Annotated in this window: 67 protein-coding genes (2 of these 67 only partly in view); 14 read left to right on the top strand and 53 right to left on the bottom strand. The window is 45.8% G+C overall.

Translation table 11 applies throughout. From position 1 onward, the window contains the following. The 4 genes from BSQ33_RS10740 to BSQ33_RS10725 form a co-directional block, all read left to right on the top strand. Positions 1 to 375, top strand: partial view of an ABC transporter ATP-binding protein gene (locus BSQ33_RS10740; protein ID WP_021019680.1) — the 3' portion only. The gene continues 336 nt to the left of window position 1, outside the view; 375 of the gene's 711 nt are visible here — the last part of the coding sequence; the start codon falls outside the window, past its left edge; its stop codon occupies positions 373 to 375. 2 nt (positions 376 to 377) lie between these two features. Beyond that, complete coding sequence (locus tag BSQ33_RS10735) at positions 378 to 1,637, top strand: ABC transporter permease (protein ID WP_021019679.1); 1,260 nt, start codon at positions 378 to 380, stop codon at positions 1,635 to 1,637. A gap of 32 nt (positions 1,638 to 1,669) precedes the next feature. After that, positions 1,670 to 2,146, top strand: a complete 477-nt coding sequence (locus BSQ33_RS10730; protein ID WP_051116183.1) for a DUF3299 domain-containing protein — start codon at positions 1,670 to 1,672, stop codon at positions 2,144 to 2,146. A gap of 246 nt (positions 2,147 to 2,392) precedes the next feature. Further along, positions 2,393 to 3,286, top strand: coding sequence for a TIGR03899 family protein (locus BSQ33_RS10725; RefSeq protein WP_021019677.1), 894 nt, complete (start codon positions 2,393 to 2,395; stop codon positions 3,284 to 3,286). Between the two features lie 34 nt (positions 3,287 to 3,320). On the opposite strand, the gene cysC is transcribed toward BSQ33_RS10725, so the two are convergent. The 5 genes from cysC to cobA all read right to left on the bottom strand — a co-directional run bounded on the left by cysC (position 3,321) and on the right by cobA (position 9,099). Then, positions 3,321 to 3,950 carry an adenylyl-sulfate kinase gene (cysC, locus tag BSQ33_RS10720; protein ID WP_088134092.1) on the bottom strand — a complete coding sequence of 210 codons (630 nt, stop codon included), beginning with the start codon at positions 3,948 to 3,950 and terminating at the stop codon, positions 3,321 to 3,323. A 55-nt stretch (positions 3,951 to 4,005) separates the two neighbouring features. After that, entirely contained in the window at positions 4,006 to 5,730 is a 1,725-nt protein-coding gene (locus tag BSQ33_RS10715; RefSeq protein WP_021019675.1) for an SLC13 family permease, read from the bottom strand. Positions 5,731 to 5,773: 43 nt separating this feature from the next. After that, positions 5,774 to 7,201 carry a sulfate adenylyltransferase subunit CysN gene (gene cysN / locus BSQ33_RS10710; protein ID WP_021019674.1) on the bottom strand — a complete coding sequence of 476 codons (1,428 nt, stop codon included), beginning with the start codon at positions 7,199 to 7,201 and terminating at the stop codon, positions 5,774 to 5,776. Between the two features lie 17 nt (positions 7,202 to 7,218). Next, entirely contained in the window at positions 7,219 to 8,127 is a 909-nt protein-coding gene (cysD, locus tag BSQ33_RS10705; RefSeq protein WP_021019673.1) for a sulfate adenylyltransferase subunit CysD, read from the bottom strand. Positions 8,128 to 8,223: 96 nt separating this feature from the next. Further along, complete coding sequence (gene cobA / locus BSQ33_RS10700; RefSeq protein ID WP_088134091.1) at positions 8,224 to 9,099, bottom strand: uroporphyrinogen-III C-methyltransferase; 876 nt, start codon at positions 9,097 to 9,099, stop codon at positions 8,224 to 8,226. Between the two features lie 233 nt (positions 9,100 to 9,332). Here cobA and BSQ33_RS10695 point away from each other — a divergent pair, with 233 nt between their 5' ends. After that, positions 9,333 to 11,303, top strand: coding sequence for a bifunctional 2',3'-cyclic-nucleotide 2'-phosphodiesterase/3'-nucleotidase (locus BSQ33_RS10695; protein WP_088134090.1), 1,971 nt, complete (start codon positions 9,333 to 9,335; stop codon positions 11,301 to 11,303). A 184-nt stretch (positions 11,304 to 11,487) separates the two neighbouring features. Then, positions 11,488 to 11,943, top strand: coding sequence for a GNAT family N-acetyltransferase (locus BSQ33_RS10690; protein WP_088134576.1), 456 nt, complete (start codon positions 11,488 to 11,490; stop codon positions 11,941 to 11,943). A gap of 106 nt (positions 11,944 to 12,049) precedes the next feature. Here BSQ33_RS10690 and BSQ33_RS10685 read toward each other — a convergent pair whose 3' ends face one another. After that, positions 12,050 to 12,667 (bottom strand): LysM-like peptidoglycan-binding domain-containing protein, encoded by a 618-nt coding sequence (locus BSQ33_RS10685; RefSeq protein WP_088134089.1) that lies wholly within the window; start codon positions 12,665 to 12,667, stop codon positions 12,050 to 12,052. A 228-nt stretch (positions 12,668 to 12,895) separates the two neighbouring features. Here BSQ33_RS10685 and BSQ33_RS10680 point away from each other — a divergent pair, with 228 nt between their 5' ends. Both BSQ33_RS10680 and BSQ33_RS10675 read left to right on the top strand, forming a co-directional pair. Next, on the top strand, positions 12,896 to 13,516 hold the full coding sequence (locus tag BSQ33_RS10680; protein ID WP_021019668.1) for an FKBP-type peptidyl-prolyl cis-trans isomerase: 621 nt from the start codon (positions 12,896 to 12,898) through the stop codon (positions 13,514 to 13,516). A 109-nt stretch (positions 13,517 to 13,625) separates the two neighbouring features. After that, entirely contained in the window at positions 13,626 to 14,120 is a 495-nt protein-coding gene (locus BSQ33_RS10675; RefSeq protein ID WP_088134088.1) for a DUF2780 domain-containing protein, read from the top strand. A gap of 117 nt (positions 14,121 to 14,237) precedes the next feature. Here the strand turns inward: BSQ33_RS10675 and rplQ are convergent, their stop codons facing one another. From rplQ to kefG, 37 genes are all read right to left on the bottom strand, one after another. Next, the gene (rplQ, locus tag BSQ33_RS10670; RefSeq protein ID WP_021019666.1) at positions 14,238 to 14,618 is read right to left on the bottom strand and encodes a 50S ribosomal protein L17; all 381 of its coding nucleotides are present in this window, start codon (positions 14,616 to 14,618) and stop codon (positions 14,238 to 14,240) included. 26 nt (positions 14,619 to 14,644) lie between these two features. Continuing rightward, a complete protein-coding gene (locus BSQ33_RS10665; protein ID WP_038179109.1) occupies positions 14,645 to 15,637 on the bottom strand; it encodes a DNA-directed RNA polymerase subunit alpha in 993 nt (330 codons plus the stop codon). A 24-nt stretch (positions 15,638 to 15,661) separates the two neighbouring features. Beyond that, entirely contained in the window at positions 15,662 to 16,282 is a 621-nt protein-coding gene (gene rpsD, locus BSQ33_RS10660; protein WP_021019664.1) for a 30S ribosomal protein S4, read from the bottom strand. Between the two features lie 27 nt (positions 16,283 to 16,309). Beyond that, positions 16,310 to 16,699 carry a 30S ribosomal protein S11 gene (gene rpsK / locus BSQ33_RS10655; protein WP_001118870.1) on the bottom strand — a complete coding sequence of 130 codons (390 nt, stop codon included), beginning with the start codon at positions 16,697 to 16,699 and terminating at the stop codon, positions 16,310 to 16,312. An 18-nt stretch (positions 16,700 to 16,717) separates the two neighbouring features. Then, positions 16,718 to 17,074 (bottom strand): 30S ribosomal protein S13, encoded by a 357-nt coding sequence (gene rpsM, locus BSQ33_RS10650; RefSeq protein ID WP_021019663.1) that lies wholly within the window; start codon positions 17,072 to 17,074, stop codon positions 16,718 to 16,720. A gap of 148 nt (positions 17,075 to 17,222) precedes the next feature. Then, positions 17,223 to 17,336, bottom strand: coding sequence for a 50S ribosomal protein L36 (rpmJ, locus tag BSQ33_RS10645; protein WP_000868186.1), 114 nt, complete (start codon positions 17,334 to 17,336; stop codon positions 17,223 to 17,225). A 27-nt stretch (positions 17,337 to 17,363) separates the two neighbouring features. Then, positions 17,364 to 18,701, bottom strand: coding sequence for a preprotein translocase subunit SecY (secY, locus tag BSQ33_RS10640; RefSeq protein ID WP_021019662.1), 1,338 nt, complete (start codon positions 18,699 to 18,701; stop codon positions 17,364 to 17,366). Between the two features lie 18 nt (positions 18,702 to 18,719). Further along, a complete protein-coding gene (gene rplO, locus BSQ33_RS10635; RefSeq protein WP_088134087.1) occupies positions 18,720 to 19,154 on the bottom strand; it encodes a 50S ribosomal protein L15 in 435 nt (144 codons plus the stop codon). A gap of 5 nt (positions 19,155 to 19,159) precedes the next feature. Next, a complete protein-coding gene (rpmD, locus tag BSQ33_RS10630) occupies positions 19,160 to 19,336 on the bottom strand; it encodes a 50S ribosomal protein L30 (RefSeq protein ID WP_021019660.1) in 177 nt (58 codons plus the stop codon). A 5-nt stretch (positions 19,337 to 19,341) separates the two neighbouring features. After that, positions 19,342 to 19,842: a 30S ribosomal protein S5 gene (rpsE, locus tag BSQ33_RS10625; RefSeq protein ID WP_021019659.1), complete on the bottom strand. Its 501-nt coding sequence runs from the start codon at positions 19,840 to 19,842 to the stop codon at positions 19,342 to 19,344. A 14-nt stretch (positions 19,843 to 19,856) separates the two neighbouring features. Continuing rightward, the gene (rplR, locus tag BSQ33_RS10620; protein ID WP_021019658.1) at positions 19,857 to 20,210 is read right to left on the bottom strand and encodes a 50S ribosomal protein L18; all 354 of its coding nucleotides are present in this window, start codon (positions 20,208 to 20,210) and stop codon (positions 19,857 to 19,859) included. Positions 20,211 to 20,219: 9 nt separating this feature from the next. Further along, entirely contained in the window at positions 20,220 to 20,753 is a 534-nt protein-coding gene (gene rplF / locus BSQ33_RS10615; protein WP_021019657.1) for a 50S ribosomal protein L6, read from the bottom strand. A 15-nt stretch (positions 20,754 to 20,768) separates the two neighbouring features. Then, the gene (rpsH, locus tag BSQ33_RS10610) at positions 20,769 to 21,161 is read right to left on the bottom strand and encodes a 30S ribosomal protein S8 (RefSeq protein ID WP_021019656.1); all 393 of its coding nucleotides are present in this window, start codon (positions 21,159 to 21,161) and stop codon (positions 20,769 to 20,771) included. A 29-nt stretch (positions 21,162 to 21,190) separates the two neighbouring features. Beyond that, entirely contained in the window at positions 21,191 to 21,496 is a 306-nt protein-coding gene (gene rpsN, locus BSQ33_RS10605; RefSeq protein WP_021019655.1) for a 30S ribosomal protein S14, read from the bottom strand. Positions 21,497 to 21,513: 17 nt separating this feature from the next. Next, a complete protein-coding gene (rplE, locus tag BSQ33_RS10600) occupies positions 21,514 to 22,053 on the bottom strand; it encodes a 50S ribosomal protein L5 (protein WP_021019654.1) in 540 nt (179 codons plus the stop codon). A gap of 23 nt (positions 22,054 to 22,076) precedes the next feature. Next, entirely contained in the window at positions 22,077 to 22,394 is a 318-nt protein-coding gene (gene rplX / locus BSQ33_RS10595) for a 50S ribosomal protein L24 (protein WP_021019653.1), read from the bottom strand. A 12-nt stretch (positions 22,395 to 22,406) separates the two neighbouring features. Beyond that, positions 22,407 to 22,778 (bottom strand): 50S ribosomal protein L14, encoded by a 372-nt coding sequence (gene rplN, locus BSQ33_RS10590; protein WP_021019652.1) that lies wholly within the window; start codon positions 22,776 to 22,778, stop codon positions 22,407 to 22,409. 155 nt (positions 22,779 to 22,933) lie between these two features. Further along, positions 22,934 to 23,188 (bottom strand): 30S ribosomal protein S17, encoded by a 255-nt coding sequence (rpsQ, locus tag BSQ33_RS10585; RefSeq protein ID WP_021019651.1) that lies wholly within the window; start codon positions 23,186 to 23,188, stop codon positions 22,934 to 22,936. Beyond that, positions 23,188 to 23,379: a 50S ribosomal protein L29 gene (gene rpmC / locus BSQ33_RS10580; RefSeq protein WP_021019650.1), complete on the bottom strand. Its 192-nt coding sequence runs from the start codon at positions 23,377 to 23,379 to the stop codon at positions 23,188 to 23,190. The genes rpsQ and rpmC overlap by 1 nt, the downstream gene beginning before the upstream one ends. Beyond that, positions 23,379 to 23,789: a 50S ribosomal protein L16 gene (rplP, locus tag BSQ33_RS10575; RefSeq protein WP_021019649.1), complete on the bottom strand. Its 411-nt coding sequence runs from the start codon at positions 23,787 to 23,789 to the stop codon at positions 23,379 to 23,381. Before rplP ends, rpmC begins: the two co-directional genes overlap by 1 nt. 11 nt (positions 23,790 to 23,800) lie before the next feature. Next, positions 23,801 to 24,505, bottom strand: a complete 705-nt coding sequence (rpsC, locus tag BSQ33_RS10570; RefSeq protein WP_021019648.1) for a 30S ribosomal protein S3 — start codon at positions 24,503 to 24,505, stop codon at positions 23,801 to 23,803. 19 nt (positions 24,506 to 24,524) lie between these two features. Then, a complete protein-coding gene (rplV, locus tag BSQ33_RS10565; protein WP_027694083.1) occupies positions 24,525 to 24,857 on the bottom strand; it encodes a 50S ribosomal protein L22 in 333 nt (110 codons plus the stop codon). Between the two features lie 10 nt (positions 24,858 to 24,867). Further along, the gene (rpsS, locus tag BSQ33_RS10560; protein WP_004398469.1) at positions 24,868 to 25,146 is read right to left on the bottom strand and encodes a 30S ribosomal protein S19; all 279 of its coding nucleotides are present in this window, start codon (positions 25,144 to 25,146) and stop codon (positions 24,868 to 24,870) included. 20 nt (positions 25,147 to 25,166) lie between these two features. After that, positions 25,167 to 25,991 carry a 50S ribosomal protein L2 gene (rplB, locus tag BSQ33_RS10555; RefSeq protein ID WP_021019646.1) on the bottom strand — a complete coding sequence of 275 codons (825 nt, stop codon included), beginning with the start codon at positions 25,989 to 25,991 and terminating at the stop codon, positions 25,167 to 25,169. A gap of 16 nt (positions 25,992 to 26,007) precedes the next feature. Next, a complete protein-coding gene (gene rplW / locus BSQ33_RS10550) occupies positions 26,008 to 26,310 on the bottom strand; it encodes a 50S ribosomal protein L23 (protein ID WP_021019645.1) in 303 nt (100 codons plus the stop codon). Next, a complete protein-coding gene (gene rplD, locus BSQ33_RS10545) occupies positions 26,307 to 26,909 on the bottom strand; it encodes a 50S ribosomal protein L4 (protein WP_021019644.1) in 603 nt (200 codons plus the stop codon). Before rplD ends, rplW begins: the two co-directional genes overlap by 4 nt. Positions 26,910 to 26,925: 16 nt before the next feature. Continuing rightward, positions 26,926 to 27,555, bottom strand: coding sequence for a 50S ribosomal protein L3 (gene rplC / locus BSQ33_RS10540; protein WP_021019643.1), 630 nt, complete (start codon positions 27,553 to 27,555; stop codon positions 26,926 to 26,928). A gap of 15 nt (positions 27,556 to 27,570) precedes the next feature. Then, positions 27,571 to 27,882: a 30S ribosomal protein S10 gene (gene rpsJ / locus BSQ33_RS10535; protein ID WP_001181007.1), complete on the bottom strand. Its 312-nt coding sequence runs from the start codon at positions 27,880 to 27,882 to the stop codon at positions 27,571 to 27,573. Positions 27,883 to 28,242: 360 nt separating this feature from the next. Continuing rightward, positions 28,243 to 28,983, bottom strand: a complete 741-nt coding sequence (rlmB, locus tag BSQ33_RS10530; RefSeq protein ID WP_088134086.1) for a 23S rRNA (guanosine(2251)-2'-O)-methyltransferase RlmB — start codon at positions 28,981 to 28,983, stop codon at positions 28,243 to 28,245. A gap of 10 nt (positions 28,984 to 28,993) precedes the next feature. Continuing rightward, positions 28,994 to 31,435, bottom strand: a complete 2,442-nt coding sequence (gene rnr, locus BSQ33_RS10525; protein ID WP_088134085.1) for a ribonuclease R — start codon at positions 31,433 to 31,435, stop codon at positions 28,994 to 28,996. A 196-nt stretch (positions 31,436 to 31,631) separates the two neighbouring features. Further along, positions 31,632 to 32,267 (bottom strand): flagellar protein MotX, encoded by a 636-nt coding sequence (gene motX / locus BSQ33_RS10520; protein ID WP_021019640.1) that lies wholly within the window; start codon positions 32,265 to 32,267, stop codon positions 31,632 to 31,634. Positions 32,268 to 32,466: 199 nt separating this feature from the next. Further along, a complete protein-coding gene (locus tag BSQ33_RS10515; protein WP_021019639.1) occupies positions 32,467 to 33,768 on the bottom strand; it encodes an adenylosuccinate synthase in 1,302 nt (433 codons plus the stop codon). 147 nt (positions 33,769 to 33,915) lie between these two features. Beyond that, positions 33,916 to 34,860, bottom strand: coding sequence for an isoaspartyl peptidase/L-asparaginase family protein (locus BSQ33_RS10510; RefSeq protein ID WP_088134575.1), 945 nt, complete (start codon positions 34,858 to 34,860; stop codon positions 33,916 to 33,918). An 84-nt stretch (positions 34,861 to 34,944) separates the two neighbouring features. Further along, a complete protein-coding gene (slyD, locus tag BSQ33_RS10505) occupies positions 34,945 to 35,481 on the bottom strand; it encodes a peptidylprolyl isomerase (protein ID WP_021019637.1) in 537 nt (178 codons plus the stop codon). A 121-nt stretch (positions 35,482 to 35,602) separates the two neighbouring features. Then, complete coding sequence (locus BSQ33_RS10500; RefSeq protein WP_021019636.1) at positions 35,603 to 35,803, bottom strand: YheV family putative zinc ribbon protein; 201 nt, start codon at positions 35,801 to 35,803, stop codon at positions 35,603 to 35,605. Between the two features lie 3 nt (positions 35,804 to 35,806). Beyond that, complete coding sequence (kefB, locus tag BSQ33_RS10495) at positions 35,807 to 37,612, bottom strand: glutathione-regulated potassium-efflux system protein KefB (protein ID WP_021019635.1); 1,806 nt, start codon at positions 37,610 to 37,612, stop codon at positions 35,807 to 35,809. After that, positions 37,613 to 38,197: a glutathione-regulated potassium-efflux system ancillary protein KefG gene (gene kefG / locus BSQ33_RS10490; protein ID WP_021019634.1), complete on the bottom strand. Its 585-nt coding sequence runs from the start codon at positions 38,195 to 38,197 to the stop codon at positions 37,613 to 37,615. A 275-nt stretch (positions 38,198 to 38,472) separates the two neighbouring features. On the opposite strand from kefG, the gene BSQ33_RS10485 reads away from it, so the two are divergent. From BSQ33_RS10485 to crp, 6 genes are all read left to right on the top strand, one after another. After that, entirely contained in the window at positions 38,473 to 40,395 is a 1,923-nt protein-coding gene (locus tag BSQ33_RS10485) for an ABC transporter ATP-binding protein (RefSeq protein WP_088134084.1), read from the top strand. Then, positions 40,392 to 40,880: a TIGR02444 family protein gene (locus BSQ33_RS10480; protein ID WP_021019632.1), complete on the top strand. Its 489-nt coding sequence runs from the start codon at positions 40,392 to 40,394 to the stop codon at positions 40,878 to 40,880. Before BSQ33_RS10485 ends, BSQ33_RS10480 begins: the two co-directional genes overlap by 4 nt. Before the next feature lie 14 nt (positions 40,881 to 40,894). Then, positions 40,895 to 41,905, top strand: coding sequence for a hydrolase (locus BSQ33_RS10475; RefSeq protein ID WP_420070612.1), 1,011 nt, complete (start codon positions 40,895 to 40,897; stop codon positions 41,903 to 41,905). Positions 41,906 to 42,030: 125 nt separating this feature from the next. Beyond that, complete coding sequence (locus BSQ33_RS10470; protein ID WP_021019630.1) at positions 42,031 to 42,243, top strand: YheU family protein; 213 nt, start codon at positions 42,031 to 42,033, stop codon at positions 42,241 to 42,243. 118 nt (positions 42,244 to 42,361) lie between these two features. Continuing rightward, complete coding sequence (locus BSQ33_RS10465) at positions 42,362 to 43,231, top strand: phosphoribulokinase (RefSeq protein WP_021019629.1); 870 nt, start codon at positions 42,362 to 42,364, stop codon at positions 43,229 to 43,231. A gap of 284 nt (positions 43,232 to 43,515) precedes the next feature. Continuing rightward, a complete protein-coding gene (gene crp / locus BSQ33_RS10460; RefSeq protein ID WP_038179153.1) occupies positions 43,516 to 44,148 on the top strand; it encodes a cAMP-activated global transcriptional regulator CRP in 633 nt (210 codons plus the stop codon). Positions 44,149 to 44,221: 73 nt separating this feature from the next. Here crp and BSQ33_RS10455 read toward each other — a convergent pair whose 3' ends face one another. From BSQ33_RS10455 to BSQ33_RS10405, 10 genes are all read right to left on the bottom strand, one after another. Further along, complete coding sequence (locus BSQ33_RS10455; RefSeq protein WP_021019627.1) at positions 44,222 to 45,016, bottom strand: DUF1338 domain-containing protein; 795 nt, start codon at positions 45,014 to 45,016, stop codon at positions 44,222 to 44,224. Between the two features lie 68 nt (positions 45,017 to 45,084). After that, on the bottom strand, positions 45,085 to 46,107 hold the full coding sequence (astA, locus tag BSQ33_RS10450) for an arginine N-succinyltransferase (RefSeq protein ID WP_021019626.1): 1,023 nt from the start codon (positions 46,105 to 46,107) through the stop codon (positions 45,085 to 45,087). 93 nt (positions 46,108 to 46,200) lie between these two features. Further along, the gene (locus BSQ33_RS10445) at positions 46,201 to 47,412 is read right to left on the bottom strand and encodes an aspartate aminotransferase family protein (protein ID WP_088134083.1); all 1,212 of its coding nucleotides are present in this window, start codon (positions 47,410 to 47,412) and stop codon (positions 46,201 to 46,203) included. A 264-nt stretch (positions 47,413 to 47,676) separates the two neighbouring features. Beyond that, on the bottom strand, positions 47,677 to 48,255 hold the full coding sequence (locus tag BSQ33_RS10440; RefSeq protein WP_021019624.1) for an aminodeoxychorismate/anthranilate synthase component II: 579 nt from the start codon (positions 48,253 to 48,255) through the stop codon (positions 47,677 to 47,679). A 181-nt stretch (positions 48,256 to 48,436) separates the two neighbouring features. Then, positions 48,437 to 51,070: an efflux RND transporter permease subunit gene (locus BSQ33_RS10430; protein ID WP_088134081.1), complete on the bottom strand. Its 2,634-nt coding sequence runs from the start codon at positions 51,068 to 51,070 to the stop codon at positions 48,437 to 48,439. Further along, a complete protein-coding gene (locus BSQ33_RS10425; RefSeq protein ID WP_021019622.1) occupies positions 51,067 to 51,900 on the bottom strand; it encodes an outer membrane lipoprotein-sorting protein in 834 nt (277 codons plus the stop codon). The genes BSQ33_RS10430 and BSQ33_RS10425 overlap by 4 nt, the downstream gene beginning before the upstream one ends. A gap of 9 nt (positions 51,901 to 51,909) precedes the next feature. Continuing rightward, positions 51,910 to 53,118: a hypothetical protein gene (locus BSQ33_RS10420; protein WP_088134080.1), complete on the bottom strand. Its 1,209-nt coding sequence runs from the start codon at positions 53,116 to 53,118 to the stop codon at positions 51,910 to 51,912. Beyond that, positions 53,106 to 53,867, bottom strand: coding sequence for an SDR family NAD(P)-dependent oxidoreductase (locus BSQ33_RS10415; RefSeq protein ID WP_157721383.1), 762 nt, complete (start codon positions 53,865 to 53,867; stop codon positions 53,106 to 53,108). Before BSQ33_RS10415 ends, BSQ33_RS10420 begins: the two co-directional genes overlap by 13 nt. A 25-nt stretch (positions 53,868 to 53,892) precedes the next feature. Then, positions 53,893 to 54,645 (bottom strand): 3-oxoacyl-ACP reductase family protein, encoded by a 753-nt coding sequence (locus tag BSQ33_RS10410; RefSeq protein ID WP_021019619.1) that lies wholly within the window; start codon positions 54,643 to 54,645, stop codon positions 53,893 to 53,895. After that, positions 54,645 to 56,602 carry the 3' portion of an aminotransferase class III-fold pyridoxal phosphate-dependent enzyme gene (locus tag BSQ33_RS10405; protein WP_021019618.1) on the bottom strand. Its footprint extends 901 nt past the window's final position, so 1,958 of the gene's 2,859 nt are visible here — the last part of the coding sequence; its start codon lies beyond the right edge, outside the window; the stop codon is at positions 54,645 to 54,647. The genes BSQ33_RS10410 and BSQ33_RS10405 overlap by 1 nt, the downstream gene beginning before the upstream one ends.

Raw genomic sequence — 56,602 nt, 5'->3', positions numbered from 1 at the left:
GTGGTACTTCCCTGTCACTTTTCAGCACGGCGTCGTGACCAAATTGCCGGTACTTTGCAAGACAAAGCCCATCAATTGCTGACTGGATTAAAAATGCCGGAACATTTACTCAATCAGCCAGTGGTAGAACTCAGTATCGGACAACAACAACGCGTTGCTGCGGCACGGGCGTTGATTGGTTCACCGAAGCTCATCATTGCTGACGAACCGACTTCAGCGCTGGATTACGACAACCGCAGCGCCTTTATTCAACTCCTGCTGGAAGAAGCCGACCAAGTCAATGCAACCTTGGTTTTTGTCAGCCACGATCCAACACTGGAGTCCATGTTTAACCGCAGTATCAGTCTGCCGCAACTGAATCGGGTAGGAAACTAAACATGAAAATCATTATGAATCTGGCGTGGAAGAGCGTCCTCAATCGTAAAACAACGGCACTCTTAACGATTTTAACGGTGGCAATCTCGGTTATTCTGCTCATGGGCGTAGAACGGATCCGAACGCAGGCCAAAAGCAGCTTTGCCAATACGATCTCCGGTACAGATCTGATCGTCGGTGGTCGCTCCGGTCAAGTCAATCTGCTCCTGTATTCCGTCTTTCGAATTGGCAATGCGACGAACAATATTGACTGGAAAAGTTTTCAGGAATTCAGTCATCATCGCGCGGTAAAGTGGGCGATCCCGATTTCATTGGGCGATTCTCATAAAGGCTTTCGGGTCATGGGGACCAATCTGGATTATTTCAAATTCTATCAATACGGACATAAACAGCATCTGACTTTTCAGGCCGGTCAACCATTCCACGGGCTATTCGACACGGTGATTGGTGCCGATGTCGCTAAAAAACTCAACTATCATATCGGCAGTAAAATTATCATTGCTCATGGGATTAGTGATGTCGGATTCAGCCGCCACGATCACCTTCCTTTTACCGTCACGGGTATTCTGGCCCCAACGGGGACACCGGTCGATCGAACGGTTCATGTGTCTCTGGGCGCTATAGAAGCGATTCATGTCGGTTGGGAGTCTGGTGCGCATATTGGCAAAACACCGGATGCAGCCGTGCTGGAAAAACGACATTTTCAACCCACTCAAATTACAGCGATGTATCTGGGTTTAAAATCCCGTATTCAAACATTTGCATTACAACGAGAAATCAATGAATATCGTAAGGAGCCCTTGAGTGCAATTCTTCCGGGGGTCGCATTACAGGAATTATGGGGCATGATGTCGGTAGCAGAGCAAGCGTTAATGGCCGTCTCGATCTTTGTCGTGATTGCCGGCCTGATGGGAATGCTCAGCAGTCTGTTAACCAGCTTGCAAGAAAGGCGACGTGAGATGGCAATTCTCCGGGCCATGGGCGCACAACCCAAGCATGTCTTTGCTTTATTGATCAGTGAAGCGAGTGCATTAACCTTTGCCGGCATTCTTGTTGGCGTGGCGGGTTTATATGGTTTAATGTCGATCATTGCACCATTGATTCATGCACAATACGGCATCATGATAACACTTGACCGTTTGAGCTATCATGAATGGCAATTACTCGGTTACGTACAACTCGCAGGGATTCTGATTGGGGTCGTTCCCGCACTACGAGCCTACAGACAATCACTCAGCGATGGTATGACAATAAGAATATAGGAAATTGAATGAGAAACACTTTTTCATCGGTCATGCTTCTGTGCATGACCTTATGCTCTGTTTCAGCCTGGGGAGCGCAAAAACCGCTGACCCTTGATTGGATGGATCTGATCCCGAAGCAAGAACGTCATCAGTTTGATCAACAAGGAATGCCGACCGTGAATCATAACGGTAACGCTCCGGCCAAGCAGAGTCATATCGGTGCTGTCAGACCAGAACTCGATGGGAAGTATGTCAAAATTCCTGGGTTTGTCATCCCCTTGGAGGGAGACGATCAGACTATCACTGAGTTCTTACTGGTGCCTTATTTCGGAGCATGTATCCATGTGCCACCACCACCACCCAACCAGATTGTCTATGTGAAATTCCCTCAAGGGGCACCCGTTCAGGAGTTGTGGGATGTCATTTATGTCGTGGGCAAACTCAAAGCAGAACCTGTCAGCAGTGACGTTGCTGATGCCGGATATAAAATCGAGGGAAGTCGTATTGAGCCTTACGATGATCAGTAAGGGCGGTTATACGACAAGGAAGCTTGATAGATAGCCGAGTAAAGCAAAGTAAAGAATAAATACTACGGTGATAGACAGAGCCTTTTTCACTAGAATCATCAATGTTCAAAATTATAAGTAGTAACAATTTTAACAAAACATTAGCATTTTGAGTAGCGGAATTTGATCAATTCGGCTAGATGTCTCTCGCATTCCGCGTTAAATTGTTACTATTGCTCTCAATTGTCAGTCGGTATCAAATTATTCATGGAACAACGCACACCCACGGTCATTGAACATCAGGATGATGAGACAACAAAGTCTCATTCGAGAGGACGCTATATTAAAGATAGTGGTCACCGAATCCAAAATATTGCCAAAGATCATGGCCTTGATGCATTGATCAGTGAAGAAAAGACTGACATTTCGCCACTGGACAGAGCCTTAAAGCGGGAACGCAAACGCAAAGAACAGCGGCAAAAAAACCTTGAGAGCATTGTCAGACTTGCCCATAAATCCTGTAAAAACGAAACGGCTGGCGATCCCGATCAAGACTGGCTCTACCGCTTTTTCGATATGGCTCAGGATATCCATAACTCTTCAATGCAGCGACTGTGGGCACAAGTGCTCAAGCGGGAAGTCACCAATCCGGGCGCCACATCCATGAAAGCCTTGCAAGTGTTGAAAGATATGACACCGAAAGAGGCTCAAATCCTCCAAAAATCAGCCGCACTGGCTTGTAGTTTCGGGCAAGATGGCAGTCGGAAACTATTCGTTGGGATACGGGCACACAATGGGATTTTTACCTTTGGCAAGCGTGATACCACGATTACGCTGAGTCTGGGTAGCTTTCAGCTTCCCTACTCAAGTTTGCTGGTGATGATCGAGCTCGGCTTACTGCATGCAACCGAGCTCGCCTCAGGTGAAATCGAGCAAGAATCTGCGCTCCCCTTTCATTATCAAGGCAAGAACCTGTCTCTGCAGGCAATGAGCAAGGGGATACATTTACTCTATTATCGTTTTAGTCCCACCGGTAATGAGTTGTGTAAGCTACTGGGCAATAAACTCAATCAACAATACTATGATCAAATGATTGCGCTGCTAGGGCAAAAATTTATGATCCATACCGATGCTACCGGCAGCATTCACCATACAGTCTGAGCAAACGACCTTAGGGGCTGCCGAGAAAAACCGATTAATGCGATAAAATATCAATAATACCGCGTTGACTCAGTTTTGTCAGACACTGTTCAACCAATGCATCGATACCCATTTCACCGGCAGGTAAATCGATTTCAGGCTGTAACGGCACTTCATATTCAGCATCAATGCCCGTAAAGTTGGTGATCTCACCCGCACGGGCTTTTTTGTACAATCCTTTCGGATCACGCTGCTCACAAACTTCCAGTGTGGTATTGACGAAGACTTCCAGAAACTCCCCTTCCGGCAGTAACTCCCGCACCATCTGCCGTTCAGCGCGATGTGGTGAGATAAATGCAGTAAGCACGATCAGTCCGGCATCGGCCATCAGCTTCGCCAGCTCACCGATCCGACGGATATTTTCCCGACGATCCTGAGCAGAAAAACCGAGATCACGACATAACCCGTGCCGGACATTATCACCATCGAGCAGGTAAGTATGATAACCCAATTGCGCAAGACGATTTTCCAGTGCGCCAGCGACCGTTGATTTGCCAGCGCCTGATAATCCGGTAAACCAAAGCACCGCGGGTTTCTGTTTTTTCAGCGTCGCACGAAATGTTTTATCGATCGGGTGCTGGTGCCAGACGATATGTTCATCTTTTTCATTTGGCGCGATACTCATAACACTCTTCCTTTATACGTAAACTTATCAATACATTGTTTAAAAACAATACGGATTAAAACGGAAAAAATACCGGAATTAAGGTCAGAACGAGCAAAGAGTAAACCAACGATATTGGAATACCGATTCTGACATAATCACTCATTTTGTAGTTACCGATACTATAGACCAGCAGATTGGTCTGATAACCATAGGGAGAAATAAAGCTCGCACTGGCACCAAATAACACCGCCATAATGAATGGCATCGGATCCACCCCGTAGCCGACAGCCAAACTGTATCCCAACGGAAAAGCCAGCGCAGCAGCAGCATTGTTTGTGATGAGCTCCGTCAGAACCAGCGTTATCAGATAGGTGGCAACCAAGCCACCAAACACGCCCCAGCCGTTCATGGTGTGAATAAAAAAATCACCCATGCGTTGCGACAGTCCCGATGAAATCATCAACTGAGCAATCGATAATGCTGAACCGACAATCACAACTATGTCGATAGGGAAACGACGGCGTAATTCACCGATTTGCACGATACCAAAGATAACTAACAGAATCAGATAGATCGCAAGTCCTTTAATAATCGGTAGCCAATGGAGCAATGCCGCACCAATCACCGCCATAAATCCGAGTAATACCAGACTCGATTTATGGCTGTCTAAGCGGGCACTCGAATCCAAATCATTAATGAATAGAAATTCGCGATGCAGCGCCTGACGTTGCGCTTCGAATCCTTTCCCCGGTACAAGTACCAGCGTATCGCCAGCCGTCAACGTGATATTTCCCAGACCACCTTCCAGACGTTCATGTCCCCGACGAATGGCCACGACAACGGCATCAAACCGCTCGCGAAAATGACTGGATTTCAGTGTCTTATGACAAAAACTGGCAGAAGAACTCACCACCACTTCAACAAAATTCTGACCGTTAAGGTGGTGCTGACCAAACAAGGTTAACCCTTTGATTTCCTGAAGTGTCGATACACTCTCGACATCACCACAAAACAGCAGCCGATCCTGTGCCTGTAAGACAAAATCAGGTCCGACAGAAGGGACACTTTCACCATTTCGAATCACCTCAGCTAAGAATAACTTGCGTAACGCCCGCAGGTTATTTTCGGCAATGCTGCGCCCGACTAATGGTGACTTCTCACCAACACTCGCTTCCAGAAAATAAGGTAATTCATCCTGACCCGACTCATCATTATTCGGTAACAAATAACTCAATGGAATCAGAATCAATACGCCGCCGAGAAGCACAGCCAGACCAATCATCGTCGGGGCGAAAAAGTTGAGACTCGGCAACCCTGCATCTTCAACAAAACTATTGATGATCAGATTGGTTGATGTCCCAATCAAAGTCAGCGTTCCGCCAAAAATAGCCGTGTAAGACAGCGGAATTAATAATTTTGATGGTGCATGTTGCTGATTACGTTTAATCGCCCCAATCAGAGATACGACGACGGCGGTATTATTGGTGAAAGAAGAGAGAAAGGCGGTCGATAACCCCAGTTTTGCGATCACAGTGCCGAGCCGCCCTTCAGAGATATTGCTACTGATCCAACTGATGAGTCGTGTCTTTTCCAGTCCGGCAGAAGCCAGAATCAATAAAATCAGCGTCAGTAGGGATGAATTGGTGAAATTTGCAGCTAAGTCATTGATATCAATCAGACCTGCAATAAAAGTGATAAAAGCAGCACCTGCAAAGATCAAACTCGGTTTAACTCGCGTAAGCAGCAAACAGGCAACCACACCGCATAGAATTGCAATTATCACCCCTTGTTCCCACATCTCACATCCCTCAGAAAGGGTGAAAATCACCCTTTCAAGCAGCCTACTTCAGTAATTGACTGATATCTTTCGCACCCCAGTGTGGGAAGTGCTTACGAATCAGTGCATTCAGTTCCAGCTCAAATTCAGAGACATCGCCCTGCGTTTGCGCCACCGTTTGTAGGCTGTCACGAACCAGACCTGCGCCAACAGTTACATTGGTCAGTCGGTCAATAATAATAAAGCCCCCCGTATCAGCACTATCGAGATATTTATCGAGAGCAATCGCCTGATTGAACCGCCATTCACATAAACCAATGCCATTGAGCGGTAGAGATTCGGCCTGATAAGTCGAGAGGTTATTGATATCGTATTGGTGACGGATCGACGTCACCTGACCAATCGTTTTATGACCTGCAATTTTGATGTCGTAATCCCGGCCAGCCTGTAATGGCTGCTCTGTCATCCAAACGACGTCTGCCAATAAATGGTTGGTTGTATCGAGTTGGGCATCCTCAAGGACGATCAAATCGCCACGACTGATATCAATTTCATCATTCAGCGTTAGCGTTACAGCTTGACCGGTATATGCCTGTTCCAAATCGCCATCAAAAGTGACGATACGGGCAACAGTGGAAGATTTACCCGACGGTAATACCTTCACTTTGTCCCCGGGGCGGATAACCCCTGATGCAACGGTACCGGCAAACCCACGAAAATCGAGATTTGGTCGGTTGACATATTGAACAGGGAAACGAAATGCTCCTGTTCCTTTGAGCTGATCGACATCGACAGTTTCTAATAAATCCAGCAAAGAGGGGCCTTGATACCAATGCATGTGCTGACTTTTCTCAACAACATTGTCCCCTTCCAACGCTGAGATCGGAATGATCTGAATGTCCGTGTCTCCCTGTAAATGTCGGGAGAATTCAAGATATTCTTGGCGAATGGCTTCAAAACGCTCCTGAGAATAATCGACCAAATCCATCTTGTTGACCGCCACCACAAAGTGTCTCAAACCCAATAGATTGGAAATGAACGAGTGACGACGGGTCTGATCCAACACGCCTTTCCGTGCATCAATCAGAATAATCGCTAAATCACATGTCGAAGCACCGGTTGCCATATTGCGCGTGTACTGCTCATGTCCCGGTGTATCAGCGATAATGAACTTACGTTTCTGTGTTGAAAAATAGCGATATGCGACATCAATGGTAATCCCTTGTTCGCGTTCAGCCTGCAATCCATCCACCAGCAATGCCAGATCCGGACGCTCACCGGTTGTACCGACGCGCTGACTATCTGAATGAACAGCCGCCAGTTGATCTTCGTAGATCTGCTTGGAATCGTGAAGCAACCGACCGATCAACGTACTCTTACCGTCATCGACAGACCCACATGTCAGAAATCTAAGTAACGATTTGTGTTGGTGTTGATCCAAATAACCTTCAATACCTAACTCAGTTAACTGAGCTTGAACTGCACTATTCATAAAACTTCCCTCGCCCCTTAGAAATAGCCCTGACGTTTTTTCAATTCCATGGATCCGGACTGATCATGGTCGATCGCTCGTCCTTGCCGCTCACTGGACGTTGCCACCAGCATCTCTTCGATGATTTCAGGCAATGTGCTTGCCGTCGATTCAATGGCTCCGGTCAGCGGATAACACCCGAGTGTCCGGAAACGGACTGATTTATTCTCGATCACTTCACCCGGCAAAATCTCCATCCGATCATCGTCAACCATGATTAACATCCCGTCACGTTCAACGACAGGCCGCTTTTCAGCGAAGTAAAGTGGCACAATATCAATGCCTTCCAGATAGATATATTGCCATATGTCCAGTTCAGTCCAGTTTGACAAAGGGAACACCCGAATACTCTCACCTTTGTTAATCTGCCCGTTATAGGTATGCCAGATCTCCGGACGCTGGTTTTTGGGATCCCAGGTATGATTCTTATCCCGGAATGAATAGACTCGCTCTTTGGCACGGGACTTTTCTTCATCCCGACGCGCGCCACCGAATGCAGCATCGAATCCATATTGGTTCAATGCCTGTTTCAGGCCCTGGGTTTTCATAATATCGGTATGTTTGGAACTCCCGTGAACAAACGGGTTGATCCCCATTTCGAGCCCTTCGGGGTTTTTATGGACCAGAAGCTCAAAGCCGTACTTTTGTGCGGTTTTATCGCGGAAATCGATCATTTCACGAAACTTCCAGTTCGTATCGACATGCAGGAGCGGAAACGGAATCTTGCCCGGATAGAAAGCTTTGCGAGCCAGATGTAGCATCACCGATGAATCTTTTCCGATGGAATACATCATCACCGGGTTGCCGAATTCGGCTGCAACTTCACGAATAATGTGAATACTTTCAGCTTCTAGTTGTTTTAAATGAGTTAATCGTTGTTGATCCATCTCTTGCTTCCTTTTGACTCACAAGATGAGTGTGTTATGCAATTCGGTTTCTGAGTGAATAAATCATCCATGACTGAATCTGGATGACTGATTTATTTATGCATACAAAGAACTGGCTGTTGCTTCCTGTGTACTGTTGAACCAATTGAGTTTGTCGGCCAGTGAAACCACTTCACCAATCACAATTAAAGCGGGCGAATCAGCCTGAGCAGCCAACTGTGGCAAATGATTCAATGTGCCTCGAAACAGCTTCTGCGCGGCCTGTGTTCCTCGTTCAATCACGGCAACAGGTGTCTCGCCATCCCGTCCATGCTGAAGTAACTGCTCCCTGATATATCCGGATTTCATCAATCCCATATAGATCACAAGGGTCTGCCGTCCCCGAGCCAGGGTTGACCAATCCATTTCATCTTGCTCTGCACGGACATGGCCGGTAACGAAAATGGCAGACTGCGCATAATCCCGGTGTGTCAGGGGAATTCCGGCATAGGCGGTCGCCCCGGCAGCAGCGGTAATACCGGGAACCACTTGAAAACGAATACTGGCATCGAACAAACGTTCCAGTTCTTCACCGCCTCGTCCAAAAATAAACGGGTCTCCGCCTTTAATTCGTACGACTCGGTGCCCCTGTCTGGCAAAATCGACCAATAGCTGATTGGTCTTCTCCTGCGGCACACTATGATGTCCGGCTCGTTTCCCGACACACACCAGAATCGTACTGTCCGGCACCAGAGACATAATCTCCTCTGAGACCAAATAGTCATATAAAACGACGTCGGCTTGCTGAAGAAAGCTAACTGCTTTGACCGTGAGTAATTCCGGATCTCCCGGGCCAGCACCGACCAATGCGACTTCTCCGGCCTGCAACTGAGATTTCGTGAAGTGGTAGCTGATTTGTTCTGACGCATCGACCTTCACAGACGAACGCACTTGTTTGACGGGTAAACGAGTCACAACCTGATCCTTTGCCATAACACACTCCACCTAAATTGAATATGTGCATTATGGCGACCTCTACATATGACATGAAATTCTAAAATTTCATTTTTTATTCGAAAAGCTGATAAGGAAACATTTTTTTCAACAAAAAAGCCTATTTATACATTGGATGATACGCATCACAGTTTCTAACTTATTGAAATATAGGTTTCATCCATATTTGCTACATTAGCCAGATTATTTATTTGTTATGGATCAGACAGCGTATGAAACAGCCAAAAAAAATTCTCGCACTGTCATTACTTAGCGAATTGCTGATACTCGCTTCATCAGCACTATCGTTCTCAGTCAATGCAGCAACCATCCATCTTCGTGTCATAGAAACAACGGATATCCATGCCAATGTCATGGACTATGACTACTACAAAGACAAATCGTCAGACAAAATTGGCTTACTCCGGGCCGCAAGTCTTGTCAAAAAGGCACGTGAAGAGAATCCGAACTCACTTTTGATTGATAACGGTGATCTGATTCAGGGCAGCCCGATGGGTGACTACATGGCATCTAAAGGGATCAAGGCGGGAGAGGTTCATCCGGTGTATAAAGCGATGAACCTCCTCGGTTACGAGGTTGGCAATATTGGTAACCACGAGTTTAATTACGGACTCGGATACCTTAAAGAAACGCTTAATGATGCTAATTTTCCTTATATCAATGCCAATATATTTGACGCCAAAACGGATCAGCACTATTTCCGTCCTTACCTGATCAAATCATATACATTGACCGATACCGATGGAAAACCTCAGCAGCTAAAGGTTGGCTATATTGGCTTCGCTCCGCCTCAAATTATGGTGTGGGATAAGAAAAATTTAGCGGGCAACGTTTATACCAAAGATATCAAAGCGACGGCGAAAGCCCTGATCCCTCAAATGAAACAGCAAGGTGCTGATATTATTGTTGCCATTCCCCATTCGGGAATTGCCACCACACCTTATCATGTTGGTGCTGAAAACTCGGTTTACTATCTCGCAGAAGTCCCCGGTATTGATGCTATCGCTTTTGGTCACGCACATGCAGTTTTCCCCGGCAAAGACTTTAATGACCTGCCAGATGTGAATAACGAAAAAGGGACAGTTCACGGTGTCGCAGCAGTAATGCCCGGACGCTGGGGCAGCCATGTCGGTATTATTGACCTGACAGTAGAGAGAAAAGATCACCACTGGCAAGTGACTGACAGCCAATCAGAAGCGCGTCCGATTTATGACAATATCGCACATCATGCTTTGGTATCCGCTGACGCTCAGCTTCGTCAAGCCGTTCAATCGGATCATCAGGCAACACGACAGTTCGTCAATCAACCCATCGGCAAAGCCAGTGATAAAATGTATAGTTATCTGGCGCTCGTTCAGGATGATCCGACCATTCAAATTGTCAATCTGGCACAGAAAGCCTACGTTGAAAAAATGATTCAGGGCGATCCAGATTTAGATGGACTGCCAGTGCTGTCTGCTGCTGCACCATTTAAAGCCGGCGGTCGAAAAAATGATCCCTCAAACTATACCGAAGTTGAATCCGGACAACTGACATTCCGCAACGCTGCTGATCTGTACCTTTATCCCAACACATTAGTAGCACTCAAAGTCACCGGACGAGAGCTAAAGGAATGGCTGGAATGCTCGGCTGGTCAGTTCAATCGTATTGATCCGACTCAAACTACACCTCAATATCTCATCAACTGGGATGGGTTCAGAACCTACAACTTTGATGTCATTGATGGGATCGAATATCAAATTGATGTCACGCAGCCAGCCCGATATGACGGTGACTGTCAATTGGTTGCTCCTGATAGCAAACGCATTGTCAATCTGTCTTACCAAGGGAAAGCGATTCCAGATAAGCAAGTATTCCTGATTGCCACCAACAACTATCGCGCCTATAGCAACAAGTTTCCCGGCACTGGGGCTTCACATGTCGCTTTTGACGCACCAGATGAAAACCGGACAATTCTAGCCAATTACATTACTCAGATGAGTAAGCAACATGGTGAAATTCATCCTAAAGCAGATAACAACTGGCGTTTAGCACCGATTCAAGCAACCAAAAACCTTGATATCCGCTTCGAGACGGCTCCGGGAAACAAGGCTTCACAGTTCATTCAGCAATATGGGCGTTACCCGATGAAGCAGCTCATGACAGATGAAACTGGCTTTGCGGTCTATCAGGTTCAGCTATAAAAGTAGACCTGACTGAATCATCGTACAGCCGTAGCAAGAGTGGCGGCTGTGCGATCATGCTTTGGGAGGCAGACAGAGAAACCGTGCTTTTTGACAACGCGTGGAGGAATATTTTTTAATGATAATCACATCATGTTGATGTAGATTGTCGGACATCATGTTCATTCACTTAGTCGGTACTTCGATGATAACTTGGCATCTACTTTCCTTTCCTGAGCTGACGACAACACAGCTATACCAGTTAATCAAATTACGGATTGACGTATTTGTTGTCGAACAAACCTGTCCTTACCCTGAATTAGACGACAAAGATCATATGCCCGGAGTCCATCACCTACTGGGATATCAAGATGAAAAGCTCGTTGCCTGTGCCCGGTTAATGCCAGCCGGTATCAGCTATCCGGGAAGTAGTATTGGTCGAATAGCGACTCACACATGTGTTCGAGGGGAAGGTGTCGGACATCAGCTACTGACTTATGCCATTGAGCAATGTGTTCATCTGTGGCCGGAGACCCCCATCGAAATTGGCGCACAGACGCAATTAGAGACATTTTACCGCCAGTATGGATTTGTTCCGACATCCGAACCTTACCTTGAAGATGGTATTTCACACATCGATATGAAGAGAATAAGTCAATAAGTGCTCGATAAGGAAGCATCGACACGATGATCTCTTTACGGACACCGAACCAGAACAATAGATGAGGGGGAACAGAACCTATCTCACTCCCCTCATGTGACTGACGTTATTTACTCCGGCCAAATCCACCATTGGATAAACGGAAAAACATGATCGATTGATCCTTTTGTTCGACTTGCAGAATATCCAGCTCACCTTTCGTCGTCAGCTTATAACGAATCAATTGCCCCGGCTTGATATTACTGAGAGGCTTATCCCCTCCCTCAACCTGAACAAGTACATTGAGGTCAGCCAATGATAGATCGTTGGAACGGAATACCTTAGAAAGCGTGTCACCATTCTTTACTGTATAGTTAACCCATGTCGTGGTACGAGGTTCTGAAGCCGATTTTACCGCTTTCGGGGATACGACAGGTTCAGTGGGTTCCTTCAGGCTATCGGGATCAAGCGCCAGCGCAACACGCTGCTCGCCAACGGACGGTTCCTCGATGGGCTGTTCAGATGCAACTTGCTTCTCTTTCGGCCAAGGTATCAAAACAAGAAGTATGACGACTGGCACCAAAACCATCAGTAAACGTTGATGCAATTTCGGTAATTCACACCATAGACCACGACACTGTCTGACAATGGACTGAAATGACTGCTGAAAATTCATAGCTGACCATTTGCTCTGAACTACAGCAAGATAGCCACCTTGCACCTTTTTTTCCTGTCGGCGATTCACGAATTCACATCTCCCATACTTATTGCAGCTAGTATAAAAACTCGCGCTTAGTGAGTATAGGGGAATCACAGCTATAACTAAAATGTTGACACAATCTTGAAAAAATTTCACTTAAGTTTGGAGATAGGTCACATCAGGCTATGCAATGAAATATTCTCCCCGTTCTTCATTTCATCATCTATTAATAACTGTTATTCTCTAGCGTTTTAACGCAAAAGAGTGACAGTTATGTCTGACGTACAACTTGAAACAAACGAACAGAAGGCAAGCTACGGTATTGGTTTGCAAATGGGCCAACAGCTTGCTGGTAGCGGTTTAGAAGGACTCAGTGTTGATGCGATCGCCGCTGGTATTGCGACAGCATTAACTGGTGACATGCCAGCAATTGAAATCGACGACATTAATCAGGCATTGCAAGCCGTTCACGCAAAAGCTCAAGAAGTGCGTGAATCAGCTGCGAAAGCCGCTGCTGCTGATGGCGAAGCGTTCCTGAAAGATAACGCACTCCGTCCTGAAGTGACCGTTTTAGAATCAGGCCTTCAGTATGAAGTCGTAACAGAAGGTACAGGTGAAGTCCCAACTTCTGATAAGACTGTTCGTGTTCATTACCATGGTCAACTAACCGATGGCACAGTATTCGATAGCTCTGTAACTCGTGGTCAGCCAGTCGAATTCCCTGTAACGGGTGTGATTAAAGGCTGGGTAGAAGCACTACAAATTATGCCTGTCGGATCAAAGTGGAAACTTTATATTCCTCAAGATCTTGCTTATGGCGAGCGTGGCGCTGGTGCTGCAATTCCACCATACGCAGCGTTGGTCTTTGAAGTCGAGTTACTCGACATTCTGTAAGCGAATCTGCTATCCATAAATTAGCAAAGAATTAACATCAAGCGGTGCTCAGCACCGCTTTTTTTTATTTAAACTTAAACATCAGCTCACAATAATGGGAATACCATTCATGGCAACAGCACGCACTCTGATATGGACGCTGATGTTAAGTACCACACTGACATCCCCAAGCTACGCTTTTTTCAAACTCGGTAATGATACGGAAGGTCTAAGCAGCACTATCGGCAAAACGCTGGGACTCACAGGAAACAGTTCCACACTAATTTCACAGGTCGCAGAGCAGCTTCCTGTCTCCGGTCAGCAAGCAACCGGTGGGATTGGTGCATTATTGTCGTTAGCTCAGAATCGATTATCCGAACAGAATAATACCGAACTGAATCAACTTATTCCCGGAATGGAAAATCTATCAAGTCTCAATCAGACTGGGATAAAGAATGGATTATCAAATATAAATGATATGAATGCGGTCATCGGCACGTTCAAACAGCTGGGATTAAGTCCGGATATGGTGTCAAAATTCATCCCTCTCATTTTAAAATATCTCAATACTCGGGGCGCCAGTGAAGGATTAATGAGCTCGCTCACTCAGTTATGGCAACATTAATTCAGGGGAATATACATAATCAGGGAAAGAATCACCACTGTCTAAACTGTCTAAGCAGTAATTAAGTGGTAATAAAAAAGCCGAGCATACGCTCGGCTTTTCTAAATGACGAACTGATTACTCAGCAGCTTCAGCAGCTTCTGGGCGATCAACCAGCTCAATGTATGCCATTGGAGCTTTGTCACCTGCACGGAAACCACACTTTAGAATACGAGTGTAGCCACCTTGACGAGCAGCGAAACGTGGACCTAGTTCGTTAAATAATTTTGCAACGACTTCGTTATCACGAGTACGAGCAAATGCTAGACGACGATTAGCAACACTGTCAGTCTTAGCTAGTGTAATCAAAGGCTCAACTACGCGACGTAGCTCTTTAGCTTTTGGCAAAGTAGTCTTGATAACTTCATGACGTACCAAAGAGCTAGCCATGTTGCTAAACATCGCTTTGCGATGACTGCTGTTGCGGTTGAGTTGACGACCACTCTTACGATGGCGCATGACCAAATCCTTCTAACTTGTATCGATTAATCTTCAGCGATAGATGCTGGCGGCCAGTTTTCTAGGCGCATACCCAGAGAAAGACCACGTGATGCAAGCACGTCTTTAATCTCTGTTAAAGATTTCTTACCGAGGTTAGGTGTTTTAAGTAATTCTACCTCAGTACGCTGTACTAGATCACCGATGTAGTGAATCGCTTCTGCTTTCAAACAGTTAGCAGAGCGAACTGTTAGTTCAAGATCGTCTACAGGACGCAATAGGATCGGATCGAATTCAGGCTTCTCTTCTTTCTCCTCAGGAACTCGTACATCACGTAGATCTACGAATGCATCCAACTGTTCAGCAAGAATTGTTGCTGCACGACGGATAGCTTCCTCAGGTTCAATTGTGCCATTTGTTTCCATATCGATGACAAGCTTGTCTAAATCAGTACGCTGTTCTACACGTGCTGCTTCTACAGTATAGGCGATTTTATCCACCGGGCTGTAAGTAGCATCAACAAGTAGGCGACCAATCGGACGATCATCTTCATCTGTATGGATACGAGCAGAAGCCGGAACATAACCACGACCACGTTGAACCTTGATGCGCATTGCGACCTCAGCATTGTCATCGTTAAGATGACAAATAACGTGCTCAGGGTTTACGATCTCAACATCACCATCATGAGTGATGTCACCTGCAACAACAGGGCCCGAGCCTGATTTGTTTAGTGTAATGAACACTTCATCTTTGCCTTCGGCAACGCGAACAGCTAAACCCTTCAGGTTCAGAAGGATTTCTAGGATATCCTCTTGAACACCTTCTTTGGTGCTGTACTCGTGTAGTACGCCTTCAATTTCAACTTCAGTCACGGCACAACCTGGCATAGACGAAAGAAGAATTCGGCGAAGTGCATTACCCAGAGTATGGCCGAAACCACGCTCTAACGGCTCAAGAGTTACTTTTGCGTGTGTCGTGCTGATTTGTTCGATATCAACAAGACGTGGCTTAAGAAATTCTGTTACAGAACCCTGCATTGTGTCCTCTCTTTAATTTAAACCTTACTTAGAGTAAAGCTCGACGATCAATTGTTCGTTGATGTCAGCTGATAGATCTGAACGTTCTGGCAAACGCTTGAACGTACCTTCCATTTTGCTGCCATCCACTTCAATCCAAGTTGGTTTTTCGCGTTGTTCTGCAACTTCTAGAGCTGCCGTGATACGAGATTGCTTTTTCGCTTTCTCACGCACTGCAACAACGTCGTTTGCCGTAACATTGAAAGAAGGAATGTTTACTACTTTACCGTTCACTAGAATAGCTTTGTGGCTAACTAGCTGACGTGCTTCTGAGCGAGTTGCGCCGAAGCCCATACGGTAAACAACATTATCCAAACGACCTTCAAGAAGCTGAAGTAGGTTTTCACCGGTGTTGCCTTTTAAACGGGCTGCTTCTTTATAGTAGTTACGGAACTGTTTTTCAAGAACGCCGTACATACGACGGACTTTTTGCTTCTCACGAAGCTGAACGCCATAATCAGATAGACGACCGCGACGAGCGCCGTGTACACCTGGTGCGTTATCTATTTTACACTTGGTATCTATCGCACGAATGCCTGACTTAAGGAATAAGTCGGTACCTTCGCGGCGGCTAAGCTTCAGCTTAGGACCCAAATATCTTGCCATGATCTTTCTCCAATCTTCCTCGAAACGTTAAACGCGACGTTTCTTAGGTGGACGACAACCGTTATGAGGGATTGGTGTCGCATCAACAATGTTTGTGATACGGAAACCAGCAGCGTTCAGTGCGCGAACAGTAGATTCACGACCTGGACCTGGACCCTTCACCATAACTTCCAGATTCTTAAGGCCATATTCTTTAGCCATTTCAGCACAACGTTCAGCAGCAACCTGTGCAGCGAACGGAGTAGACTTACGAGAACCACGGAAACCAGAACCGCCAGCAGTTGCCCAAGCTAGAGCATTACCTTGACGATCAGTAATGGTTACGATTGTGTTGTTAAAAGATGCATGGATATGCGCCACGCCATCTGCGACTTGCTTGCGTACGCGCTTACGTGCGCGAGTTGGTTGTTTAGCCATTGTACTCTACCTTCCCGATTATTTCTTGATCGGCTTACGCGGACCCTTACGGGTGCGAGCGTTGGTTTTAGTACGCTGTCCACGTAGAGGTAGACTGCGACGATGACGAAGACCACGATAACAACCAAGATCCATAAGACGCTTGATGTTCATTGATACTTCACGACGTAGATCACCTTCTACAGTGTACTTAGCTACACCATCACGCAGTTGATCGATCTGCTCTTCAGTTAGTTCACTGATCTTAACACTTTCAGCAATGCTCAGTTCAGCCAAGATAGCTTGTGAACGAGTCTTACCGATGCCATAGATTGCAGTTAGTGCAATTACAGCATGTTTATGATCAGGAATGTTAATGCCTGCTATACGGGCCACTATTCACTCCTAGTACTTTCATCAAAGAATTATCCGCAACAAAGCCCGTAGAGGATACGTTGCGGGATACTACTTCTTTTGCACGCAAAAGGTAGGCCGAGGAATATACTCGACCGACCTTGTTTTTTCAAGTAAAAAATTCTGCTAATTAGCCTTGGCGTTGCTTATGCTTTGGCTCACTGCAAATCACGCGAACGACACCGTTACGCTTGATAACTTTACAGTTACGGCAGATTTTTTTAACGGAAGCACGAACTTTCATTGCTAAACTCCGTGAGAGAAATCTGAATTAACGGCCATAGCCTTTCAGATTTGCTTTTTTCAACACAGAATCATATTGACTTGACATCATATGAGTCTGTACCTGTGCCATAAAGTCCATAATAACCACAACTACAATCAGTAGTGAGGTGCCGCCAAAATAGAAACGTACATTCCAAGCGACCATCATGAACTGAGGGATCAGACAGATAAAGGTAATGTATAACGCACCAGCTAAGGTTAGACGCGTCATTACTTTATCAATATATCTGGCAGTCTGCTCACCTGGGCGGATACCGGGTACGAACGCACCAGACTTCTTCAAATTATCGGCTGTTTCACGTGGGTTAAATACCAACGCAGTATAAAAGAAACAGAAAAAGATAATTGCAACTGCATAAAGTATTACATACAACGGTTGACCAGGGCTCAGTGCTAAAGACACTTTTGTCAGCCAGCTAAATGCTGAGCCTTCACCACCACTATTACCAAACCATTGTGCCAATGTTCCTGGGAACAAAATAATACTTGATGCAAAGATTGCTGGAATTACCCCTGCCATATTAATTTTCAATGGCAAATGAGTACTCTGTGCTGCGAAGACTTTGCGACCTTGTTGGCGTTTTGCGTAGTTAACAACGATACGACGCTGACCACGCTCCATAAAGACAACAAAATAAATCACAGCAAAAGAGATTACCGCAATCAGCAGGAGAAGAAGCACATGCAATTCACCTTGACGCGCTTGCTCAATCGTTTGTCCGATTGCCTTTGGCAGACCAGCAACAATACCTGCAAATATCAGTAATGAAATACCATTACCAATACCCCGCTCAGTAATCTGTTCACCTAACCACATTAAGAACATGGTACCGGTTACTAGACTCACTGTTGCGATGAACGTAAACATGGTTTGATCGATAACGACCAGATTAGAGACCATGTTTGGTAGTCCTGTCGCAATCCCAAGAGCTTGGAATGTTGCAAGTACAAGCGTGCCGTAACGCGTATATTGGCTAATCTTACGACGCCCTGCTTCACCCTCTTTCTTGAGTTCAGCTAACGCGGGATGAACTACAGTTAGCAGCTGGACAACAATCGATGCCGAAATATACGGCATGATTCCCAGCGCTAATATAGATGCACGCGAAAGAGCACCACCGGAGAACATGTTAAACATTTCTACGATGGTCCCTTTTTGCTGTTCGAACAAATCGGCTAGTACAGCTGCGTCAATACCAGGAATCGGCACAAAAGAGCCAGCTCGGAATACGAGAAGCGCACCTAATACGAATAACAAGCGCGACTTCAATTCACTTAAGCCGCTCTGAGCACTACGAAAATCTTGTCCTGGTTTCTTAGCCATCTGTACCTCGTTTCGAGATTATTCCTCGATTTTTCCGCCTGCAGCTTCGATTGCAGCTTTAGCGCCTTTAGTTACGCGTAAACCCTTTACTGTAACAGCTTTGTTGATCTCACCAGAAAGAACGATTTTTACATTCTCAATGTTTTTAGTCACAACATTTGCTGCTTTCAGGCTATCCAGGTCAACAACTTCGCTTGTTACTTTCGCTAATTCACTTAGACGAACCTCAGCAGACACTAAACTCTTACGAGAAGTGAAGCCGAATTTTGGCAAGCGTTGTTTCAAAGGCATTTGACCACCTTCAAAACCTGCACGAACTTTACCGCCAGAGCGTGATTTTTGACCTTTGTGGCCACGACCACCTGTTTTACCCAGGCCAGAACCGATACCACGACCTAAACGCTTCTTAGAAGGCTTAGAACCCGCAGCCGGAGATAGAGTATTCAAACGCATTCTGATTACTCCTCAACTTTAACCATGTATTGAACTTTATTGATCATACCACGTACACATGGTGTATCTTCAAGTTCAACAGTGTGGTTGATACGACGAAGGCCTAGACCACGCAAAGTAGCTTTATGCTTTGGCAGGCGACCAATTGAGCTTTTAGTTTGAGTTACTTTAATAGTTGCCATGGTGCTTACTCCGAAATTGATTCAACAGTTAGACCACGTTTAGCTGCAACCATTTCTGGTGACTTCATACTACCCAAAGCATCAATCGTTGCACGAACGATGTTGATTGGGTTTGTAGATCCATACGCTTTTGACAAAACGTTATGTACACCTGCAACTTCAAGTACAGCACGCATCGCACCACCGGCGATAACACCCGTACCTTCAGCAGCTTGCTGCATATAAACTTTAGAGCCCGAGTGGCGACCTTTTACCGGGTGGAAAAGTGTGCCTTCGTTCAGCGCGATTGTAATCATGTTACGACGCGCCTTTTCCATTGCTTTTTGAATCGCAGCAGGTACTTCACGAGCTTTGCCGTAACCGAAACCTACACGACCATTGCCATCACCAACAACTGTTAGTGCTGTAAAGCTCATGATTCGACCACCTTTAACCGTTTTAGAAACACGGTTAACAGCGATTAATTTTTCTTGCAAATCACTCGCTTGTTGTAATTCTTTAGCCATCTTCCAACCCTACCTTAGAATTTCAGACCAGCTTCGCGAGCAGATTCTGCTAGCGCCGCTACTCGACCGTGGTATTGGAAACCGGAACGATCAAAAGCAACTTCTGACACGCCTTTTTCCAGAGCGCGTTCAGCAATAGCTTTACCTACCGCTTGTGCTGCTTCGATGTTTCCAGTGAATTTCAATTGCTCACGGATCGCTTTTTCTACAGTAGAAGCTGCAGCGATAACCTCAGAGCCATTAGATGCGATAACCTGCGCGTACACGTGACGAGGAGTACGGTGTACAACTAGGCGAGTGGCACCCAGTTCTGCAATCTTACGACGTGCACGAGTGGCACGACGGATGCGAGATGCTTTCTTATCCATAGTGTTACCTTACTTCTTCTTAGCTTCTTTAGTACGCACATTTTCATCTGCGTAACGAACACCTTTACCTTTATAAGGTTCAGGCTCACGGTAAGCACGAATATCAGCCGCAACTTGACCCACAAGTTGTTTATCACAACCGGTGATAGTAATTTCAGTTTGGCTTGGACATTCTGCTTTAATTCCTGTTGGCAATTCATGTTCAACAGGGTGAGAGAAGCCCAGTGTCAGCGCTACAGCATTGCCTTTCATTGAGGCACGATAACCAACACCTTTTAGTACAAGCTTCTTCGTAAAGCCTTCCGTCACACCGACAACCATGTTGTTCACTAGTGCACGAGCAGTACCTGCCTGTGCCCAAGCATTCGCAACACCTTCACGAGGTCCGAAAGTTAGGTTACTTTCTTCTTGAGCAATCACAACTGCGTTATTCAGTACGCGAGTTAGTTCACCCTTTGCACCTTTCACAGTGATCTCTTGGCCGTTTAATTTCACCTCTACGCCAGCTGGAATAGCGACAGGTGCTTTAGCAACACGAGACATATCCTACTCCTATAATTAAGCTACGTAGCAAATGATTTCACCACCAAGACCTGCTTTACGGGCAGCACGGTCTGACATCAGACCCTTGGAAGTGGATACAACAGCAACACCCAAACCGCCCATCACAGATGGCAGCTCGTCTTTTCTTTTATAGACGCGCAGGCCAGGACGTGAAACACGTTTGATTTGCTCGATAACTGGTTTCGCTTGAAAATATTTCAGCGTAACTTCCAGTTCAGGTTTTACATCGCCTTCAACAGCGAAATCTTCGATATAACCTTCAGCTTTTAGAAGTGCAGCAATTGCAACTTTCAGCTTTGAAGAAGGCATTTTTACAGCAACTTTGTTTGCTGCCTGACCGTTACGAATACGGGTCAGCATATCCGAAATCGGATCTTGCATGCTCATAAACTTTACTCCAAATGATTAAGTGGCAATTACCAGCTAGCCTTACGAAGTCCAGGAATCTCGCCTTTCATGCAAGCTTCACGAACTTTAATACGGCTTAAACCGAACTTACGTAGGTAACCATGTGGACGACCAGTTTGGTTACAACGGTTACGCTGACGTGATGCACTTGAATCACGAGGAAGTGTTTGAAGTTTCAGAACAGCATCCCAACGTTCTTCTTCAGATACGTTTACGTCGCTGATAGTAGCTTTTAACGCAGCACGCTTTTCAGCATACTGAGAGACAAGCTTTGCACGTTTTACTTCACGTGCTTTCATTGATTGTTTAGCCATAACAGTAACCCTTCACCTTACTTGCGGAATGGGAAGTTAAAGGCAGCCAGCAGAGCACGGCCTTCCTCATCAGTGGACGCACTAGTCGTGATTGTTACATCAAGACCACGTACACGGTCGACTTTATCGTAGTCGATTTCCGGGAAGATGATTTGCTCGCGAACGCCCATGCTGTAGTTACCGCGACCATCAAAAGATTTCGCGCTAACACCACGGAAGTCACGTACACGTGGTAGAGCGATAGAAATCAAACGCTCCAAAAAATCCCACATACGTTCGCCACGCAAGGTTACTTTACAACCAATTGGGTAGCCTTCACGGATTTTGAAACCTGCAACAGATTTACGAGCTTTTGTGACAAGAGGCTTTTGACCAGAAATGGCCGCCATGTCAGCTGCTGCATTCTCAAGCAGTTTCTTATCGTTGATAGCTTCACCAACGCCCATGTTTAGGGTGATTTTATCAATCCTAGGGACTTGCATGACGCTTGTGTAACCGAACTGTTTGGTCAGTTCAGCGACTACAGACGACTTGTAGTAATCATGCAGTTTCGCCATAGTAGAACTCCAAATTACGTCTATTAGTTAGAAATGGTTTCACCGTTAGATTTGAAGAAACGGACTTTTTTGCCGTCTTCAAAACGGAAACCGACACGGTCCGCTTTACCAGTAGCTGCATTGAAGATTGCAACGTTAGAAGCATCGAGTGCTGCTTCTTGTTCAACGATTCCACCTTGAACACCCATAGCCGGTACAGGCTTTTGATGTTTTTTCACAAGGTTGATGCCTTCAACAATAACTTTACCAGTTCCAAGAACCTTAGTTACTTTACCTTTCTTGCCTTTGTCTTTACCGGCAAGAACAACGATTTCGTCATTACGACGGATTTTAGCTGCCATCTCTGCGCTCCCTTACAATACTTCTGGAGCCAGTGAAACAATCTTCATAAACTTCGCATTACGAAGCTCACGAGTCACTGGACCAAAGATACGTGTACCGACTGGTTGCTCAGTATTGTTATTCAACAATACACAAGCGTTACGGTCGAAGCGAATGACAGAACCGTCTGGACGACGTACGCCTTTACGGGTGCGAACTACCACCGCCTTCAGGACATCACCCTTTTTAACTTTACCGCGAGGAATTGCTTCTTTCACGGTAACTTTGATGATGTCGCCGATATGTGCGTAACGACGGTGAGAGCCACCCAGAACCTTAATACACATTACGCTGCGAGCGCCTGAGTTATCAGCTGCGTCCAGCATACTTTGCATTTGGATCATGTTAGTGCTCCGCTAAATATTAAAACTAGACCCTCTCGGGTCGGGCTGCCTTTAAAAAGGGAGGCGAATTGTAACACCCTTTTCTCAGATTGGGTAGTCAAAAAACAAACGGCTCCAAAAATAATTGGAGCCGTTTCTTGATTGAAAAATAAAAGTTAAACTTTTGCTTTTTCTACCACTTTCACCAAAGTCCAAGACTTAGTCTTAGACAATGGACGACACTCACGAATTTCAACGGTATCGCCTTGGCCACACTCGTTGTTTTCATCATGTGCGTGAATTTTAGTCGTGCGTTTAACGAACTTACCGTAAATTGGATGTTTTACGAAACGTTCGATAACAACAACGATAGACTTATCCATCTTGTCACTAACAACACGACCGAGTTGAGTACGAATTTTGTCGCTCATTATGCGCCTGCCTTCTCAGTCAAAACAGTTTTCACACGTGCGATATCACGGCGTACAGCTTTCAGAGTATGAGTCTGCTGTAGTTGACCAGTCGCAGCTTGCATACGCAAGTTGAACTGTTCACGTAGCAAATTCAATAGCTCTGCATTCAGCTCTTCAGCGCTCTTTTCGCGTAGATCTTGTGCTTTCATCACATCACCTGCTTAGTTACGAAAGTAGTCTTGAACGGAAGTTTTGCAGCTGCAAGCGCAAAAGCTTCACGTGCCAATTCTTCAGGTACACCGTCCATTTCGTACATAACCTTACCAGGTTGGATTTGGGCTACCCAGTACTCAACGTTACCTTTACCCTTACCTTGACGAACTTCAAGTGGTTTTTCTGTGATAGGCTTATCTGGGAATACACGAATCCAGATTTTACCTTGACGCTTAACGTGACGTGTCATCGCACGACGAGCCGCTTCGATCTGACGAGCAGTCAAACGACCACGGCCGACAGCTTTCAAACCAAATGTACCGAAAGAAACATCAGTACCTTTAGCTAGACCACGGTTGCGACCAGTATGAACCTTACGGAACTTTGTACGTTTAGGTTGTAGCATCTGTCGACTCCTTACTTACGGCCTTTACGCTGTTTCTTAGGCTTATCACCTTTAGGCTCAGCGGTATTTGCATTTGCAGCTGGCATCCCACCCAGGATTTCTCCTTTGAAGATCCATACTTTAACGCCAATCACACCATACTGAGTGTGAGCCGAAGAAGTTGCGTACTCAATGTCTGCACGAAGAGTGTGTAGAGGTACACGACCTTCACGATACCACTCAGAACGTGCGATTTCAGCGCCGCCTAAACGACCACTTACTTCTACTTTGATACCCTTAGCACCTAGACGCATTGCGTTTTGTACTGCACGCTTCATCGCGCGACGGAACATAACACGACGTTCTAGCTGAGACGCGATGCTATCAGCCACTAATTGGCCATCTAGCTCAGGCTTACGTACTTCAGCGATATTGATTTGCGCTGGTACACCTGCAATTTTCGCTACCGCAGCACGAAGTTTTTCGACGTCTTCACCTTTCTTACCGATAACGACACCTGGACGAGCCGTGTGGATAGTCACACGGATACTTTTCGCAGGACGCTCGATAACAATGCGTGATAGAGACGCTTTTGACAATTCCTTAGTGAGGAATTGACGTACCTTGAAGTCGCCGTCTAGGTTGTCAGCGAACTCTTTGGTGTTAGCAAACCATGTAGCATTCCAAGGCTTCACGATGCCTAGACGAATACCATTTGGATGTACTTTCTGACCCATTGCTTACTCTCCTAGTCTCTTAGCGATCTGCGACAACCACAGTAATGTGGCTTGAACGCTTCAAGATACGGTCCGCACGGCCTTTGGCACGAGGCATAATACGCTTCATGACAGGGCCCTCATCTACGAAGATTTTTGCGACGTTTAGATCGTCAATATCTGCACCTTCGTTATGCTCCGCGTTTGCGATAGCTGACTCAAGAACTTTCTTAACTAAGTCAGCAGCTTTTTTGTTGCTGAAAGTCAGAATTTCCAGAGCCTGATCGACAGACTTACCACGGATCAAATCTGCAACTAAGCGAGCTTTCTGTGGAGAAATACGAGCAAAGTTATGTTTAGCAACAGCTTCCATCATCTACTCCTTACTTCTTCTTCGCTTTCTTATCTGCAGCATGACCGCGATAAGTACGTGTTGGTGCAAATTCACCCAGTTTGTGACCGATCATTTCATCAGTTACGAAAACAGGGACGTGCTGACGACCATTATGGACAGCGATGGTCAAACCAATCATTGATGGAATGATCATTGAACGACGGGACCAAGTCTTAATAGGCTTTTTGTCTCCGCTTTCCACCGCTTTCTCTACCTTCTTCAGCAAGTGTAGGTCAATAAATGGACCTTTCTTGAGAGAACGTGGCATGGCTTATCCTCTTAAATAGATTACTTATTACGACGACGTACAATGTACTTGTCGGTGCGTTTGTTTTTACGGGTTTTGAAGCCCTTAGTAGGCATACCCCAAGGAGATACAGGGTGACGACCACCAGATGTGCGACCTTCACCACCACCGTGTGGGTGATCAACCGGGTTCATCACAACACCACGAACAGTAGGACGAACACCACGCCAGCGTGTTGCACCTGCTTTACCAAGTTCACGAAGCATGTGCTCAGAGTTACCAACTTCACCAATCGTTGCACGACCTTCAGAAGGAACTCGGCGCATTTCACCAGAACGCAGACGAATTGTTGCGTATGCACCGTCACGAGCGACGATTTGAGCATAAGCACCAGCAGAACGTGCAAGTTGTGCACCTTTTCCTGGTTTCAATTCAACACAGTGAACTGTTGAACCTACTGGGATATTGCGCATCGGCAGAGTGTTACCTGCTTTAATTGGCGCATCTACACCAGACTGGATTACATCACCAGCTTGCAGACCTTTTGGTGCGATGATGTAACGACGTTCACCATCTGCATAAAGAACCAAAGCGATGTTTGCACTACGGTTTGGATCATATTCCAGACGCTCAACTTTTGCCGGAATGCCATCTTTAGTACGTTTAAAATCAATCAAACGATAGTGTTGCTTATGACCACCACCGATATGACGTACTGTGATACGACCGTTGTTGTTACGACCACCGTTTTTAGAGTTTTTCTCTAAAAGTGGCGCATAAGGTTTACCTTTATGCAGGTCTTTGTTCACAACTTTAACGACGTGACGGCGACCAGCCGAAGTCGGCTTACATTTAACAATAGCCATTTTTCAACTACTCCTGTTATTCCGCGCCGCCAACGAAGTCAAGATCCTGACCTTCTTTCAAAGTTACATACGCTTTTTTCACGTCGCTACGACGGCCTTGGCGCATACCTTGACGCTTAGTCTTACCCTTAGTAATTAGGGTATTTACAGATTCAACTTCAACTTCAAATAGCTTTTCTACGGCTGCTTTAATCTCTTTTTTCGTTGCATCTTTCGCTACTTTGAAAACAACAGTGTTTGCTTTCTCGGCAACCATTGTTGCTTTTTCAGAGATGTGCGGAGCACGCAGAACTTTTAGTAGACGCTCTTCGCTAATCATGCCAGCATCTCCTCAACTTGCTTAACTGCAGAAGCAGTCATAAGAACCTTGTCAAACGCGATCAAGCTAACAGGATCAATTCCCGCTGCGTCACGTACGTCAACTTTATAAAGGTTACGAGCAGCTAAGAACAGATTCTCGTCTACTTCACCAGTAACGATAAGTACATCGTTAAGCTCAAGTTCTTTAAGCTTAGCTACCAGATCTTTAGTTTTTGGAGCTTCAACTGAGAAATCATCAACAACGATCAGACGCTCTTGACGAACCAGCTCAGAAAGAATGCTCTTCATAGCGCCACGGTACATTTTTTTGTTTACTTTTTGGCTGTGATCTTGTGGTTTCGCAGCAAAAGTAACACCACCTGTACGCCAGATTGGGCTACGGATTGTACCAGCACGAGCACGGCCAGTACCTTTTTGACGCCATGGTTTAGCGCCGCCGCCAGAAACTTCTGAACGTGTTTTTTGAGCACGAGTACCTTGACGAGCACCTGCTGCATAAGCAACAACTACCTGATGTACAAGAGCTTCGTTGAACTCACGTCCGAAAGTAGTTTCGGAAACAGTTAGTGCGTCAGCACCTTTAACCATCAATTCCATTACTTACTCCTAGACGTTATGCTTTAACAGCTGGTTTAACGATCACGTCACCACCGATAGCACCAGGGACTGCACCTTTAATCAGAAGCAGGTTGCGCTCAGCGTCGACACGTACGATCTCTAGGTTTTGAGTCGTTACACGCTCAGCACCCATGTGACCTGCCATTTTCTTGCCCTTGAATACACGACCTGGAGTCTGACATTGACCGATAGAACCAGGAGCACGATGCGACAATGAGTTACCGTGAGTCATATCTTGAGTGCGGAAATTCCAGCGCTTCACAGCACCTTGGAAACCTTTACCCTTAGATGTACCAGTAACGTCTACTTTTTTTACTTCATTGAAAAGTTCAACAGTCAATTCTGAACCGACTGAAAACTCTTCTCCGTTTTCTAAACGGAATTCCCAAAGACCGCGGCCAGCGTCAACACCCGCTTTCGCGAAGTGACCAGCTTCTGGCTTAGATACACGGTTGGCTTTTTTCGCACCAGAAGTTACTTGGATTGCAGTGTAACCGTCACTATCAAGTGTTTTAACTTGAGCAACACGGTTCGCTTCAACCTCAACAACTGTAACTGGGATGGAAACGCCTTCTTCGGTAAACACGCGGGTCATACCCACTTTACGTCCGACTAGACCAATCATTCTTCTAATCTCCCCTTAACCTAGGCTGATTTGTACATCAACGCCAGCAGCTAGATCGAGACGCATCAGAGCGTCAACAGTTTTGTCTGTTGGCTCAACGATGTCGATTAGACGTTTGTGAGTACGGATTTCGTACTGGTCACGAGCATCTTTGTTGACGTGTGGAGAGATAAGAACAGTGAAACGCTCTTTACGAGTAGGCAGTGGAATAGGACCACGAACCTGTGCGCCGGTACGCTTTGCTGTTTCAACGATTTCCGCAGTAGAAGCGTCGATTAATTTGTAATCGAAAGCTTTTAGGCGGATTCGGATACGTTGGTTCTGCATGAGACAGAGCTCCAAATTCAAAAAATTACACAAACAATATCGCCACTCATGCCCACTTATTGTGAGAGAATGTCGATTGATTCATGTGAAACCGTAGCTCCCTAATTGGGAACATTGTCAGCTAATTTAGATCAACTTTATTAAGCTAATTTATATTAACTGCGAACATAAGCTAAGTATACATTACCTGATAAATCTAAAAGATGTATCAGCTCCTTGCTGCTCATTGGTTCACAACTGGCTTAACCAGTGGCGGGTATTATACAGATAGAATGGTTACATGCAAGGTTCGCTGGAAAAATAATCAAATAAAATCGGGCTCTGTTATCTCTGCAGAGCCCGATGGTCATCCGAAGAAGCTTAGCGTGATAAACGCTGTCTCACTGCTTCAAAAAGACAAATGCCCGTTGCGACTGATACGTTTAAACTAGAAACGCTTCCCGACATCGGAATTTTAACCAATGCATCACAGGTTTCTCTGGTCAGGCGGCGCATCCCATCGCCTTCCGCACCCATAACAATGGCTAACGAACCTGTCAGTTTAGACTGGAAAATATCTTGCGTGGCTTCTCCAGCAGTCCCAACAAACCAGACCCCTTGTTCCTGTAAGGCCTTCATTGTTCTGGCTAGATTCGTCACCCGGACTAAAGGGACACTTTCAGCGGCACCACAGGCGACTTTACTCACGGTCGCATTCAGTGGTGCAGATTTATCTTTGGGAACAATCACGGCTGTAACACCGGCAGCATCTGCGTTTCTAAGACACGCCCCAAGATTATGCGGATCAGTGACACCATCCAGAACAAGTAATAGCGGATGTTCAACTGCGGTTAAAAGTGCATCCAGATCATGTTCATTCAAGGTTTTGGCGGGTTTCACTCTTGCCATCATCCCTTGGTGACTTGCACCTTGGGATTTTTTATCTAGCGCTTGTCGGCTCATCTGTTGGATTGAAATACCGAGCCTTTGCAACTCATTCAACACAGGAAGCAAACGACGGTCTTGCCGATCTTTCAAGACAAAGACTTCGATCAATCGATCCGGGGTTTTCTCCAACACAGCACTCACCGCATGAATGCCATATATAAATTCATTACTCATTTGTTACCTATCATTTGTCAGTCTTGGCTGATTTTGATTTACGAAGACGTGATTTTTTCTTACGAACTTTCTCAGCCTTGCTTTTCTTTTTGACCGTTTTATTCCGATGATTCTCATCATTAGGATTTTTCACCGGTTCAATATTCGGTATCGCTTTTCCTCGACGTCGAGGCGATCCTTTTTTCCCTTGTTTAGCTTCCGCTTCACGCTTCTTCGCTGTTTTTCCTTCACCGCGTAGCTTACGGCTTGTCTCGACTAATTCAAAGTCAATATGGCGTTCATCTAGGTTCACAGCCTGCACTTTAACTTTGACAGCATCGCCTAAACGGTAAATCAGTCCGAAACTTTCACCAATCAGACGTTGACCAATCGGGTCATACTGGTAGTAATCATTTGCTAAGCTGGAAATATGCACCAACCCATCAATATGTAACTCAGTCAAACGCACAAAAAATCCAAAACCAGTAACATTCGCAATCACGCCATCCAACACCTCACCGACATGATCTTGCATATATTCACATTTCAGCCAGTCGGAGACTTCTCGTGTAGCATCATCTGCGCGACGTTCTGTCATTGAACATTGTTCACCGTAATAATTCATATCATCGAATGAATAGTGATAGCCACCAGTCGGCGTCCAACGATCTTGATTTGTGCCTTGCTGTTTTGCAATCAAGTATTTGATCGCCCGATGTAACAGCAAATCCGGGTAACGCCGAATCGGGGAAGTAAAGTGTGCATATCGCTTTAAAGCCAGCCCGAAGTGGCCACAGTTATCAGGGTTATATACCGCTTGCTTCATCGAACGAAGTAACATGGTTTGGATCAGCTCATGATCGGGACGATTCGCGACTTGTTTCATTAGCATGGCATAATCTGTCGGAGTCGGTTCTAACCCACCGGTCAAATTCAGTCCCAATTCTCCGAGAAAATCTCGGAATCCCATCAAACGCTCTTCTCCCGGTGTTTCATGAATTCGGAATAAAGCGGGCTCTTTCATTTTTTCCACGAAAGAAGCTGATGCAATATTCGCTAGAATCATACACTCTTCGATGATCTTATGAGCGTCATTCCGGACTAACGGCTCAATCCGATCAATTTTCCGCTCAGCATTAAAGATAAACTTCGTTTCTACCGTTTCAAATTCGATTGCACCCCGGCTCTCTCTTTCACTTTTCAGAACCTGATACATTTTGTGTAACTCTTCCAGATGGGGGACTAACGGCTCATAACGCTCCCGAAGCTCGTCGTCATCCGCTAAAATCGCGGCAACTTTGTTATAGGTCAGTCGCGCATGCGAATTCATCACCGCTTCATAATGTTTATAGCTTGAAAGTCTCCCAGTTGCAGATATGGTCATCTCACAGACCATACATAGTCGATCAACCTGTGGATTCAGAGAACAGAGGCCATTTGACAAAACCTCCGGTAACATCGGTACAACCTGAGACGGGAAGTAGACAGAATTACCACGGTTGATTGCTTCTTTATCAAGCGCAGAATCGGTTCTGACATAGTAACTCACATCGGCAATCGCAACCCAGAGACGCCAACCACCACCCTTCTTCGCCTCACAATAGACAGCATCATCAAAATCTCGAGCATCTTCACCATCAATCGTAACCAGTGGCAGCGTTCTCAAATCAACCCGACCCTGTTTCGCTTCTTCTGGAACGTGTTCACTAAACTGCTTCACTTGTTGTTCGACCGCTTCCGGCCACTCATGAGGAATCTGGTGAGTTCGAATCGCGATCTGAGTTTCCATTCCGGGTGCCATACTTTCACCAAGGACATCACTCACTTTACCCATCATCCCACGAGAGCGACTACCTCGATCGGTAATCTCGATAACAACAACATTGCCCATTCGGGCCCCGGCGCGCGCTTCATCGGGAATCAAAATATCATGACTGATCCGAGAGTCATCAGGTACAACGTAAGAATACCCATGTTCAAAGAAGAACCGCCCCACAATCTGGCCGTTTCTTTCTTCTAATATCCTGACCAGCCGCCCTTCTTTCCGACCTCTTTTATCCGTGCCATTCGGTTGAATCAGCACATAATCCCCATGAATCAGCGTTCTCATCTGATGATGGGGCAGTAGGATATCCTCATCTCTCCCTCGGATTCCCTCCGGTCTGACCCAACCGTACCCATCTTTATGACCGATGACATACCCTTTAATCATTTCCAGTTTTTCCGGCAATGCATAGCACTGACGACGCGTGAAGACCAGTTGCCCATCTCTTTCCATAGCTCTCAGACGTCGTCTTAACCCTTCGTATTGTTCTTCTCCTGAAAGTTGTAACACTTCGAACAGGTCATTGCGATTCATCGGAACATTCGCCTGAGCCAGAAATTCCAAAATAAACTCGCGGCTGGGAATCGGGTTGTCATAATTATTTGCTTCACGATCTGCAAACGGATCGTTTTGAGTAGTGTCAGACATAAGTCGTCCTAAGGAAGAAGGTAATCTCTTAAAATACTGCCTGAATCAACCATTTTTAAATGACGATCCAGAAAGCATGAATAGTACTTATTGAAGATATATTAGCGGGAAGTTGTGATTTCTTCAAAAATCAGGTGGTTAAACTAAGGAAGTTTTCAGTAAATTGTAACAGAAATGAACACATCAATATATAGTGCTACCAAAGCGTCTCTCTCATTTTCGCCCGAGCAATAATATTCTCTGGCATACGCTGTTCAAGTCCCTGACGCAACATCGCAATACGTTTGTGCATCCGCGTATCGGCTGTAACAGAATGATATAACCATCGATAAGCGTCTTCATAATCAAGTGGACTACCGTAATCCCGCAGTAATAATTCAGCCAATTTCACACGGGCTTTTATATTCCCCATTGCGGAGGCTTCTCTCAGGTACACAATGGCGCGCTCACGATCTTGTTGAACAAGCACGCCTTCAGCGTAATAGCGACCGAGTTGTTCAAGTGCTGTCGGCAATCCCTGACTGGCAGCTGCTTCCATATAATATAGACCCAGTTCAGCGTCCTGATCGACACACACGCCCCATGCCAACATATCGCCATACAAGAACTCATACGATGGCAAATTAATCCGCGTAGCCCGGGCAACGATATCTTCAACCAACTGACACTTATCAGCCTTCACTCGCTCCAGATGCTTATTCTGTTCGATCAGTTGAATTAACTCAGCTTCGGAATAGATTTGGACTGGCGGCCCGACATCAGCGACAGTGGCATTAACTGAAACGCTCAACATCATCATTAACAACGAAGCTGCTACGCTTAGTAGCCTCATATACATACTCTTTTTTGAACGATCGCTTAACAATATCACCCACTTTGACTCGGGCTTAAATACCGTATCGGCAGACGAACAAATGACTTTAGGAGAAAGTTACTGTTGATTTTTTGCACAACACAACTGTACATAACAATCCCTAAAAAAGCAAAAAGCCGGTCGTTAAAGACCGGCTCTGATAATGAAGTCGTATTCGTTACGCAACACTGAACGGATGAACTTTGATAATCGTTTCATTCCGGTCCGGGCCAGTTGAAATAATATCGACAGGTACACCGGTTAATTCTTCGATGCGTTGAACATAGTTCAATGCGGCCTGAGGCAAATCTTCAAGCTTTTTAACACCAAACGTACTCTCAGACCAACCTGGCATTGTTTCATAAATCGGGGTTACATGATCGTAAGCATCAGCAGCCATTGGAGAAACTTCAGCGGTAGAACCGTCTTTCATTTGGTAACCGGTACAGATTTTGATTTCTTTCAAACCATCTAAGACATCAAGCTTCGTCATACAGAAACCAGTAATCGAGTTGATTTGAATCGCACGGCGCATCGCAACGGCATCAAACCAGCCACAACGGCGCTTACGTCCGGTTGTTGCTCCAAATTCCTGCCCTTTAGTTCCCAGATAATCACCCGTTTCGTCATTCAACTCAGTCGGGAAAGGACCGGCACCAACGCGAGTACAATACGCTTTGGCAATACCAAGAATATACCCAAGATGACGAGGACCGAAGCCAGAACCGGCAGCAACACCGCCTGCAGTCGTATTAGATGAGGTCACATACGGATAAGTCCCGTGATCAATATCCAACAGTGTTCCCTGAGCGCCTTCGAACATAATTTTGTCACCGCGCTTACGAGCCGTATCCAGTTCATCAGTCACATCAATAACCATTGAGGTGAGCAAATCTGCATAACCCATGGCCTGTTCTAGAACTTCATCGTAACTCACAGGTTCAGCTTTATAGAAGTTGACCAGTTGGAAGTTATGATACGCCATGACTTCCTGTAGTTTGGCTGCAAAAGTGGTGCGATCAAACAAGTCTCCGACACGTAAACCACGGCGCGCAACTTTATCTTCATAAGCTGGACCGATACCACGTCCGGTTGTGCCGATAGCTTTTGTACCACGAGCTGATTCGCGAGCCTGATCCAGTGCAATATGGTAAGGCAAAATGAGCGGACAAGCTTCAGAAATAGAAAGACGTTGGCGAACAGGAATGCCTCGAGCTTCAAGCGCTTCCATTTCTTTTAAAAGTGCATCCGGAGAAAGTACAACGCCATTTCCGATAATGCATTTTACGTGTTCGCGGAGAATACCGGATGGAATCAAGTGAAGAACGGTTTTCTCACCATCAATGACCAGAGTATGACCTGCATTATGACCGCCCTGATAACGGACAACATACTTTGCATCTTCAGTAAGCAGATCAACAATTTTCCCTTTACCTTCATCACCCCATTGGGTGCCTAGTACGACAACGTTATTTCCCATCTTTCCAAATCTGATTGCTGGTTAAAAATGGATTCTACCACCGAATGTTGGATGATGCAGTCATTTTTTAAGCATAAAAAATTCATAAAAAAACACTTTTTGTTCGATTTTAGAATCAAAAAGAAATCGTTTGCGTAAAATGCGGATTTACACATCATCCGCGTAGATTTTTACCTGTTTTCTGCCATGAATATCGATACAACTCCGATACATTCCCTCGCAATTCATACCGAAATGAATCTCACCGAATTGGTCAATGGCAATGACGCCACCCTCTCCGCCTAATGTTTTGAGATCTCCTTGGATAACTGCAGTACAAGCAGTATGTATATCTTCCTGTAAGTAACGCATTCGCGCTGCAATATCACTGGCAACACAACAGCGAATAAAGACTTCCCCCATGCCTGTCGCAGAGATGGCGACATTATGGTTTTCTGCATAAGTGCCGGCACCGATAATCGGAGAATCTCCGACGCGTCCATACCGTTTATTGGTGATGCCACCGGTACTGGTTGCAGCTGCGAGGTTGCCATTCTGATCCAGTGCAACGGCACCAACGGTACCGAATTTATGATCATCAGGATAACGGGACTCAGACAGCGCAACACGCCCTTCGGCTTTCAGGGCTAACAGCTGTTCGTAACGTCTGTCGGTAAAAAAATAATCCTGTTCGGTATAGTCATAGCCAAGCTGTGCCGCGAACTCTTCCGCCCCTTCTCCCATTAACATCACATGCTCACTCTGCTGCATCACATCTCTGGCAAGTATTACTGGATTTTTGATATGACGAACCCCGGCAACAGCGCCTGCTTGTCGACCTTTACCACACATTACTGCCGCATCCATTTCGACCATCTCTTTTGTCGTCAGAACAGAGCCTTTGCCGGCATTAAAGTGAGGAGAGTCTTCCAGAATTTTGACCGCACAGACCGCGGCATCGACAGCACTTGCTCCCGCAGCCAATAACTGATGTCCCTGAGAAACGGCTTGATCTAACGCCTGTTCTACCGCTTGCTGCATTTCTTCTGTCATTTGAGAACGTAAAATCGTGCCGGCACCACCATGGATTGCAATTGCAAAAGGTTTCTTCATATATATCCCCGTCAGACCATAAAAAAACACCTGCACAAAACGGCAGGTGTTTCCGGTTAGATTCAGTGAAACGAATCAGAACAATTAATGGCAGCCACAACCGCCATTTCCGTCACAGCCACCTTCTTCGCCGTGATCGTGTCCACAACTACCGCCGCCTTGATGGATATGCCCATGAGCAATTTCTTCATCTGTTGCAGCACGAACAGAGACAACCTCAACATCAAAGGTCAGTGTTTGGCCAGCCAACATGTGGTTACCATCAACGACAACTTCATCGCCATCAACTTCTGTAATTTCAACGGGGATCTGACCTTGATCCGTCTCTGCCAGAAAACGCATGCCCGCTTCAAGTTGATCGACACCATGAAAAACATCGGCCGGAACACGCTGAACCAAGTCATCATTGTATTCACCGTATGCGTCTGCAGGTGCAACTGTCGCAGTAAATTTATCGCCAGCAACTTTACCTTCAAGTTCACGCTCTAAGCCAACGATCAAGTTGTGATGACCATGTAGGTAATCAAGCGGGGCATCAGCGGTTGACTGATCAGCGACAACTCCGTCTTCCAATTTGAGTTGGTACGCTAAACTCACCACAACATTCTTTTCAATTTTCATAAACGCTCCAAGGCATCGAGTGTATTTTGTCACCTATTGTGACCGTATTGCATCTGTCCAAGTGATTCGAAATCCTTGGAGAACTGGGCGATATTATGAAGAAGTCTCTCCTAAACCTCAATTAGTCCGGTTTAAAAATACCAATCATCGCTTCTTCTGCATGTGTACTTTGCTCAACAGAGCGAGGGGTCCTCTGTTCGGTATAATCACATTCCACACATTCGACATGCTCAACATGATTATCCTCCCACCAGCGAAGTGAATCGGCAGTGTGACACTGCGGGCAACTGGCTCCGGCAATAAAACGTTTCTTTACTCGCACAAATTAATCCTGATCTCTTTCCCAAAAATCTCGAGCTTGATGATCTTTTTCCATCTCGCGTCCAAATATTTCTTCCAACTCTAGCCGAATTTCCTTGGCACGCAACGAAAGTTGCTTGCCTTCATTATGCATAGGAAGTAACTCTTCCAGCATCGCATTATCTAAACGACAAAAATGTGATTCCGCCCGCTTTGCCTGATAGGGATGCATCCCCAATTCAATCAGTGTTTGCCTTCCCAGATCCAATGCTCCCAAGAATGTTTCTCGCGAGAAATGCGGTACGCCATGATTCAGCAATTGATAGGCTTCAACCCGGCTGCGTGCCCGCGCTAAAATTTTCAATTGCGGGAAGTGATGCTGACACAATTCAACAATCGCCATCACCTCATCCGGATCATCGGTGCATACGACCATCGCTTCAGCATCCTCAGCGCCCGCAGAACGGAGTAACTCCAGGTTGGTCGCATCACCATAAAATACCTGATAGCCATACTTGCGTAGTAGTTTGATCTGACTCGCATCACTTTCAAGAATAGTCACTTTGATTTTATTGGCAAACATCAAACGACCAACAACTTGGCCGAACCGACCAAACCCGGCAATAATCACTCTCGGGTCATTATTTTCGACATCAACCGCTAAATCATCGACTGAGTTGAACTCTCGGGCAAACCAACGTTTCTGAATACTAAGTAATAAGGGAGTGGTAACCATCGATAAACTGACCACCACCAGCAAAAATGATGTCTGCTCAGCGTGTAGTAAACCTTCAGACTGTGCAGCGGTAAAGATGACAAAAGCAAACTCGCCCCCCTGACTCAGAATCGCAGCCATACGACTCCGTGCTTTGGCACGGGTTCCGAACAACCGAGCCAGTAAATAGAGCAGGCCAGCTTTCACCGCCACCAGTACAGTCACCGCAGCAAGAATTTGTAATGGATTGTGGATCAACAGTCCTAAATCAACAGCCATGCCGATGGCAATAAAAAAGAGCCCAAGCAGTAACCCTTTAAACGGCTCAATAGACACTTCCAACTCATGGCGAAACTCACTTTCTGCCAAGAGCACTCCAGCGAGAAAAGTCCCCAACGCCATGGACAGTCCTAAAAATTGCATCAGTAGTGCAATACTAATGACCAACAATAATGCCGCAACAGTGAACAACTCCCGGACACCACTCATCACAATGTAGCGAAATAACGGACTTAAAAGATAATGACCGCCCACCAGCAAGCCGACAATGCCACATAGCATCCAGAGCGCATCAATCCACTCTCCTGCTGAATTCCCGGCCAGTACAGGTAACAACGCCAGCATGGGGATGACCGCAATATCCTGAAATAACAACACCGCAAAGCCGGATTGACCCGTTTCGCTGCGCTCCAACTCCTGCTCTTCAATGACTCGCAAAGCAATGGCTGTAGAAGAAAGCGCTAATCCCATCCCCATCACCAAACTAACTTGCCAACTGCCGACAAAAAAATGAATCAGACTGGCTAACACGGTACTGGTCACGACAACCTGAGCACCACCAAGCCCCAGAATCGGTGATTTCATTTGCCACAGCTTGCGCGGATTCAACTCAAGCCCAATCACAAACAGCAATAAAACCACACCGAATTCTGCAAAATGCAAAATCGCGTCAACATCACTGATTAATCCTAATCCCCAAGGACCTATCGCCACACCAGCCAATAAATAGCCCAACACCGACCCAAGCCCAGCTCGCTGGGCTACCGGCACAGCAATAGCAGCAGCGGTCAGAAACACGGCACCACTTTGTAAAAAATCGTTCGTCAATGCTGCCATTTATTGCTCCTCTGAATGATGAGTGTCCATTATCTCAGGAGCACTCAGCCACCGGCGGTAAGATTCGGCATGTTGGTATCTTTCAGTTTCAGTGACATTACGCGACCAGTATAAAATCAATGGCTCACACCATGCCATACGACAAAGCGAGGCAACCAACTCGAACGGTTGTAAAATCTCGTCCAGTGGATATTTGTTATACCCTTTATTCCCAAAGGCCGTCTTCTTGCCTCCGGTGGTAATCACACTACGCCAGATTTTACCGGCCAGCGCACATTGAGAGCCAAAAGCAAAATCTTTACATAACACCCTATCCAACCACTCTTTCAATAATGCAGGGCAAGAGTACATATAAAGCGGATGTTGAAAAACAATCACATCATGCGCCATCAACAAATTCTGTTCTGCATCGACATCAATAAAAAAATCTGGATAGGTCGCATAAAGATCATGAATTGTGACATTTTCAAGGGGCTTGATCGCTTCAATCAAGACCTGATTAACGATTGAGCTCTGAGGCTCTGGATGAGCAAAGATCACTAACACCTTGGGGCATTCAGTGGTACACGAAACCGTATCAGTCATGACTAACTTCACTCCTCTGTCTATTTTACTGAATCATAACGTATTGTAATCTGTCCGTACCAATCTTCCCTACGATTTCTATGATAATAATGGTCACATCCGAAGGGACCCCTCAAATCATAGACACCCCCAGGTTTTGACTCACACAAACATAAAGAAGGAAAATCAAGAAAGATCCACCGGTAGATCCAATCGTCACACTCCGCTAATCATCGACATTTGTCATCAATCCACCTACTATTTCGGGCAGTTTGTTTTCAACCAGATACATTTTTATGATTACCTTCTCTGATATTCAGTTATTGCGTGGCGGAAAACCGCTTTTAGAACAAACCTCAGCGACAATCCATCCGGGCGATAAAGTGGGTCTGGTCGGTAAAAACGGCTGTGGTAAGTCAACATTATTTGCATTACTTAAAGATGAACTCAGTATTGATGCGGGTTCATTCAACATGCCGGCTCAGTGGGAATTAGCTTGGGTCGCACAAGAAACACCAGCACTCGAACGTAGCGCAATAGAATATGTGATCGATGGTGATCGGGAATACCGCCAGTTGGAAAAACAGTTGCAACAGGCAGAACAACGTGAAGAAGGCACTCGGGTCGCAGAACTGCACGGTCATATAGAAACGATCGGGGGTTACAGCATTCGGGCCCGGGCATCCGAATTACTGGATGGGCTTGGATTCAGTCAAGAACAAATGCAATGGCATTTGACGCAATTTTCCGGTGGCTGGCGGATGCGTCTGAACCTCGCTCAGGCATTGTTATGTCGCTCAGATCTACTGTTACTCGATGAACCAACCAACCACTTGGATCTCGATGCTGTTATGTGGCTGGAACGTTGGCTCCAGAGTTATCCGGGAACACTAATCTTAATTTCACATGACCGGGATTTTCTTGACCCGATTGTCGGCCGGATTATTCATATCGAAAATCAGCAACTCCACGAGTACACCGGTAACTATTCGTCATTCGAAAATCAGAGAGCCGAAAAACTGGTTCTTCAACAAGCGATGTATCAGAAACAGCAGAAGCAGATTTCTCATATGCAAAGCTACATCGACCGTTTTCGTTACAAAGCATCCAAAGCTCGTCAGGCACAGAGTCGGATTAAAGCACTGGAACGAATGGAAAAAGTGCTGCCTGCGCAATTGGATAATCCTTTTAGTTTTGAATTCAGAGAACCGACGGCTCTGCCGAACCCGATTCTGATGATGGATGAAGTTGCTGCCGGATATGATCACGTCACAATCCTCAACCAGATCAAATTGAATCTGGTGCCCGGCAGTCGAATCGGTTTGCTTGGCCGTAATGGGGCGGGGAAATCAACACTGATCAAATTACTCTCTGGAGATTTACAGCCGCAGAGTGGCGACCTAACCTATTCTCAAGGGGTTAAAATCGGTTATTTTGCCCAGCATCAACTGGAAACCCTTCATCCAGAAGAAACCCCTTTACAACATTTAATGCAAATCGCACCGAATCATACCGAACAGCAATTAAGAGACTATCTCGGCAGCTTCGGCTTTCAAGGCGATAAAGCCCTCGAAAAAGTCGCGCCCTTCTCCGGCGGCGAAAAAGCGAGACTCGTATTGGCGTTAATCGTCTGGCAGAAACCCAATCTTCTGTTACTGGACGAACCGACCAACCACCTTGACCTTGACATGCGTCAGGCACTGACACTCGCATTGCAAACTTATGAAGGAGCAATGGTCATCGTCAGCCATGATCGCTATCTGCTTCGGGCAACCACAGATGATTTTTATCTGGTGCATGATGCCAAAGTCGCCGCATTCGATGGTGATCTCAACGATTACTACCGTTGGCTTACCGATCAGCAAAAACAAGAAAAACAGGATAAAAAAGAGCAAACGCCAACCAAAGACAGCCCGTTCAGTGCCGCAGCGAAAAAAGAGCAAAAGCGTAAAGAAGCAGAACTACGTCAGCAAACTGCACCAATTCGCAAGAAATTGACACAATTAGAACAGCAAATCGATAAATTACAGATCACGCTCAGCGATGCAGAGCAGCAATTAGGCGATTCGTCTCTGTATGACGCGCAGAATAAAGCTAAACTTACTCAGGTACTCGCACTTCAGGCTCAAAGCAAATCTGACCTTGAGGAGGTTGAGTCTCAATGGATGGAACACCAAGAGCGCCTAGAACAGATGGAACAGGAGTTCAACACTTTATGATTCAGACACCGACGTCCCTGACACTGGAACGACTTTGGCAATTTAGTTTGCAATATTACAGTGTCCGGGAAGTCAAAGAAGCCTGTCTCAGCCTACAAAACAACTACCACGGTAACGTCAATTTACTCTTACTTCTGAAATGGCTCGATGAACAGCAACTCAGTATCGAACAACAAGACTGGCACTGCGTACTGACCAGCATTAGCTCAACCGAATCACTGCTGAACAGCTATCGGGAACTGCGGAGAAAGCTCAAAGTTCATCTACCGGATACGCTCTATCGCGAGTCACTGCAATTTGAGCTGCAATTGGAAAAACAACAACAGTCCGATCTGGTGGACTGTATTAATCAGCTCCAATTACAGCCCGGAGACTCACAATTCATGACGCAACGTTATTGCAAAGAACTGGCAGCCGACCATCTGGCGCAGATCTTTGCAAAACCCGCATCATTTTCATCGACACATACCAAACACAAAAAATAAAGGACGTTATCGCGGTGAGTACTACGATACAAAACGTGAACCCTAAATCACTGACATTCAACCCGGCGTCAGGTGGCGCAGCTCCACACATTCAGACGGTGCTCCCCAGATGGGTGCGACGAGCCCCTTTATTTTCACCACACTGGGAAACGCTGACGACACCGGATGATGATATTCTGAGTCTGGCTTGGAGTGAAGATCCGAAGCAGCCCAGCGCCCGAACAAAACCGCTGTTTATTTTATTTCATGGTCTGGAAGGTAGTTTTCACAGCCCTTATGCCAATGGCCTGATGCATGCTTTCGCGCAACAAGGCTGGTTGTCTGTCATCATGCACTTTCGCGGATGCAACGGACAACCGAATCGACGTCCCCGCGCTTACCATTCCGGAGAAACCAGCGATCCACGCTATTTTCTGACGCAGCTCCATCACCGTTTCCCGTCAAATTACAAGATGGTGACCGGTGTATCGCTCGGGGGGAATATGCTGGCGAATTATCTGGCAGAGTTTGCCGGACAACCACTTGTTGATAGTGCAACCATTATCTCTGCCCCCTTTGATTTGCAAGACAGCTCAAGCCGTATCAATCAAGGGGCCTCACGCATCTATCAGGCTTATCTCCTCCACTCACTCAAGCAGAATGCTTGTCGTAAATTGGGCACCCTACGACAAGCGATTCCTATCACCCAACCTTTGATTCGAAAGCTGAAAACATTACAAGAATTCGATGATTTGATTACGGCACCATTACACGGATTTGATGATGCACAGGACTACTACCAACGCTGTTCGGCAATCTCGAAACTGGGGCAAATCCGTCTGCCAACGTTAATTCTTCACGCACAAGATGATCCGTTTATGACTGATGCCGTGATACCAACCCAGCCACTCCCTGAAACGATCAATTATCAACTGCTGAAACATGGCGGACATGTGGGCTTTTTGAGCGGGACGCTTCTCAAACCCCGCTTCTGGTTGGAAGACATGCTGCCTCTCTATTATCGTGAGCAACCACGGGTATCGTGAACAGGCACGAACGTGAATATCATCACTTACACGAAAAATCACGATTATTGCGAAACATCACACGAAATCCGTTAATATACCCCCTATACAGAAATCCCCGAGTGATAGTATAGAGAGTCATCATCATGATTATTCCTTGGCAAACGCTCGAACCGGATACACTCGATAACCTGATCCAAGAGTTTATCCTCCGAGAAGGGACCGACTACGGTGAGCACGAAATCTCTCTTGAAGAGAAAGTCGCCCAGGTCAAACAACAGATTCAATCCGGAGAAGCGGTCATCGTCTATTCCGAGCTTCACGAATCCGTGGATATTCAACAAAACAGATATCGTTAATTCATGAATTGTCCGATGACAGCATCAATTTCCATGATATAGTGGAATCGATTTCTCGTTTTTTTTGTGAAATCTGTTGATTGAATGCACGACAAGGAATGATAAGACAAGGTATGTCATGTCAGCAAAACATCCGATTATTGCCGTAACCGGCTCTTCAGGCGCCGGAACAACAACGACTTCAGAAGCTTTTCGCAAAATGTTTAACATGATGCGAATCAAGCCTGCCTGGGTTGAAGGTGACAGTTTTCACCGTTTCACCAGACCGGAAATGGACGTCGAAATCCGTAAGGCCAGAGAACAAGGTCGCCATATCAGTTATTTCGGTCCTCAGGCGAATGATTTCCCTGCTTTGGAAGAGTTTTTTCGGGAATATGGCCGCACCGGAACAGGGAAAATTCGCCGCTATCTGCATACATTTGATGAAGCGGTTCCCTATAATCAGATGCCCGGAACCTTCACGCCATGGCAGGATCTCCCCAATGATACCAATGTGCTCTTTTATGAAGGGCTCCATGGCGGCGTGGTTGATGGCCAGACCAACGTCTCCCAACATGTCGATTTCCTCATTGGCATGGTACCGATCGTCAATCTGGAGTGGATCCAGAAATATGTCCGGGACACCCGGGACAGAGGTCATTCCAGAGAAGCAGTGATGGATTCTATCGTCCGCTCAATGGATGATTACTTAAATTATATTACGCCTCAGTTTTCCCGGACGCATATTAACTTTCAGCGAGTTCCGACAGTGGATACATCGAACCCACTGAGTGCAAAAGGAATTCCGAGTCTGGATGAGAGCTTTGTGGTCATCCGCTTGCTTGGCATCAAAAAAGTCGATTTCCCTTACCTATTGGCAATGATTGATGGTTCATTTATGTCATGTCATAACACGATTGTTGTCCCCGGAGGGAAAATGAGTTTTGCCATGGAATTGATAGTCCGTCCGATTCTCCAGCAATTGATTGAAACAGGAAAAATTGGCTAATCACGATTCAATGGTACGAATCGGGTTCTTTTAGTTTCCATACCGTGACCATGCGCACGTTTTTGCGTACCAAATCACGGTCATGACACGATTAAAGTCAAGAAATTGTGTAAGAAAAAGGATACTATTTGATACCGAAACAGAAGACAACTTGCAGGCTTTCTCAAGTGCTTTTATGCTAAGTGTTTAGTTCAGAGACATGTTCAGTTTAAACATGTTCAGTTCAAAAGCTTCGCGAAAACATGGAAAGCAGCAAGCATACCCTGCAGAGGAAGAGAGATATTATGGTTCTAGGTAAACCTCAAACCGATCCAACATTAGAGTGGTTTCTTTCACATTGTCACATACATAAATACCCTTCAAAGAGTACGCTGATTCATGCAGGCGAAAAAGCGGAAACGCTTTATTACATCGTGAAGGGATCTGTTGCAGTTCTGATCAAGGATGAAGAAGGAAAAGAGATGATCCTTTCCTATCTCAATCAGGGTGACTTCATCGGTGAACTTGGTTTATTCGAAGAAGGTCAAGAGCGGACAGCTTGGGTCAGAGCGAAATCTCCCTGCGAAGTTGCAGAAATTTCCTTCAAAAAATTCCGTCAGTTAATTCAGGTTAACCCAGACATTTTAATGCGTCTGGCAGGACAGATGGCAAGCCGCCTTCAAGTCACCAGCCAAAAAGTCGGTGATCTGGCTTTTCTGGATGTGACTGGTCGGATTGCCCAGACACTGTTAAATCTGGCAAAACAACCCGATGCAATGACGCATCCAGACGGAATGCAAATCAAGATTACTCGTCAGGAGATCGGTCAGATTGTCGGCTGTTCTCGTGAAACCGTTGGCCGTATTTTGAAGATGCTTGAAGAGCAAAACCTGATTTCAGCCCACGGAAAAACAATCGTTGTTTACGGTACAAGATAATTTTTTCAGCTTGAACCAACAAAAGAGCCATCCTCGCGATGGCTCTTTTATTTACGACGATTGAAAGAATACATCACTGGTTATTGGTACTTTCAAAAATTTTGTCCGCAGAGGCTTCAACAAATCCGGGATACAAGATGCCATTTGCCATCGGGTAACGTTTGGCAAATTCGTAAAAGCCACCGGGAACCAACAACGCCGCCTCATCAAATTCAACCGCCACTCGATCAGCCATCGTCGATGACTGTTCCAGAAATAACGCTGGAGAGCCTTTTACTTCGCCCCCTGATGAATTGATTGCAAAATCATGCTGGTGCAGATAAGTATTCACGTCCGCAACCTGACTAAAACGAGCCAGCTGATTCACGCTCACGGTAAAATGGTTCGCACCGTAACCATGTGCAGCAACCCAAGCGGCATACTCACTTTCTTCAGCCAATAGATAATACTGCTCGAGTGACACTGGCCATAAACGTCCACCATAAAGGAAGTCAGCATCAGCAACCATTTCGGGCCGGACATGAGAGACCAAACTTCTCACGATCTTTTGCAAAGATTCAGAACAGCGTTCCACTTCCAGCTCACTGATGAACACTTTGGGTAACTTGGGATTCGGATGCTCAAAGTGCTGTGCGGCTAACATTTTTCCTTCAAACTGATAATGCCCTTTCGAGACATATCCCAGTCGAACCCATGGTTCCGCCATCACATCAAGGTTCACTTGCGGTAAATTAAATGTCCGCAACGCAATATGATCATTGCTTAACGGCTCATCTTCTTGAAGTAATTCATGAATCCGCTGCGCTGATGGACAAAGTCTGGTTGTATAATCTTGCCATAATGCGGCAAACAATGAGTCCAGCGTCATAGCGCCTCCTTCTTTATCAATTATCTTGGGCTACCATCGCGTTCCTGCCTTCAGATTCAGGGGAGGGATTAACGAATCATCAGAAAACGAACCCGATCACCAGACTGAATCAACAAAGCCTGAGCAACTTCAGGCGTGATAATCACAGTCTCAGATTCCGGGTGGAAGTCGACCTCAGCAACCGTCGCCCGGAAAAATTCAAATGAAGTATTACTGAGTATGACTTTCTGCCGACTCTGATGCTGGGCGACTTTGACCGTCGCAGACACCGAATGCCGGACCGATTCAATATGGCGTAAGTCACATTCAACGGTTGGGCCCGCATCAAAAATATCGACATAATTACGGCAGGAGAACCCCTCTTCTTCCAATAATTTCAAAGCCGGCTTCGTCTTATCATGCACCTTCCCGATTACGGCTTGGGCTTCAGGACTAAGCAGATTGATATAGATCGGTAATTTTGGCATCAGTTCAGCAATAAATCCTTTATGCCCCGACCCCGTCAAATAATCTGCCAGAGAAAAATCAATGGAGAAGAAATGTTCCTGCAACCATTGCCAGAACGGAGAGTTTCCCTGTTCATCAGAGACGCCTCTCATTTCAGCAATAATTGTTTGAGCAAAACGTTCCCGGTGTTCCGCCAGCATCAGGAAGCGGCATTTTGACATCAACCGTCCGTTGAGTCCGGTACGATATTCGGGTAAAAGGAACAGCGTGCACAACTCGGAGCTCCCGGTATAGTTATTGCCAAGCGTCAGTAATTTCACGATTTTGTTGACGCCTAAACGGCGGGAGGAATGAAGAATAGTACTAATATGATAAGAGTAGGACGGCGTATCCCAGCCGACGTAGGCTTCGATTGCAGTTGTACCGGCAATCCGGCCACTTTCGCTATCCACCCCGACCATCAAGTAACTTTCATCTGTCGGAGACTGAACATCCGTTTTTGCAAAACTCGCTTCTGAATGTTCAATGCGGTGAGATAACAGCGCCTCATTGACAGGTAGTGATGTAAAACCATAACCAGATTCTATCGCACAATGATAGAGCGCATTATAGTCAGTCATTGTTATGGGACGAACCACAAGCATGGATGTCTCTCCCTGAAAACCTGAGTTCGAAATGAAACCAGTCTGACTATAAGCATAGCTCAGGATCGTTGCGAACCTGAGCTAAAATTTAAACTAAGTTAATGATGCAATGGCTTTTTCCAGACGTAACAAGCCTTCTTGAATATCGTCATCCTCAATCACCAGTGACGGTGTGAAGCGAACCACATTTGGCCCGGCAACTAAAACGAGCACACCTTCTTTACCGGCAGCCTGTAGTATGTCACGCGCCCGGCCATGCCAATCTTCCGTCAACACCGCCCCGAGCAATAAACCTTTGCCACGGATCTCACTGAATATCGGATACTTGGCATTAATTCGCTCTAGCCCGTCACGGAACAGCGCTTCTTTCTCTTTGACGCCATCCAGCACCTGAGGTTGAGATGTTATATTCACGACAGCTTCTGCCACTGCACAGGCAAGTGGATTACCACCATACGTTGATCCATGCACACCGACCTTAAAGTGAGATGCAATCGCTGTTGTCGTTAACATCGCACCAATCGGGAATCCGCCGCCCAATGATTTCGCTGTACTGAGGATATCCGGTATCACGTCGGTTCCCTGATACGCATAGAAGTCACCAGTCCGGCCATTACCGGTCTGAACTTCATCAAAAATCAATAAGGCATTATGTTCGTCACACAGCGCTCTGACAGCCTGAATAAATTCTGTTGTCGGAGTAATAATCCCACCTTCGCCCTGTAACGGCTCCATCATCACAGCGCACGTCCGATCTGAAATTTGAGCCTTGAACGCCGCCAGATCATTATAAGGTAAGTGAACGACATCCGAAGGTTTCGGACCAAAGCCATCAGAATAAGTCGATTGCCCCCCAACAGTCACCGTAAAAAATGTCCGGCCATGAAATCCCTGTTTAAAAGCAATAATTTCCGATTTTTCCGGTCCATAATTATCTGCCGCCCAACGGCGAGCCAATTTTAGTGCCGCTTCATTCGCTTCAGCCCCTGAATTGGCAAAGAATACTTTCTCAGCGAAACTCAGTTCTGTCAGTTTTCTGGCCAAACGCAATGCCGGCTCATTGGTCATCACATTGCTCAAATGCCAAAGCTTCTGAGCTTGGTCAGTCAATGCATCAACCATCGCAGGGTGGCAATGACCTAAACAACTGACCGCAATCCCCCCGGCAAAATCGACATATTCTTTTTCTGCTTGATCCCACAACCGAGATCCTTTTCCCCTCACCGGAATCACTTCCATCGGGCTGTAGCAAGGCACCATGACCTCATCAAATTGCGCCCGATCGACATTATTTTGTGTAGCCATTCACACTCCCTCTTCGCTCGTGAGCTTACAACCGACCCATCCCAATATTCACCAGTATAGATGATCTGTTCATACTGACTGTATTGGCGTGGTTGAAGATACGATACATTCAATGTCAGTAGACAATATCATTACAAATAGACAATATCATTCACATAGAGACTTGTCAGATGATTCTGTCACAACTCATTCTACATGTATAAATATGCAATAAAAATGATTTTTTATTTAATTGTTGTTGTCACGATGGCACGCCATACAGACTTAACGACGTAAAAAATTCGCCAGCAACGCATGACCTTGTTCGGTTTTGATCGATTCCGGATGAAACTGAACGGCATCAATGGGGAGGGTTCGGTGTTGATATCCCATGATCTCCTCAACATCACCCTCGACGGTTTCAGTCCAAGCGGTGATTTCAAAACAATCCGGTAAGCTCTGTTGCTCAACAACTAAAGAGTGATAGCGAGTCACCGTCAATGGATGATTTAAACCATGAAAGAGTCCCTGACCACGATGACATATCGGTGAGACTTTCCCATGCATAACTTGCTTGGCACGGACAACCTTAGCGCCAAAAGCCTGTGCAATCGCCTGATGGCCGAGACAAACGCCAAGTAAAGGAAGCTGACCCGCGAAATGTTTGACGACATCAAGCGAGATCCCCGCTTCATTCGGAGTACATGGCCCCGGAGAAATCACGAGATGGGAAGGGCTGAGAGACGTAATGCCGGCAATATCAATCTGGTCATTACGGACCACGTTGACTTCTACCCCCAGTTCACAGAAATACTGATACAGGTTGTAAGTAAACGAATCATAATTATCAATAATGAGTAACATGAAGATCCTACGCCACACGACTGCCGAAATCAGGTCGCTATTGTGCAGGATAGAAGCAAGAAATCAAGAATCGTCAGATAATAAAAAAGAAGTAACCGAACCTCGGCTACTTCTCTTCAATACTGGTATGACACTGATTTTACTAGGGGCTGTTGACGTTAATTGTTCAGCTCAAACCGAATCAGTTCACTGACAAAGCTTCTTTTTCATTCACTTTTTCCCGCTGCATGCCTGAAAAGAACCAAGGGGCGAATAGCGTGACAACAAACAACGTCATAATGCCGCTAATCAACAGGGATAAACCAACTAATGTACCGAGATCCACTAAAGGCTTATATTGAGAGAATAACAGTGCGACAAACCCTATACTGAAAACCAAAACATTCGCAATAATCGCTCGTCCAGAAACACTCACCGCATTTAACAGCGCTTCATCAATCGTTCCCCCCTGCTTGAGCTCTAATTGAATTCGCAAGATATAGTGCACGGAGTAATCGACGATCCCTAACACCAAAAATGAGATAATCGCAGTCCCGATATTCAGCTCAATGTCCAAGATTGTCATGAGCGAGAAATAACACATGACAGTCGTCACTAAGGGCAACGTGCCGGCAATTCCCAATTTAAGCGAACGCATCCACAAACTCATGACAGCCAAGACAATGAACAATGCGATTACAGCGCTTTGAGTTTGGCTCATCACCAAAGCATCAAGCACTGCGGTCCAAATCACGGGAGAGCCAGCCAGTTTCACTTGATAGCCTTGTGGGGTGTTTTCTGCTAACCACGGCCGTAGTTTGCCCAAAAATGCTTGATAGTCACTCGCAACTGTCGTCCCTAATGTATACAACAATACGGTTTTAGAGAAATCTTCGTTATACACATTTGTCGTATCCGTTCCGCCACTATTTTCGTACATCAGAATCGACTGACGGACAATGTCACGCCCAGAGATCTCAACGTCATATTTTTCTCCGGTATCCGGATCAATTTCAACAAACCGCTCAACATCCTCAGGAAGACGATTATATGACGGTTCAAAATCATTCAAGGTGTAGTTAATACGACGAACATAGCGCGCAGCCGAATAGCTATATGTGGCATACTCTTGTTGATGGATAAACGTTTCCAGTTGATCTATAAAACGAAGCATTTTTAAACTGAGTGCACCATTTGCGCTACCGGAATCAACCTGAACCCATCCCGGACTTGTGCCTGCGATATGATCATTGATGAAAGTATCTGCAATGCGAAACACACTATCTTTTGCAAAATAGCCACTTCCCATGTCATCAATTTTCACCTGCGTGGCGAGAAATGATGCACCACCAAGTAGCAGAATGAAAATCCCCGTAAAAATGCCGCGATTGTGAATCACGGGTTGCAATGCAGCAATCAAGATACGGCTAATCAAATATTTTCTCGCAACGGCCCTTTCTTCACTTTCCTCCACCTCGGTGTGCTCAGTGACCCCCTTTGATTTTCCAGGGAACAGCGCCAGACAAGCAGGGATTAACAATAAAGAAATGATCAGTGCAACAAACATCCCAAAAGAAATGAAAATACCAAAATTGCGTAAACTCTCGATACTTGTTGATGTGGAAAGAGTGAACGTAAAACAGGTCGTCACAGTCGTGAGAACAACCGGAGAGATCATCAACAACGTGGCCTTTCTGAGTGCAGGAAGGCGACTTTTCTGAATTTTCTTCTGATGATAATACTCTGCCATCATATGGATGGCGTCTGACGAGCAAATGGTAATCAAAAATACAGGCAATACAGCAGTAATAATATCCAATGGTGCCTGGATAATCGCCATCATCCCCAAAGTCCAAATCGTACACATCACGACATTGAGTAGAGGGAGAACGACGCCTAACACTGAACGGAAAAAGACAGCAAGAATGACCGCAATCAGCAATAAGACCAAAGGAAGTAATGTTCCGAAATCATGATCGATAACTTGTTTTTGAGCCGCAAAAAATACCGGGACCCCACCGACATAAACCTCATCCTTAAATTCTGGATGACTTGCCCGGTAATCCGCAACCATCTGCTTAAATTGTTCGTAAGCTCTGACCTGTCCATAAGCGTCATCAGAATGCAGACTAAGCTCAACCGTAATCATCGCGACATGACCCGACGGATCAACGGTCCCCTTTTCCATCAATTCATTATCGAGGACAGCACCTTTAATGACTTCTGGGTCTTGGCCATAATTATTGATGGTTTTACGCGCAATAATTGTCCCGTCATCATCAATGAATACATTTTCCGTCGCAGCCAAACCCGCCATTTCCCGTATCGGCTCTACTCGCTCAGCAAAGACCGAAATATAACGGCGGTCTTCATCACGGATTCCCCATTCAGCACTCTGCTCATACAGGTCACGGGCAAGATAGCCATCACTTTGTGTCAGGCCATCAGCCAAAATTTGATCAATGACCTGTCCAAGTTGAGGCTGATCCGTGTAACGATCCCGAATCGCAATCAAGCGTTGTTCGTCGGTCTCATCAACAAATGTCATCACACGTGACTGCTTCGTCAGTTCAAAAATCGCATCAAGACTGGCTTGATTAAAAATCGTATCTGGATTGTAGAGAACAATTAAAACTGAATCATAAGTGCCGGTGAACTCCTCCCTGATTTCATAAATAGCATGTCGAGCTGGATGGCTCTCCGGTAAAAAATAAGGATTGTTGTCTTCACTCAAATTTCCCAAAGCCATCAAAAAATAGCCGGTAATTAAAACGAGCAAAACCAAAATAGATTTCGGATAACGAAAAACAAAATTGAGATAACGCTCAGCCATCATTTATTCTCCTGCGCTGTCGAAAAGCTAACGGAGTCGGGCAAATCACTCATCTTATAGCCCCGCTTTAACTTACCTTTTCGGAATAGTTTGTCATCCAGTCCGACATTGTATTGGGTCTGCTTGTAGATAAGTTCACTACTTTTTCCTTCGACAAGGTTATCCATCACTGAATGCATAATGGTCCATATGTTTTGAATCTGTTCCACCGACTCGGTATGTTGTCGTTTAAATAAAATCCCTTTGGCATTGTAATAATCTTGGCGCAATACGATCTCTCTCTCCTTGTCGATCCAAACAATCACACGGTGATATCCAGATTTATTGATGACATCCTGAGAGACGGGAATCCGTTCAATGACGACAGCGGGCCGTTCGCCAACTTTCTCCTCTCTTAAGATCTTCGAGTTGAAGTCAGACACCCGTAACTTATCCAAATCAAAATATTCAAATTCGCTGCCCATAAAGGCGCCGCGCTTATCCTGAGACGAGATACGGCGAACCTTACGGAACGCAGGTAAAAACATCCACTGTTCGTCCTCCTCTCCTTTGGCTTCCTGATAGGTTTTAATCAGAAAACTCACATCTCGGACATCCACCGGCGCTTGTACAGCTAAGACCATCACCTCGTCCGTATCAATGTCCTTCTGTAACATCAACATCTGACGCTTATTGACCATACGGCCTTCCGTTTTATTCACCAGCGTCAATTGAGAGACATAGTCATGGCCATCATTTCGATCTCTGACCTTGGTTAAAATCGTATTCACATTCTCGCTGGCAACAGATAAGCCTGCGTAAAGTAAAGCTGCAATTATTAAATAGTGTTTCATAACAGACCCTTAGAGATAATATGTCAAAGCCAACCAAACTCTGTCCTGCTCACGGAAGTGACCGAGCAGGTTATTTTGGTTGCCACTCAGACTATCCAAATTGAGGTTGAACTTAGTTTTTGCGTTGTATTTGTATGTCAACTTGAGCTGATCCAAACGACCGCCGCCGGAAACATCCATATAGGTTATTGCCAGACGAGAACTGAGACGTCCCGAGAGATATTCACGTTCAAGTGAGAACGTAATCGTCGGATCGGTATGCGTGACCGTTAGTGTTTGCTGCCAGTCATCATATCGCCTGTCGGTATACTGAAACGTTGCTGTCCAGTCCCGATAGCGATAGTCCAACCCAAGCAACCCTTGATATTTATTCACTGCCACCAAGTTTGCTGACGAATCCATCACCTTCAAATCATCTTCATACAGCCATTCAGTACGAATAACCCAGTTATCAATTGCCTTACTGGTACTGAGCCCGAACATCTTGAATCGATTGAGTGGCTTTTGGATATTTCCGGCACTGTCAGGGATACTGAAAAGATCATCTTCATACCCATAAAAGCTATACAAGCTGACATCGGTTTCCATCCAATAGGTATTGAACCGGATTCCGAATTCGAGATGACCGGCTTTCCGTTCATCTAATCCAGAAAATGCCGTATCACCAAATTCTGCACCAGCCGGTGCATAGCGATTAGACTGATACTGAAAAACGGTCAGGAAGCTGAGATTCGATTCATCACCGATATATTGTTCGACTTTCAGCATTGGCAAGGCGACTCGGTACTCATCCACATCAAACAAGACGAAGTCTCGCAGGTCGAGCGGATTGACGACGTCAACAACGCGCAAATCATCCGCTTCCCCCCACACCACTTTTTGATAGCCTAGCGTCCAATAGGCATCGAAGAGTTCAAAGGAAAAGTAGGCATCATCAACCTTCCAATAATCTTCAAGGTCATCTTCTGCCTGAGTGCTGTAGTTATTCTGACTGTCGTAAACAAAGTCATGGCTGAACTCGGTATCCAGTTTAAACTCGACTTGTTCAAACTCATTCTCATACTTCAATCCGGCAAATAACTGCTGAACCGTAAAAGGATCATCCCCCCCACTCAAATGGTAACCAACCCGGGCACCCACCCGAGGTTCAATGTAAGCCTTGGCAGATGCAACTGACATAAAGCACATTGCCAGCGCGCCAATGATCAGACGCCGCATCCATCACCTCCATCAACAATGAGTGACTGTGCGGTAATCATCTTGGCTTGTGGTGATGCCAAAAAAATAATGCTATCGGCAATATCTTCTGCACTCACCAAAGCTCGAAGCGGAATCCGCTTTTTGATTTGACGCAGCATCTGATTCATCGATGTCCCGGTCATATCCCCTTGTTTTTGCAGTTCTCGACGCAGCATTGGCGTATCAACCCAACTCGGGAGAACCGCATTGACACGAATCCCCTGTCTGGCCCAGTCCAACGCAAGCCCTTTCACTAAGCCCATGAGTCCGTGCTTCGAACTACAATAGGCGGTATTTCTCAGTTTGCCGACTTTCGCCAATATCGAGGCAATCACCACCACACTGCTACCCTGTCCCAATTTATTCTCAAGCAAGGACAGGAGATAACGGGTTGCATTGAGGTTGATATTCATCACCTTATCCCAAACCTGATGATCCGCCAGTGCGTTCTCATCAGAGACACCGTGACTAATCACCACTGTATCCAACTGCTCAATGTCGTTTAAATAAGGCCCGAGTAACTGCTCATAAACATCCATATCTTTCAGGTCGAGCACAACCGGAATAATATTGACTGAACCGGCCATCTCTGACACAAGCGACGCCAATCCGCTCTCGTCTCTATCCAACGCTAAAATATGCGTGACACCATGTGAGACTAATTTCCTCACTGTTGCCGAACCGATACCATTCGCGGCACCGGTCACTAATGCTGTTTTACACACCATAATCACCTCAAAACGACTCACCACTTCAAAGCAGCATCATGCCGCCATTGACTGAAAGTATTTCTCCTGTGAGGAAATCATTTTCAGGGTCTGCAAGATAAAGCACGGCTTTGCTGATATCTTCTGGATTACCCAGACGCTTCGCGAGTAACTTCTTACGAATCAAATCACCACTGTCAGCCAAGAGTTCACCGACCATTTCCGTTTGAATCACACCAGGTGCAATACAATTGACCCGAATATTTTTCCGAGCGACTTCAACCGCTAAAGCGCGGGTAAACGACTCAACACCGCCCTTCGTTGCAGCGTAATTACTCTGGCCTTTATTCGGTTTCGTAGCAGAAATGGAAGAGATATTGATGATGCAACCATGTCGCTGTGTCATCATCATTTTCACGGCTTCACGGCTACACATCATCGTGCCAATCAAATTCGTCCGAATCACCGCCCACAGGTCATCATCACTCATAGTTGCGAGTAACCCATCGCGAGTTATCCCGGCATTATTGACCAACACATCCAAGTGTCCGAATCGGTAGTTAATCTGGTTAAACATGGATTCGATATCTTGGTATTCCGCGACATCAGCCTGAATAGGAAGTGCATTCACACCATATTGAGAAATGTCTGATGCCAATTGATTGGCAAGGTTTTCGTCACGACGATAACAAAAAGCAACATCATATCCTTTTGCTGCAAGACTGAGAGCGACGCCCCGTCCGATACCGCGAGTTGCACCTGTGACCAATGCTGTCCGATTACTTGTTTGCTTCGTCATCACATCGACTCCAATGATTTGATTCCAGCGAGACCAAATCCATGTTTTTTTGCCATATCGAGGATTCGTGTCACTTGAGATTTACTCAAGTCGCCATAAGAGTAGTGTCCGTATTCTCCTTCTAAACCAAGCGTGAGCGACTCTGCCATACATGCGTAAACTTCCCCGGCATTGAGATATGCTCTTGCTCTGGCATCAAGGCTGGCACCGCCGGGCGTGCTGACGACACCACCACGGATACATACGATATCGGGGCGGGTATCAAGCGCTTCCTGACTGATGTTATGTGGAACCGAGACATCACAGACGATGGCATTTGATCGAATCAATTCAACATCTAAAAATGAAGACGATGCATTGGTTGCACAGACCACTAAATCACACTGGTGAATCAGTTCAATATCGTCACTCAGTACAATCGGCGCGGGGATGGATTGATCTTGCATCAACTCGAAAATCTGCTGACCAATGGCTTCATCAGGGATAAGCTCTGGCTGATTGAGCCACGCTTGCAACTGGGGGTGTTCACTCATTCGCATTCCCAGACGAGAGTCTCGCTTCCCTGCAAGGACTTCTGACCAGATCGTTTCATAAATACTGTAGGCAGCCTTCAGCAAGCGTTTTTGTGACCCATGACGTCCACTGCCGATAAGAATCAGCTGTTCACTAAAATCTGCTGCTATCGCGGCATAAACAGTACCAATATTCCCCGCAGCGCCAATAACAGCCGTCTTATGAATCGCTAACTGTTTTTCCTCGACCGTCTGCAATACCATCTCAATCGCCATGCCAACTGTCAGCGAATTACCGGTCGTCAATCCAATCCCAGGGACTTTGACCGACTTGCAGTTATTTGTCGCAACAGATGTAAACATACCAAGCCCTGCGACTTTACAACCATCATCCCGGGCGGCTTCCACCCGTTCACGAATCGCTTCACGGATTTTTTCCAGCTCATTGTTTTGCATCATCTGTTCGATTTCTGCTGATGTGACCGCTAACGGATAAAGAATAAAGTCACCCGTGACACCGGTTGCCGATGTCACTCGCATCGGTGGAAATGGCGCAGCACGCCAGTCAAAACCCAACCGTTTGAGTAAGTAATCACTCTCTTCTGGTGGCACACCTTCCATCGAAGGGTCAACCTGCCACATCCAATCAGATGAGATCAGGTGATTGACAAAAGCCACTTTCACATCCGCTTCGGCTTCAGGTTGAGGCGGTAACTCAGGGAAATGAGACCGAAAGTCTTTCAGTGACTGACGTACATTTCGTGTAGCCACAGGTTGCGATAAATGCTTCAGAAAATAGTAAGCATCCTGATACTGAATAACCCGACAGACATCGTCAAAAGCCGCAATTAAACGCTCAATGTCATGAGCAGTCAGACACAAATTCGGTTCTAAACGGACAACATTTGGCGCACTCGATGATGGTGCGACTCGAATATGGTGTTGATTCAACAAGAATCCGGTCACGACATATCCCAAAGACTCCTGGTAATCCATACCACGAAACATGATTGATGGTGCGTCAGCCTGAGAATTAAACTCGATCCCAATTAATAGTCCCCGACCCCGGACATCCGCAATCACATCAGGATAGGCCTCTTTCAATCGGGTCAATCGAGACTGAATCGTTTCGCCCAACTCATGAACTTGCTGTAAACGTTGCTTATTATCTGCATACAATAGGTCCAGATAGGCACTGGCAATCGCAGCTGAATGTTCATCCTCACCAAAGGTCGAACTTTGCACCAAGTCGAATTTATGACAGTACATCGATGCTCGAATCGCCACAAAACCGATCTTCGCAATACCGCCGCCTAATGCCTTAGAAAGCACAACATAGTCGGGGCGCAGACCAATATCTCGTCCTGCCAACAAGCTGCCACAACGACCAGACCCTGATTGAACTTCATCTGCAATTAATGGGCACTGCCAAAATGTACGTGCTT

The organism is Vibrio gazogenes (assembly GCF_002196515.1).
Classification (GTDB): Bacteria; Pseudomonadota; Gammaproteobacteria; order Enterobacterales; family Vibrionaceae; genus Vibrio; species Vibrio gazogenes_A.
This window is presented reverse-complemented; position numbering and strand designations above follow the sequence as displayed.

Bases quoted from the DNA above. Each gene is read 5' to 3' on its own strand.
- BSQ33_RS10665 (WP_038179109.1), bottom strand. From the start codon at position 15,637: ATGCAGGGTTCTGTAACAGAATTTCTTAAGCCACGTCTTGTTGATATC.
- astA (WP_021019626.1), bottom strand. From the start codon at position 46,107: ATGCTTGTGGTTCGTCCCATAACAATGACTGACTATAATGCGCTCTAT.
- BSQ33_RS10715 (WP_021019675.1), bottom strand. From the start codon at position 5,730: ATGTGGGAACAAGGGGTGATAATTGCAATTCTATGCGGTGTGGTTGCC.
- kefB (WP_021019635.1), bottom strand. From the start codon at position 37,612: ATGGCAGCATTGACGAACGATTTTTTACAAAGTGGTGCCGTGTTTCTG.
- BSQ33_RS10680 (WP_021019668.1), top strand. From the start codon at position 12,896: ATGTCTGACGTACAACTTGAAACAAACGAACAGAAGGCAAGCTACGGT.
- BSQ33_RS10430 (WP_088134081.1), bottom strand. From the start codon at position 51,070: ATGATGGCTGAGCGTTATCTCAATTTTGTTTTTCGTTATCCGAAATCT.
- rplQ (WP_021019666.1), bottom strand. From the start codon at position 14,618: ATGCGCCATCGTAAGAGTGGTCGTCAACTCAACCGCAACAGCAGTCAT.
- rpsQ (WP_021019651.1), bottom strand. From the start codon at position 23,188: ATGAGCGACAAAATTCGTACTCAACTCGGTCGTGTTGTTAGTGACAAG.
- BSQ33_RS10470 (WP_021019630.1), top strand. From the start codon at position 42,031: ATGATTATTCCTTGGCAAACGCTCGAACCGGATACACTCGATAACCTG.
- BSQ33_RS10465 (WP_021019629.1), top strand. From the start codon at position 42,362: ATGTCAGCAAAACATCCGATTATTGCCGTAACCGGCTCTTCAGGCGCC.
- rpsD (WP_021019664.1), bottom strand. From the start codon at position 16,282: ATGGCAAGATATTTGGGTCCTAAGCTGAAGCTTAGCCGCCGCGAAGGT.
- rplE (WP_021019654.1), bottom strand. From the start codon at position 22,053: ATGGCGAAACTGCATGATTACTACAAGTCGTCTGTAGTCGCTGAACTG.
- secY (WP_021019662.1), bottom strand. From the start codon at position 18,701: ATGGCTAAGAAACCAGGACAAGATTTTCGTAGTGCTCAGAGCGGCTTA.
- BSQ33_RS10425 (WP_021019622.1), bottom strand. From the start codon at position 51,900: ATGAAACACTATTTAATAATTGCAGCTTTACTTTACGCAGGCTTATCT.
- rplR (WP_021019658.1), bottom strand. From the start codon at position 20,210: ATGGATAAGAAAGCATCTCGCATCCGTCGTGCCACTCGTGCACGTCGT.
- rpmJ (WP_000868186.1), bottom strand. From the start codon at position 17,336: ATGAAAGTTCGTGCTTCCGTTAAAAAAATCTGCCGTAACTGTAAAGTT.
- rplV (WP_027694083.1), bottom strand. From the start codon at position 24,857: ATGGAAGCTGTTGCTAAACATAACTTTGCTCGTATTTCTCCACAGAAA.
- rpsC (WP_021019648.1), bottom strand. From the start codon at position 24,505: ATGGGTCAGAAAGTACATCCAAATGGTATTCGTCTAGGCATCGTGAAG.
- rplX (WP_021019653.1), bottom strand. From the start codon at position 22,394: ATGGCAGCTAAAATCCGTCGTAATGACGAAATCGTTGTTCTTGCCGGT.
- cysC (WP_088134092.1), bottom strand. From the start codon at position 3,950: ATGAGTATCGCGCCAAATGAAAAAGATGAACATATCGTCTGGCACCAG.
- rpsJ (WP_001181007.1), bottom strand. From the start codon at position 27,882: ATGCAGAACCAACGTATCCGAATCCGCCTAAAAGCTTTCGATTACAAA.
- BSQ33_RS10480 (WP_021019632.1), top strand. From the start codon at position 40,392: ATGATTCAGACACCGACGTCCCTGACACTGGAACGACTTTGGCAATTT.
- BSQ33_RS10725 (WP_021019677.1), top strand. From the start codon at position 2,393: ATGGAACAACGCACACCCACGGTCATTGAACATCAGGATGATGAGACA.
- rpsK (WP_001118870.1), bottom strand. From the start codon at position 16,699: ATGGCTAAACAACCAACTCGCGCACGTAAGCGCGTACGCAAGCAAGTC.
- rpsH (WP_021019656.1), bottom strand. From the start codon at position 21,161: ATGAGCATGCAAGATCCGATTTCGGATATGCTGACCCGTATTCGTAAC.
- BSQ33_RS10420 (WP_088134080.1), bottom strand. From the start codon at position 53,118: ATGCGGCGTCTGATCATTGGCGCGCTGGCAATGTGCTTTATGTCAGTT.
- BSQ33_RS10510 (WP_088134575.1), bottom strand. From the start codon at position 34,860: ATGAAGAAACCTTTTGCAATTGCAATCCATGGTGGTGCCGGCACGATT.
- cysD (WP_021019673.1), bottom strand. From the start codon at position 8,127: ATGGATCAACAACGATTAACTCATTTAAAACAACTAGAAGCTGAAAGT.
- rpsS (WP_004398469.1), bottom strand. From the start codon at position 25,146: ATGCCACGTTCTCTCAAGAAAGGTCCATTTATTGACCTACACTTGCTG.
- BSQ33_RS10515 (WP_021019639.1), bottom strand. From the start codon at position 33,768: ATGGGAAATAACGTTGTCGTACTAGGCACCCAATGGGGTGATGAAGGT.
- rpmC (WP_021019650.1), bottom strand. From the start codon at position 23,379: ATGAAAGCACAAGATCTACGCGAAAAGAGCGCTGAAGAGCTGAATGCA.
- BSQ33_RS10410 (WP_021019619.1), bottom strand. From the start codon at position 54,645: ATGACGAAGCAAACAAGTAATCGGACAGCATTGGTCACAGGTGCAACT.
- BSQ33_RS10445 (WP_088134083.1), bottom strand. From the start codon at position 47,412: ATGGCTACACAAAATAATGTCGATCGGGCGCAATTTGATGAGGTCATG.
- BSQ33_RS10730 (WP_051116183.1), top strand. From the start codon at position 1,670: ATGCTTCTGTGCATGACCTTATGCTCTGTTTCAGCCTGGGGAGCGCAA.
- rplP (WP_021019649.1), bottom strand. From the start codon at position 23,789: ATGCTACAACCTAAACGTACAAAGTTCCGTAAGGTTCATACTGGTCGC.
- rplW (WP_021019645.1), bottom strand. From the start codon at position 26,310: ATGATTAGCGAAGAGCGTCTACTAAAAGTTCTGCGTGCTCCGCACATC.
- rplO (WP_088134087.1), bottom strand. From the start codon at position 19,154: ATGCGTTTGAATACTCTATCTCCGGCTGCGGGTTCTAAGCCTTCTAAG.
- slyD (WP_021019637.1), bottom strand. From the start codon at position 35,481: ATGAAAATTGAAAAGAATGTTGTGGTGAGTTTAGCGTACCAACTCAAA.
- BSQ33_RS10455 (WP_021019627.1), bottom strand. From the start codon at position 45,016: ATGACGCTGGACTCATTGTTTGCCGCATTATGGCAAGATTATACAACC.
- BSQ33_RS10695 (WP_088134090.1), top strand. From the start codon at position 9,333: ATGAAACAGCCAAAAAAAATTCTCGCACTGTCATTACTTAGCGAATTG.
- rpsN (WP_021019655.1), bottom strand. From the start codon at position 21,496: ATGGCTAAACAATCAATGAAAGCACGTGAAGTAAAACGTGCAAAGCTT.
- BSQ33_RS10440 (WP_021019624.1), bottom strand. From the start codon at position 48,255: ATGTTACTCATTATTGATAATTATGATTCGTTTACTTACAACCTGTAT.
- BSQ33_RS10690 (WP_088134576.1), top strand. From the start codon at position 11,488: ATGATAACTTGGCATCTACTTTCCTTTCCTGAGCTGACGACAACACAG.
- BSQ33_RS10735 (WP_021019679.1), top strand. From the start codon at position 378: ATGAAAATCATTATGAATCTGGCGTGGAAGAGCGTCCTCAATCGTAAA.
- rpsE (WP_021019659.1), bottom strand. From the start codon at position 19,842: ATGGCTAAAGAATTACAACAAGCGAGTGATTTGCAAGAAAAATTAATC.
- rplD (WP_021019644.1), bottom strand. From the start codon at position 26,909: ATGGAATTGATGGTTAAAGGTGCTGACGCACTAACTGTTTCCGAAACT.
- crp (WP_038179153.1), top strand. From the start codon at position 43,516: ATGGTTCTAGGTAAACCTCAAACCGATCCAACATTAGAGTGGTTTCTT.
- motX (WP_021019640.1), bottom strand. From the start codon at position 32,267: ATGAGGCTACTAAGCGTAGCAGCTTCGTTGTTAATGATGATGTTGAGC.
- BSQ33_RS10675 (WP_088134088.1), top strand. From the start codon at position 13,626: ATGGCAACAGCACGCACTCTGATATGGACGCTGATGTTAAGTACCACA.
- rplB (WP_021019646.1), bottom strand. From the start codon at position 25,991: ATGGCTATTGTTAAATGTAAGCCGACTTCGGCTGGTCGCCGTCACGTC.
- BSQ33_RS10485 (WP_088134084.1), top strand. From the start codon at position 38,473: ATGATTACCTTCTCTGATATTCAGTTATTGCGTGGCGGAAAACCGCTT.
- rlmB (WP_088134086.1), bottom strand. From the start codon at position 28,983: ATGAGTAATGAATTTATATATGGCATTCATGCGGTGAGTGCTGTGTTG.
- cobA (WP_088134091.1), bottom strand. From the start codon at position 9,099: ATGGCAAAGGATCAGGTTGTGACTCGTTTACCCGTCAAACAAGTGCGT.
- cysN (WP_021019674.1), bottom strand. From the start codon at position 7,201: ATGAATAGTGCAGTTCAAGCTCAGTTAACTGAGTTAGGTATTGAAGGT.
- rpmD (WP_021019660.1), bottom strand. From the start codon at position 19,336: ATGGCAACTATTAAAGTAACTCAAACTAAAAGCTCAATTGGTCGCCTG.
- kefG (WP_021019634.1), bottom strand. From the start codon at position 38,197: ATGACTGATACGGTTTCGTGTACCACTGAATGCCCCAAGGTGTTAGTG.
- rplC (WP_021019643.1), bottom strand. From the start codon at position 27,555: ATGATTGGTCTAGTCGGACGTAAAGTGGGTATGACCCGCGTGTTTACC.
- rnr (WP_088134085.1), bottom strand. From the start codon at position 31,435: ATGTCTGACACTACTCAAAACGATCCGTTTGCAGATCGTGAAGCAAAT.
- rplF (WP_021019657.1), bottom strand. From the start codon at position 20,753: ATGTCTCGTGTTGCTAAAGCACCTGTCGCTATTCCAGCTGGCGTAGAG.
- BSQ33_RS10415 (WP_157721383.1), bottom strand. From the start codon at position 53,867: ATGGTGTGTAAAACAGCATTAGTGACCGGTGCCGCGAATGGTATCGGT.
- rplN (WP_021019652.1), bottom strand. From the start codon at position 22,778: ATGATCCAAATGCAAAGTATGCTGGACGCAGCTGATAACTCAGGCGCT.